Source organism: Micromonospora sp. NPDC005806, from assembly GCF_042871425.1.
GTDB lineage: Bacteria > Actinomycetota > Actinomycetes > Mycobacteriales > Micromonosporaceae > Micromonospora.
Window position 1 is genome coordinate 1 of sequence record NZ_JBIAIL010000029.1, and the last position, 56,575, is coordinate 56,575.

General features: G+C 72.9%; 50 protein-coding genes. 17 read left to right on the forward strand and 33 right to left on the reverse strand.

Translation table 11 applies throughout. From position 1 onward, the window contains the following. Window positions 1-112: 112 nt before the first annotated feature. The 5 genes from ACFYOS_RS25515 to nrdR all read right to left on the reverse strand — a co-directional run bounded on the left by ACFYOS_RS25515 (window position 113) and on the right by nrdR (window position 6,430). Window positions 113-1,090 carry a hypothetical protein gene (locus ACFYOS_RS25515; RefSeq protein WP_387146497.1) on the reverse strand — a complete coding sequence of 326 codons (978 nt, stop codon included), beginning with the start codon at window positions 1,088-1,090 and terminating at the stop codon, window positions 113-115. Between the two features lie 114 nt (window positions 1,091-1,204). Beyond that, window positions 1,205-2,140 carry a DUF2332 family protein gene (locus ACFYOS_RS25520; RefSeq protein ID WP_387146500.1) on the reverse strand — a complete coding sequence of 312 codons (936 nt, stop codon included), beginning with the start codon at window positions 2,138-2,140 and terminating at the stop codon, window positions 1,205-1,207. Then, a complete protein-coding gene (locus ACFYOS_RS25525; RefSeq protein ID WP_387146503.1) occupies window positions 2,137-2,865 on the reverse strand; it encodes a nucleotidyltransferase domain-containing protein in 729 nt (242 codons plus the stop codon). The genes ACFYOS_RS25520 and ACFYOS_RS25525 overlap by 4 nt, the downstream gene beginning before the upstream one ends. Window positions 2,866-3,009: 144 nt before the next feature. Beyond that, the gene (locus ACFYOS_RS25530) at window positions 3,010-5,898 is read right to left on the reverse strand and encodes a vitamin B12-dependent ribonucleotide reductase (protein WP_387146506.1); all 2,889 of its coding nucleotides are present in this window, start codon (window positions 5,896-5,898) and stop codon (window positions 3,010-3,012) included. Window positions 5,899-5,929: 31 nt separating this feature from the next. Beyond that, window positions 5,930-6,430: a transcriptional regulator NrdR gene (gene nrdR, locus ACFYOS_RS25535; protein WP_387146509.1), complete on the reverse strand. Its 501-nt coding sequence runs from the start codon at window positions 6,428-6,430 to the stop codon at window positions 5,930-5,932. A 542-nt stretch (window positions 6,431-6,972) separates the two neighbouring features. Between nrdR and lexA the strand changes: the two genes are divergently transcribed. Then, on the forward strand, window positions 6,973-7,758 hold the full coding sequence (lexA, locus tag ACFYOS_RS25540) for a transcriptional repressor LexA (protein WP_387146512.1): 786 nt from the start codon (window positions 6,973-6,975) through the stop codon (window positions 7,756-7,758). A 49-nt stretch (window positions 7,759-7,807) separates the two neighbouring features. On the opposite strand, the gene ACFYOS_RS25545 is transcribed toward lexA, so the two are convergent. Both ACFYOS_RS25545 and hflX read right to left on the reverse strand, forming a co-directional pair. Beyond that, entirely contained in the window at window positions 7,808-9,367 is a 1,560-nt protein-coding gene (locus tag ACFYOS_RS25545; protein WP_387146515.1) for a hypothetical protein, read from the reverse strand. 48 nt (window positions 9,368-9,415) lie between these two features. Further along, window positions 9,416-10,879 carry a GTPase HflX gene (gene hflX, locus ACFYOS_RS25550; protein ID WP_387146518.1) on the reverse strand — a complete coding sequence of 488 codons (1,464 nt, stop codon included), beginning with the start codon at window positions 10,877-10,879 and terminating at the stop codon, window positions 9,416-9,418. Window positions 10,880-11,036: 157 nt separating this feature from the next. Here hflX and ACFYOS_RS25555 point away from each other — a divergent pair, with 157 nt between their 5' ends. Further along, window positions 11,037-12,548 (forward strand): NAD-dependent malic enzyme, encoded by a 1,512-nt coding sequence (locus tag ACFYOS_RS25555; RefSeq protein ID WP_387146521.1) that lies wholly within the window; start codon window positions 11,037-11,039, stop codon window positions 12,546-12,548. A gap of 178 nt (window positions 12,549-12,726) precedes the next feature. On the opposite strand, the gene dapF is transcribed toward ACFYOS_RS25555, so the two are convergent. The 3 genes from dapF to ACFYOS_RS25570 are packed head-to-tail and all read right to left on the reverse strand — an operon-like array spanning window position 12,727 to window position 15,207. Next, window positions 12,727-13,572 (reverse strand): diaminopimelate epimerase, encoded by an 846-nt coding sequence (gene dapF, locus ACFYOS_RS25560; RefSeq protein WP_387146524.1) that lies wholly within the window; start codon window positions 13,570-13,572, stop codon window positions 12,727-12,729. Between the two features lie 7 nt (window positions 13,573-13,579). Beyond that, on the reverse strand, window positions 13,580-14,491 hold the full coding sequence (miaA, locus tag ACFYOS_RS25565; protein ID WP_387146527.1) for a tRNA (adenosine(37)-N6)-dimethylallyltransferase MiaA: 912 nt from the start codon (window positions 14,489-14,491) through the stop codon (window positions 13,580-13,582). Then, window positions 14,488-15,207 (reverse strand): hypothetical protein, encoded by a 720-nt coding sequence (locus ACFYOS_RS25570; protein WP_387146530.1) that lies wholly within the window; start codon window positions 15,205-15,207, stop codon window positions 14,488-14,490. Before ACFYOS_RS25570 ends, miaA begins: the two co-directional genes overlap by 4 nt. Before the next feature lie 203 nt (window positions 15,208-15,410). On the opposite strand from ACFYOS_RS25570, the gene ACFYOS_RS25575 reads away from it, so the two are divergent. Next, window positions 15,411-16,619 (forward strand): DUF349 domain-containing protein, encoded by a 1,209-nt coding sequence (locus ACFYOS_RS25575; RefSeq protein ID WP_387146533.1) that lies wholly within the window; start codon window positions 15,411-15,413, stop codon window positions 16,617-16,619. A gap of 56 nt (window positions 16,620-16,675) precedes the next feature. Here ACFYOS_RS25575 and miaB read toward each other — a convergent pair whose 3' ends face one another. Next, window positions 16,676-18,175 carry a tRNA (N6-isopentenyl adenosine(37)-C2)-methylthiotransferase MiaB gene (gene miaB / locus ACFYOS_RS25580; RefSeq protein WP_387146536.1) on the reverse strand — a complete coding sequence of 500 codons (1,500 nt, stop codon included), beginning with the start codon at window positions 18,173-18,175 and terminating at the stop codon, window positions 16,676-16,678. Window positions 18,176-18,227: 52 nt separating this feature from the next. Here miaB and ACFYOS_RS25585 point away from each other — a divergent pair, with 52 nt between their 5' ends. Continuing rightward, window positions 18,228-18,455 (forward strand): DUF2277 family protein, encoded by a 228-nt coding sequence (locus ACFYOS_RS25585; RefSeq protein ID WP_387146539.1) that lies wholly within the window; start codon window positions 18,228-18,230, stop codon window positions 18,453-18,455. 28 nt (window positions 18,456-18,483) lie between these two features. Here ACFYOS_RS25585 and ACFYOS_RS25590 read toward each other — a convergent pair whose 3' ends face one another. Next, entirely contained in the window at window positions 18,484-18,963 is a 480-nt protein-coding gene (locus ACFYOS_RS25590; RefSeq protein ID WP_387146541.1) for a hypothetical protein, read from the reverse strand. Between the two features lie 234 nt (window positions 18,964-19,197). Further along, window positions 19,198-20,187, reverse strand: a complete 990-nt coding sequence (gene selD, locus ACFYOS_RS25595; protein WP_387146544.1) for a selenide, water dikinase SelD — start codon at window positions 20,185-20,187, stop codon at window positions 19,198-19,200. Window positions 20,188-20,384: 197 nt separating this feature from the next. Here selD and ACFYOS_RS25600 point away from each other — a divergent pair, with 197 nt between their 5' ends. The 4 genes from ACFYOS_RS25600 to ACFYOS_RS25615 all read left to right on the forward strand — a co-directional run bounded on the left by ACFYOS_RS25600 (window position 20,385) and on the right by ACFYOS_RS25615 (window position 23,725). Beyond that, complete coding sequence (locus ACFYOS_RS25600) at window positions 20,385-21,140, forward strand: amino acid ABC transporter ATP-binding protein (RefSeq protein ID WP_387146547.1); 756 nt, start codon at window positions 20,385-20,387, stop codon at window positions 21,138-21,140. Window positions 21,141-21,196: 56 nt separating this feature from the next. Continuing rightward, entirely contained in the window at window positions 21,197-22,129 is a 933-nt protein-coding gene (locus ACFYOS_RS25605) for a glutamate ABC transporter substrate-binding protein (protein ID WP_387146550.1), read from the forward strand. Window positions 22,130-22,199: 70 nt separating this feature from the next. After that, the gene (locus tag ACFYOS_RS25610) at window positions 22,200-22,856 is read left to right on the forward strand and encodes an amino acid ABC transporter permease (protein ID WP_387146553.1); all 657 of its coding nucleotides are present in this window, start codon (window positions 22,200-22,202) and stop codon (window positions 22,854-22,856) included. Continuing rightward, window positions 22,853-23,725 carry an amino acid ABC transporter permease gene (locus ACFYOS_RS25615; RefSeq protein WP_387146555.1) on the forward strand — a complete coding sequence of 291 codons (873 nt, stop codon included), beginning with the start codon at window positions 22,853-22,855 and terminating at the stop codon, window positions 23,723-23,725. Before ACFYOS_RS25610 ends, ACFYOS_RS25615 begins: the two co-directional genes overlap by 4 nt. A 60-nt stretch (window positions 23,726-23,785) precedes the next feature. Here the strand turns inward: ACFYOS_RS25615 and rny are convergent, their stop codons facing one another. From rny to ACFYOS_RS25645, 6 genes are all read right to left on the reverse strand, one after another. Beyond that, complete coding sequence (rny, locus tag ACFYOS_RS25620) at window positions 23,786-25,552, reverse strand: ribonuclease Y (protein ID WP_387146558.1); 1,767 nt, start codon at window positions 25,550-25,552, stop codon at window positions 23,786-23,788. A 701-nt stretch (window positions 25,553-26,253) separates the two neighbouring features. Continuing rightward, on the reverse strand, window positions 26,254-26,949 hold the full coding sequence (locus ACFYOS_RS25625; RefSeq protein WP_387146561.1) for a regulatory protein RecX: 696 nt from the start codon (window positions 26,947-26,949) through the stop codon (window positions 26,254-26,256). Between the two features lie 11 nt (window positions 26,950-26,960). Beyond that, complete coding sequence (recA, locus tag ACFYOS_RS25630; protein ID WP_302767404.1) at window positions 26,961-28,007, reverse strand: recombinase RecA; 1,047 nt, start codon at window positions 28,005-28,007, stop codon at window positions 26,961-26,963. Window positions 28,008-28,193: 186 nt separating this feature from the next. Beyond that, window positions 28,194-28,394 (reverse strand): DUF3046 domain-containing protein, encoded by a 201-nt coding sequence (locus ACFYOS_RS25635; RefSeq protein ID WP_387146564.1) that lies wholly within the window; start codon window positions 28,392-28,394, stop codon window positions 28,194-28,196. 4 nt (window positions 28,395-28,398) lie between these two features. Next, window positions 28,399-29,703 (reverse strand): MFS transporter, encoded by a 1,305-nt coding sequence (locus ACFYOS_RS25640; RefSeq protein WP_387146567.1) that lies wholly within the window; start codon window positions 29,701-29,703, stop codon window positions 28,399-28,401. 67 nt (window positions 29,704-29,770) lie between these two features. Next, a complete protein-coding gene (locus ACFYOS_RS25645) occupies window positions 29,771-30,913 on the reverse strand; it encodes an acyl-CoA dehydrogenase family protein (RefSeq protein WP_387146569.1) in 1,143 nt (380 codons plus the stop codon). 154 nt (window positions 30,914-31,067) lie between these two features. On the opposite strand from ACFYOS_RS25645, the gene ACFYOS_RS25650 reads away from it, so the two are divergent. The 5 genes from ACFYOS_RS25650 to ACFYOS_RS25670 all read left to right on the forward strand — a co-directional run bounded on the left by ACFYOS_RS25650 (window position 31,068) and on the right by ACFYOS_RS25670 (window position 35,805). Continuing rightward, a complete protein-coding gene (locus ACFYOS_RS25650; protein WP_387146572.1) occupies window positions 31,068-32,150 on the forward strand; it encodes an ABC transporter ATP-binding protein in 1,083 nt (360 codons plus the stop codon). Continuing rightward, on the forward strand, window positions 32,137-33,336 hold the full coding sequence (locus tag ACFYOS_RS25655; RefSeq protein WP_387146575.1) for an ABC transporter substrate-binding protein: 1,200 nt from the start codon (window positions 32,137-32,139) through the stop codon (window positions 33,334-33,336). Before ACFYOS_RS25650 ends, ACFYOS_RS25655 begins: the two co-directional genes overlap by 14 nt. A 1-nt stretch (window position 33,337) precedes the next feature. Further along, window positions 33,338-34,252: an ABC transporter permease gene (locus ACFYOS_RS25660; RefSeq protein ID WP_387146577.1), complete on the forward strand. Its 915-nt coding sequence runs from the start codon at window positions 33,338-33,340 to the stop codon at window positions 34,250-34,252. Further along, entirely contained in the window at window positions 34,249-35,061 is an 813-nt protein-coding gene (locus tag ACFYOS_RS25665; RefSeq protein WP_387146580.1) for an ABC transporter permease, read from the forward strand. Before ACFYOS_RS25660 ends, ACFYOS_RS25665 begins: the two co-directional genes overlap by 4 nt. 90 nt (window positions 35,062-35,151) lie before the next feature. Then, the gene (locus ACFYOS_RS25670) at window positions 35,152-35,805 is read left to right on the forward strand and encodes a 4a-hydroxytetrahydrobiopterin dehydratase (protein ID WP_387146583.1); all 654 of its coding nucleotides are present in this window, start codon (window positions 35,152-35,154) and stop codon (window positions 35,803-35,805) included. Window positions 35,806-35,872: 67 nt separating this feature from the next. Here ACFYOS_RS25670 and ACFYOS_RS25675 read toward each other — a convergent pair whose 3' ends face one another. The 3 genes from ACFYOS_RS25675 to ACFYOS_RS25685 are packed head-to-tail and all read right to left on the reverse strand — an operon-like array spanning window position 35,873 to window position 38,134. After that, window positions 35,873-36,571, reverse strand: a complete 699-nt coding sequence (locus ACFYOS_RS25675) for a UdgX family uracil-DNA binding protein (RefSeq protein ID WP_387146586.1) — start codon at window positions 36,569-36,571, stop codon at window positions 35,873-35,875. A gap of 45 nt (window positions 36,572-36,616) precedes the next feature. After that, window positions 36,617-36,739: a hypothetical protein gene (locus ACFYOS_RS25680; protein ID WP_387146589.1), complete on the reverse strand. Its 123-nt coding sequence runs from the start codon at window positions 36,737-36,739 to the stop codon at window positions 36,617-36,619. A 60-nt stretch (window positions 36,740-36,799) separates the two neighbouring features. Further along, window positions 36,800-38,134: an aminotransferase class I/II-fold pyridoxal phosphate-dependent enzyme gene (locus ACFYOS_RS25685; protein ID WP_387146592.1), complete on the reverse strand. Its 1,335-nt coding sequence runs from the start codon at window positions 38,132-38,134 to the stop codon at window positions 36,800-36,802. 38 nt (window positions 38,135-38,172) lie between these two features. Here ACFYOS_RS25685 and ACFYOS_RS25690 point away from each other — a divergent pair, with 38 nt between their 5' ends. Beyond that, a complete protein-coding gene (locus ACFYOS_RS25690; protein ID WP_387146595.1) occupies window positions 38,173-39,420 on the forward strand; it encodes a bifunctional pyridoxamine 5'-phosphate oxidase family protein/GNAT family N-acetyltransferase in 1,248 nt (415 codons plus the stop codon). Beyond that, window positions 39,417-40,085, forward strand: coding sequence for a leucine efflux protein LeuE (gene leuE / locus ACFYOS_RS25695; protein WP_387146598.1), 669 nt, complete (start codon window positions 39,417-39,419; stop codon window positions 40,083-40,085). Before ACFYOS_RS25690 ends, leuE begins: the two co-directional genes overlap by 4 nt. Window positions 40,086-40,107: 22 nt before the next feature. On the opposite strand, the gene ACFYOS_RS25700 is transcribed toward leuE, so the two are convergent. The 10 genes from ACFYOS_RS25700 to ACFYOS_RS25745 form a co-directional block, all read right to left on the reverse strand. Beyond that, window positions 40,108-41,028: a sporulation protein gene (locus ACFYOS_RS25700; protein WP_387146729.1), complete on the reverse strand. Its 921-nt coding sequence runs from the start codon at window positions 41,026-41,028 to the stop codon at window positions 40,108-40,110. Between the two features lie 135 nt (window positions 41,029-41,163). Further along, window positions 41,164-42,228 carry a hemolysin family protein gene (locus ACFYOS_RS25705; RefSeq protein WP_387146601.1) on the reverse strand — a complete coding sequence of 355 codons (1,065 nt, stop codon included), beginning with the start codon at window positions 42,226-42,228 and terminating at the stop codon, window positions 41,164-41,166. Continuing rightward, window positions 42,225-43,580 carry a hemolysin family protein gene (locus ACFYOS_RS25710; RefSeq protein ID WP_387146604.1) on the reverse strand — a complete coding sequence of 452 codons (1,356 nt, stop codon included), beginning with the start codon at window positions 43,578-43,580 and terminating at the stop codon, window positions 42,225-42,227. The genes ACFYOS_RS25705 and ACFYOS_RS25710 overlap by 4 nt, the downstream gene beginning before the upstream one ends. Before the next feature lie 159 nt (window positions 43,581-43,739). Continuing rightward, the gene (mnhG, locus tag ACFYOS_RS25715; protein WP_387146607.1) at window positions 43,740-44,069 is read right to left on the reverse strand and encodes a monovalent cation/H(+) antiporter subunit G; all 330 of its coding nucleotides are present in this window, start codon (window positions 44,067-44,069) and stop codon (window positions 43,740-43,742) included. Continuing rightward, window positions 44,066-44,329: a monovalent cation/H+ antiporter complex subunit F gene (locus ACFYOS_RS25720; RefSeq protein WP_387146610.1), complete on the reverse strand. Its 264-nt coding sequence runs from the start codon at window positions 44,327-44,329 to the stop codon at window positions 44,066-44,068. The genes mnhG and ACFYOS_RS25720 overlap by 4 nt, the downstream gene beginning before the upstream one ends. Next, window positions 44,326-44,937: a Na+/H+ antiporter subunit E gene (locus tag ACFYOS_RS25725; protein WP_387146612.1), complete on the reverse strand. Its 612-nt coding sequence runs from the start codon at window positions 44,935-44,937 to the stop codon at window positions 44,326-44,328. Before ACFYOS_RS25725 ends, ACFYOS_RS25720 begins: the two co-directional genes overlap by 4 nt. Then, window positions 44,934-46,442 (reverse strand): Na+/H+ antiporter subunit D, encoded by a 1,509-nt coding sequence (locus ACFYOS_RS25730; protein ID WP_387146615.1) that lies wholly within the window; start codon window positions 46,440-46,442, stop codon window positions 44,934-44,936. The genes ACFYOS_RS25725 and ACFYOS_RS25730 overlap by 4 nt, the downstream gene beginning before the upstream one ends. A 175-nt stretch (window positions 46,443-46,617) precedes the next feature. Beyond that, window positions 46,618-47,100, reverse strand: coding sequence for a Na(+)/H(+) antiporter subunit C (locus tag ACFYOS_RS25735; protein ID WP_387146618.1), 483 nt, complete (start codon window positions 47,098-47,100; stop codon window positions 46,618-46,620). A gap of 114 nt (window positions 47,101-47,214) precedes the next feature. After that, window positions 47,215-50,049, reverse strand: a complete 2,835-nt coding sequence (locus ACFYOS_RS25740) for a Na+/H+ antiporter subunit A (protein WP_387146621.1) — start codon at window positions 50,047-50,049, stop codon at window positions 47,215-47,217. A 145-nt stretch (window positions 50,050-50,194) separates the two neighbouring features. After that, window positions 50,195-50,560, reverse strand: coding sequence for a hypothetical protein (locus tag ACFYOS_RS25745; RefSeq protein ID WP_387146624.1), 366 nt, complete (start codon window positions 50,558-50,560; stop codon window positions 50,195-50,197). Window positions 50,561-50,714: 154 nt separating this feature from the next. On the opposite strand from ACFYOS_RS25745, the gene ACFYOS_RS25750 reads away from it, so the two are divergent. Both ACFYOS_RS25750 and ACFYOS_RS25755 read left to right on the forward strand, forming a co-directional pair. Next, window positions 50,715-55,358, forward strand: coding sequence for an ATP-dependent helicase (locus ACFYOS_RS25750; protein ID WP_387146627.1), 4,644 nt, complete (start codon window positions 50,715-50,717; stop codon window positions 55,356-55,358). Window positions 55,359-55,425: 67 nt separating this feature from the next. After that, window positions 55,426-55,938 (forward strand): GNAT family N-acetyltransferase, encoded by a 513-nt coding sequence (locus ACFYOS_RS25755; RefSeq protein WP_387146630.1) that lies wholly within the window; start codon window positions 55,426-55,428, stop codon window positions 55,936-55,938. A gap of 186 nt (window positions 55,939-56,124) precedes the next feature. Here the strand turns inward: ACFYOS_RS25755 and ACFYOS_RS25760 are convergent, their stop codons facing one another. Further along, window positions 56,125-56,469, reverse strand: a complete 345-nt coding sequence (locus ACFYOS_RS25760) for a hypothetical protein (RefSeq protein ID WP_387146633.1) — start codon at window positions 56,467-56,469, stop codon at window positions 56,125-56,127. Between the last annotated feature and the right edge of the window lie 106 nt (window positions 56,470-56,575).

The following is a 56,575-nucleotide window of genomic DNA, read 5'->3' on the forward strand; positions in this document are numbered from 1 at the left end:
CGGCGCCACCAAGCCCGAGCTCGACGAGCCCACTACACCCGACGGCTCAACCTCGAACTTCAACCATGATCCCGAACGGCGGCTGCCGTACTAAGTCGGGGACAGCAGGGGCTCAGTCCTCCTTGCCCGCGTCGGACACCTTCTTGGCGCCTCCCCCGAACAGCACCAGGAGGATGATCCCGCCGAGGATCCACGGCCCGTAGTCGGTCTTCTCCTCCGGAGGCTTCTGCGCCCAGGTCCGCACCTGCAGGAACACCGACGTCCGGTTCCCGGCGACCTCGACCTGCTTGACGGTGAGCAGGCTGCGCCGGCCGGTGTCGGTCACCGCGCAGTACCGGTTCCCCTTGTCGAGATCCTGGTAGCGGAGGGTTTCCGAGACGTAGTCGGTGTTCGCCGCGCACATCGCGTAGGTCGCGGGAGCCTTGCTCTGCACCACGGCGATCTGGGTGCCGGCGGTGAAGCTGCGGGCCAGACCCGTCCCGTCGTTGCCGAGGTCCTGCCGGGAACCGAGCCCGTCGGTGACGTCCCAGTCGGGGCAGAGCGAGTCGAGGTCGGCGTAGAAGCCGGGCGACAGCACGAGCGGGCCGTCGTGGCGGACCACCTCGGTGGACGCGGTCACGCTCGGCGAAGCACCGTCGGCTGCCGGTGAGGCGCACCGTTCCTGCTTCGCAGGTGTCGTCCCGGGCAGGACGGGGCTGGGGCTCGTCGGGTCGGCGATCTCGGTCGGGGCCACCGTGGGTAGGGCCGCTTGGGGCTCATCCTCGCCGGCCACCCCCACCAGTACGACGACCAGCAGACCCCCGGCCATCGTGCCGAGCGCCAGCAGCACGCTGGGCCGCTTGAACAACGTCGACCGCTCGCCCTCGGGCTCCGTCTGCTCCCCGGAAGCCAGGCGTCGCGGGACCTCGACGACGGCGACGACCAGGGCGCCCAGCCCGATCAGCATGCTGATGACACTGGCCGCCTTGTCGGCCCGGTCCAGCGACGCCTCGCCCATCAGCAGGGCGAGCAGTGCCCAGCCGACGAGCGCGCTGACCAGGACCGCCGCGACCGGAGTCCACTTCCACCGCAGCTTCGGGGGCCAGGCCATGCCGGCATGATGCCAGACCGCCGCCAAGCGGATTCATCCACTGTGGCTCATCGTGGCCGACGGGCCTTGCCTCGGCTTCCCGGCAATCCACGCCCGCCTCGAGCGTCGAGGGCGCTACCCGAACCAGGTGATCGCCTGCCCGTGTCCCCGGGTCCAGGCGAGCGGCGTCCCGTCCAGCGCGAGCACGTTGTAGTGCGCGTCGCTCGGCGGCGTCGGCAGCACTGCGTAGGTCAGCACGTCGGGGGCCTCGTTCGCGATCCAGTGCCCTGGGAGCCCGCGTACCACGTCGGCGAACGCGTCCCGCCGGGGCGGAGGCACCTGGTAGAGCACCGAGGTATGGCACACCACCAGCGTCGCGTCGGCCGGTGCCCGCGCGGCCAGCGCCGGCAGATCGTCCACCAGGTCACCGCGGACGAGCAGCGGCGGCTCGCCGGCGGCGACGGCGGCCGCGGCCCGCAGCCGGTCGCGGCGGTGGCGGTGTTCAGGCCAGATGAGGGCGTCCAGCCACGCGACGTCGGCGCTGTCGGTCACGTCGAGCGGGTTGAGGTCCAGGCCGGCCCGCCACACCACCTCGGGCAGGCGGGCCGGTGCCGCCGTGCCGGTGATCACGCAGTCGAGGACCGGTTGACCCGCGCCGATCCGATGGTCGCCGTAGCGGTAGGCGTACCGGTCGGGGTAGAGGCACAGCCCGGCGGACGCGCCGACCTCCAGCAACGCGAGCGGCTGCGGGAGGGCGGCCAGCACCGGCAGCAGTACGGCGCACCGGCCGGCCTCGTTGGTCTGCGTCGCCCGGACCCGCATCTCGGCCTCGACCGCCGGCCAGTTCGCCAGGGTGTAGGCGTGGAACGCGGCCGGATCCTCGACCGGCCCACCGAGGAGGCGCACCACGGCGAACAGCAGGTTCGGCTGCCGCTTGGCGGGTGCGAGCGCCTCCAGCAGGGCGAGCAGCTCGTCGTCCTGGGACACCGCCAGGGCCAGCCGCTCGTACGCGGGTGACACACCGTGGGCCTCGCGGGCACCGAACCTCTCGTAGCTGGCGGCGGTGGTCATGGCCCCTCCCTTCGTGCCCGGGCGACGGTCCGGCGCGCACCGCGCCAGGCGATCAGGGCGGTGCGGAGCCGGGGCGAGGAGACGTTCTCCCCGCGGCGCCGGGCGGCGAGCTGGTCGATCAGCCAGGCCGGGGCGACGGCCTGCTTGACGGCTTCGGACTTGGTGAGCAGTTCGCCGGTGCCGAGCGCGTAGCGCCCCCGGGCCATCGAGGTGAGACCGAGGTCGGCGATGACGGGGTCCCACCACAGCCACGGACGCCGGGCGGCCCAGGCCCAGTAGCCGGTGAGTTCGGCACGGGCCGCCGCGCGTACGTCGTCGGCGCTCATCGGGGGGAACACGTCGCGGGGCGGGGGGCCGAAGATCGCGTACCCGTGACGCACCAGCTCGGCCCGGGTGATCCCGGAGAGGATGCGCTGTACGAGCTGCCGGTGGGTCCAGGTCGGATGCCGCACCTGGACGTCGAGCATCGTCGCGGTGTCGACGTAGACGCAGCCGAGGTGGAGACCCGAGCCGGTGCCGGCGTCGAGGCGACGATGCACCCCGGCGAGTGCGGCCTGCCGGGCCGCGTCGACCGGGCCGCCGACCAGGGCGACCAGGTCGAGGTCGCTGACGCCGGGGAGGTAGTCGCCGGTCGCCAACGATCCGGCGACCAGCAGTCCACTGACCCAGCCGAGCGCCGCGAGTTCCTGGCCGAACTCCGCCACGACCGGCGGTGAGGTCACCATGACGGCAGCCTATGGGACTCCGACCAAACTCCGGCGGCCGAGCCCGTTCCCGCGCCCGCCGGCGGTGCCGGCCCGGCGCACCAGCGACAGAACGCCGCGAGCGCGGCCGGGGATCCCTGCCGCGCTCGCGAGACGGGTGGAACGTCAGCTGCAGCCGCTGGTGGAGCCGCAGCCCTCGCAGACGTAGCAGCTACCGGCCGGCCGCATCTTCGTACCGCAGGTGAAGCAGAGCGGCGCGTCCGCGGCCTTGCCGATCACGGCCTCCAGCAGCTCGGTGCTGGAGCCCACCGACGGCGCCGGCTTGACGACGGCGACGTCCACGACCTCCTGCTTCGGCTGGATGACCGCGCCGACCTTCGGCTCGGGCGCCGCGACCGGGGCGGAGGCGGCCATCGCGGTGAGGTCCGCACCGCTCGCCTCCGCCTCCGCCTCGGCCTGAAGCTGGGCGGCCCGCTCCTTGGCGGTGAAGATGCCCAGCTCCGCGCGGCGCTCGTACGGCAGGAAGTCCAGGGCCAGGCGACGGAAGATGTAGTCCATCACCGAGGCCGCCATCCGCACGTCCGGGTCGTCGGTCATGCCGGCCGGCTCGAAGCGCATGTTGGTGAACTTGCTGACGTACGTCTCCAGCGGGACGCCGTACTGGAGACCGATGGAGATGGCCACCGAGAAGGCGTCCATCACGCCGGCCAGGGTCGAGCCCTGCTTCGACATCTTGAGGAAGACCTCGCCGAGGCCGTCGTCGGGGTACGACGAGGCGGTGAGGTAGCCCTCCGCGCCGCCGACCGAGAAGGAGATCGTCTCCGACGGGCGCTTCTTCGGCAGCCGCTTGCGCACCGGCCGGTACTCGACGACCTTCTCCACGACCTTCTCGACCTCGGCGGCCGGGGTCCCGGCGGCCTTGTTCGGCTTGGCGGCCGACAGCGGCTGGCCGACCTTGCAGTTGTCCCGGTAGATCGCCAGGGCCTTGAGGCCGAGCTTCCAGCCCTCGAAGTAGATCTTCTCGACGTCCTCGACGGTCGCCTGCTCCGGCATGTTGACCGTCTTGGAGATGGCGCCGGAGATGAACGGCTGGACGGCCGCCATCATCCGCACGTGGCCCATCGGCGCGATGGACCGCGCGCCCATGGCGCAGTCGAAGACCGGGTAGTGCTCGGGCCTGAGGCCGGGAGCGTCGACCACGTGGCCGTGGTCGGCGATGTGCTCGACGATCGCCTCGACCTGCTCCTCGGGGTAGCCGATGCTGCGCAGGGCGCGCGGCACGGTCTGGTTGACGATCTGCATCGAGCCGCCGCCGACCAGCTTCTTGAACTTGACCAGGGCCAGGTCCGGCTCGACACCGGTGGTGTCGCAGTCCATCATCAGGCCGATGGTGCCGGTCGGGGCGAGCACGCTGGCCTGCGAGTTCCGCCAGCCGTTCTTGTCACCGACCTTGTTGCCGAGGGTCCACTGCTTGGTGGCCTCCCGCTGGATGGCGGTGGCCACGGTGCCCGACGGCTTGATCTCGTCGTTGGCGGCGGCGTGCTTGCGCATGACCCGCTTGTGCGCCTCGGCGTTACGGGCGTAGCCCTCGTACGGGCCGACGATGCCGGCCAGCTCGGCCGAGCGGCGGTAGGCGGTGCCGGTCATCAGCGAGGTGATCGCTGCGGCGACCTCCCGGCCCTGCTCCGAGTCGTACGGCAGGCCGGAGGCCATCAGCAGCGCGCCCAGGTTGGCGTACCCGATCCCGAGCTGCCGGTAGGCGCGGGTGGTCTCACCGATCTTCTCGGTCGGGAAGTCGGCGAAGCAGATCGAGATGTCCATCGCGGTGATGACGAACTCGACCGACTTGACGAACTTCGCCACCTCGAAGCTGCCGTCGGCACGCATGAACTTCATCAGGTTCAGCGAGGCCAGGTTGCACGAGGAGTTGTCCAGGTGCAGGTACTCCGAGCACGGGTTCGACGCGGTGATCCGCCCGGTCTCCGGGCAGGTGTGCCAGTCGTTGATGATGTCGTCGTACTGCAGGCCGGGGTCGGCGCACTCCCAGGCGGCCTGGGAGATGGTGCGGAAGAGCTGCTTGGCGTCAACGGTCTCGATGGTCTGCCCGTCGAGCCGGCCGCGCAGGTCGAAGCTGCCGCCGTTCTCCACCGCGGTCATGAACTCGTCGGAGACCCGGACCGAGTTGTTGGCGTTCTGGTACTGCACGCTGACGATGTCGGCGCCGCCCAGGTCCATGTCGAAACCGGCGTCCCGCAGCGCGCGGATCTTGTCCTCCTCGCGCGCCTTGGTGAGCACGAACTCCTCGATGTCCGGGTGGTCCACGTCGAGGATGACCATCTTGGCCGCGCGCCGGGTGGCGCCGCCGGACTTGATGGTGCCGGCGGAGGCGTCCGCGCCCCGCATGAAGCTGACCGGGCCGGAGGCGGTGCCGCCGGAGGAGAGCAGCTCCTTGGAGGACCGGATCCGGGACAGGTTGGCGCCGGAGCCGGAGCCGCCCTGGAAGATCAGCCCCTCCTCCTTGTACCAGTCAAGGATGGAGTCCATCGAGTCGTCGACGGCCAGGATGAAGCACGCGCTGACCTGCTGCGGCGACGGCGTGCCCACGTTGAACCAGACCGGCGAGTTGAAGCTGAACACCTGGTGCAGCAGCATCCAGGTCAGCTCGTGCGCGAAGACCTCCGCGTCGGCCGGGGTGGCGAAGTAGCCGTACTCCTCACCGGCGGTGCGGTAGGTCTCGACCACCCGGTCGATGAGCTGCTTGAGCGACCACTCCCGCTCCGGGGTCCCCACCGCGCCCCGGAAGTACTTGGTGGTCACGATGTTGGCCGCATTGACGGACCAGGACTCGGGGAACTCCACCCCGCGCTGCTCGAAGTTGATCGAACCGTCCCGCCAGTTCGTCATCACGACGTCGCGGCGCTCCCAGGTGACCTCGTCGTAGGGATGCACCCCCTCGGTCGTCCAGACGCGCTCGATCTTCAGCCCCGCCCCGGCCTTGTTCCGTGACTTGCTGGTCGTCACGCCCTCGCCCCCCTCGTCGGCGCGGTCACCCACCGCGCCTCGTCAACTGTCAGAAATCCGAAACTCAACTGGTCGCGCCGGCGGCCTCGACCGCCTCGGCCCCGGCGCCCTCCCGGGCCCGCGCGGCGGTCCGCAGCGTCTCGATCTCTCGCTCGAAGTCGGCGAGCGAGTCGAAGGACCGGTAGACGCTGGCGAACCTCAGGTAGGCCACCTCATCCAGGTCGCGCAGCGGCCCCAGGATGGCCAGCCCGACCTCGTGGCTGGGGATCTCGGCGGCCCCCTTGGCCCGCACGGTCTCCTCGACCTTCTGCGCGAGCAGCGCGATCGAGTCGTCGTCGACCGGGCGGCCCTGGCACGCCTTGCGCACCCCGCCGATGATCTTCGTGCGGCTGAACGGCTCGGTCACCCCGCTGCGCTTGACCACCGCGAGCACCGCCTCCTCGACGGTGGTGAACCGCTTGCCGCACTCTGGGCAGGACCGCCGCCGCCGGATGAGCTGGCCGTCGTCGGCCTCCCGCGAGTCGACGACCCGGGAGTCGGCGTGCCGGCAGTACGGACACCGCATCGCCTGACCTCCTTCATCGACCGTGGGCACACCGACCGGCTCCCGGGCACGCGCCGCCGCGACGACGCCATCACTCGATGGCTGACGCCGGGTCGGCGGTACGGGAGTGCGTTCGGTAGTGGAACCCAACCTGTAGGCGAGTTACGCCCGTGTGACTACTACATCTAGGGGTTGACCGTATGCCGTCGCACTAGCGAGGTCAAGTTGGCCGGCGTGTCCGGCGCGTCATCAGAATCACTCACCCGCCCCACCTCTTCCCACCCGTCACCGAGGAGCCCAACGGTTGGCCACCCCGCGGGTCACGGGGCACGACGATAGAACACTCGTTCGAGAGCGACGTACCATTTATCAGAACAGGCGTTCGGAAATCCAGGATTTCCGCGCGACACGCCGACAACAGGTCGTACAGATGTTTGAAAATGGCTGATCTCACCTATACGGTCAACAACGACCGGGCGCGGCGTGTCGCGTCGGACCGGTCAGCAACACCCGTACGCACCACGAGCCGCCAAGGCACCCAGCGCCGACCAGGGAGGACGGACGTGACCGAGGACCGGGCCAGCCGGCAGAAGAACCCGCAACCGATCGACGGGGCGGGTCCGCCGGCGACCCGTCGGCCCCGCACCGCGCGCAGCCGGGCGGCCCAGCCCGCCGTTCGCGCGGTCACGCCGGTGGTCAGCAGCTTCCCCGACCCGACCACGGTCGACCTGACCGCCCGGCAGCGCCGGATCCTGGAGTTCATCCGGACCTGGGTGGAGCGGCACGGCTACCCGCCGAGCGTGCGCGAGATCGGCGAGGCCGTCGGCCTGGTCTCTCCGTCCAGCGTCGCCTACCAGCTCAAGGAGTTGGAGAAGAAGGGCTTCCTGCGCCGCGACCCGAACCGGCCGCGCGCGGTGGACGTCCGCGCCCCCGGCGACGTGCTCGACGACGAGGCGGCCCGCGCCCAGCGGCCCGCGCCGGCCTACGTGCCGATGCTCGGTCGGATCGCCGCCGGTGGCCCGATCCTGGCCGAGCAGGCGGTGGAGGACATCTTCCCGCTCCCCCGCGAGCTGGTGGGTGAGGGCGAGGTCTTCATGCTCCAGGTCAAGGGCGACTCGATGCTCGACGCGGCGATCTGCGACGGCGACTGGGTGGTCGTCCGCCAGCAGCCGACCGCCGAGGCTGGCGACATCGTCGCCGCCATGCTCGACGGCGAGGCGACGGTGAAGACCTACCGACGCCGCGACGGGCACGTCTGGCTGATGCCGCAGAACCCGGCCTTCGACCCGATCCCCGGCGACGACGCCACCATCATGGGTCGCGTGGTCGCCGTGCTGCGCCGGATCTGACGACGCCGGTCCGGGTGACCGCCCTGGCGGCGGTCGCCCGGTTCGTCGATCAGTAGCGGTCGCCCCGGTACTCCCGGCCATCCGACACCGGCCCGTACTGGCCCCGGTCGTCGTAGCCGTGGTCGCCTCGACGGCCACCGCGCGGGTCCCGGTGGTCGGGCTCACGGCGCGGCGGTTCGCCCCGCCCGCCGCCGTACGATCCCCCGCCCTGCTGGCCGCCGCCGTACCCGCCACCGCCCTGCTGGGCGCCGCCGCCGTAGGCACCGCCCTGCGGACGGCCACCACTCTGCGCGCCGCCGCCGTAGACCCCGCCGCCGCCCTGGGGTCGGCCGCCGCCGTACACCCCGCCGGCCGGCGGTCGGCCCGGGGCGTCCCCGCCGTACACCCCGCCGCTGGGGGCTCCGCCGTAGACCCCGCCGCGCGGGCCGCCGGGCGGCGGGGAGAAGCCACCGTCCGCCGGGAACTCGTCGCGGCGCTCCGGCTCCGCCGGCGCCGGCTTGCGCCGGGCCCGCATGATGCCGAAGATGCCGGCGAAGACCATCAGCGCGCCGATCACGCCCAGCGCCGCGATCAGGTACGTGATCTCGTCGAGCGTCAGCCCCTCGATCCAGGACTTCTGCGCGGCCGGCTTCGTCACCTCCTTGCCGCCGTTCGGCAGCGCCTCGACGCCGGCAGCGGACGGCGTGTAGCTGAGGATGTCGATCGGGTCGGCGGCGTCGAGGGAACCACCGTCGGACACGGTGACGAAGGACTTGCCGTCCGCCGTGTAGGAGATGGCCTCGCCGAACGGGTCGGCCAACGGGGTGACCCGGGGCTTGCCGGTGGTGAGGGCCGCGACAATGTTGCCGCCGGTCACGTCGAACTCGAAGGCGTCCGCGTAGGTGCGCAGGACCACCTTGCTGCCGTCGGGCGAGCGGGCCGCGCCGGTGACCAGCATGCGGCCGGGCGCGCCCAGCTTGTTCTCGGTGTTGGTCTTGGGGAGCGTGACCTCGCCGAGCTTCTTCATCGGCACCGCTTCGAGATCGCCGCCGCTCTTCAGCTTCGCCGTGGGCGTGAAGATCTCCGACTTGCCGGACAGGTCCTTGGTGATGACCAGCGGCAGGTTGTCGTCGCCGATCAGCAGCGCCTCGGCGTCGTGCGGCTTGCCCTCCGGGTACACCAGCCGGTGCAGCACCGGCTGCTTGGACCCGCTCAGCGGCATCGTCCAGACGGCGACCCGCGGGCGCCGGGTCTTGCTCTCGACGTTGTCGCCGGTGTCAGCGATCCAGAGGGTCTTCTTGTCCGGCCCGACGGCCAGGTCCTCGGTGTCGAGGGGTCCGTCACCCGAGTAGCGGACCGGGTCCTTCGCGATCTTGCACTTGGCGTCGAGGTAGAAGACGCGCTTTCGGCTCGGGTCATCGGTGCCGTCGTTGATCACGACGTAGCCGGTGCTCGTGGCGACGAGGCCGGACAGCTCCCGTAGGCGCTTGTCCTCGACGGCGCACTTCTTCTTGGGAGCCGCGGCCAGCGCGGGGGCCGCGGCGGGGGCCGCCAGGGCGGTCCCGGCCGGCGCCACGACCGCGCCGACGAGGCTGAGCGCGATCGTGACCGAGGAGACAGCGTGCCGCATGGCGCCAAGTGTCGCACGACCCGCGTGGCGGGCGGTGACGCCGGAGGCTCAGCCCCCGACGGCCACCCGCTCGTCCACGGTGAGCCGGTCCCCCGCCCGGTACGGCGCCAGCTCGGCGGCGAGCGCCTCACCGACCCGTACGTGCAGCAGCGTGCCCTCGGGCAGGTGGGCGGTGCTCAGCACCTCGCCCTGCCGGTGCACCCGGGCCACCAGGTCGCCCCGGTCGTACGGGAGCACGGCCCGAACCTCGACGGCCGGGCGCGGCAGCCGCTGCTCGATCGCCTCACGCAGGCCCTCGATCCCGCGCCCGGAATGGGCGGAGGCGAAGATCGCCTCGGGCCAGAGCCGCTTGAGCCGCAGCAGCGTCTCCTCGTCGGCCGCGTCGGTCTTGTTGACCACCAGCAGCTCGGGCAGCCGGTCGGCGCCCACCTCGGCGAGCACCTCGCGGACCGCCCGGACCTGCTCCTCCGGGTCCGGGTGGGTGCCGTCGACCACGTGCACCACCAGGTCGGCGTCGGCGACCTCCTCCAGGGTCGAGCGGAACGCCTCGACGATCTGGTGCGGCAGGTGCCGGACGAACCCGACCGTGTCGGAGAGGGTGTAGAGCCGCCCGTCGGAGGTGGTGGCCTTGCGGGTGGTCGGGTCCAGGGTGGCGAACAGCGCGTTCTCCACCAGCACGCCCGCCCCGGTCAGCCGGTTGAGCAGGCTGGACTTGCCGGCGTTGGTGTAGCCGGCGATGGCCACCGCGGGCACCGCGTTGCGGGTCCGGCGGGCCCGCTTGGTCTGGCGTACCGTCGTCATGCTCTTGATCTCGCGGCGCAGCCGCGCGATCCGGTGCCGGATCCGGCGCCGGTCGGTCTCGAGCTTCGTCTCACCGGGACCGCGCAGACCCACACCGCCGCCGGCGCCACCGCCGCGGCCGCTACCACCGGTCTGCCGGGAGAGCGTTTCACCCCAACCGCGCAGCCGCGGCAGCAGGTATTCGAGCTGGGCCAGCTCGACCTGCGCCTTACCTTCGCGGCTCTTGGCGTGCTGGGCGAAGATGTCGAGGATGAGCGCGGTCCGGTCGACCACCTTGACCTTGGTGCGCTGCTCCAGGTTGCGCAGCTGGGACGGCGAGAGTTCACCGTCGCAGATCACCGTGTCAGCTCCGGTGGAGAGCACCACCGCGCCGAGGTCGTCGACCTTGCCTCGACCGACGTACGTGGCGGGGTCGGGCCGGTTGCGCCGCTGGATCAGCCCCTCCAGCACCTGCGAGCCGGCCGTCTCGGCCAGCGCCGCCAGCTCGGTGAGGCTGTTCTCCGCGTCCTCCTGGGTCCCCTCGGTCCAGACGCCCACCAGGACGACCCGCTCCAGCCGGAGCTGGCGGTACTCGACCTCGGTGATGTCGGTGAGCTCGGTCGAGAGGCCGGGGACCCGCCGCAACGCCTGCCGCTCCGACAGCTCGAACTCGCCGGTGGTGGCCTCGAGCTCGTCGTCCTCGTAGGGGAGGTAGGTCTCCTGCTCTCGCAAACTGCGTCTCCTGTCCGTTATGTCCATCGCCAAGGCATTTTCGGCGCGTACGAGCAATCCTGACATGTGACAACGCACCACGCACCTGCTATATGCCCGTGGCGCTACCCACTGGTAGTGGGGTCGGATGCCGGTCCGACTGGGCGGGCGAGTACAAATGCCAGGCGAGCCGATCAGCGATGACGGAGGAGTTTTCGTGGCCATCACCCGACTGCCGAGCGCCGGATTCTCGATCACGATCCGGATCTCGGTACCCGCGGACGCCTCCTCCATCGGACGGCTGACCACCGCGGCAGGCGAGGCCGGCGCCATCGTCACCGCGCTCGACGTGGTCGACTCCGACCCGTCCCACGTGATCGTCGACCTCACCTGCGACACCGCCGACGCTGGCCACGCCGACCAGGTGGTGAAGGCGCTGACCGCGCTCGAGGGGGTGGACGTCCGCAAGGTCTCCGACCGGACGTTCCTGCTGCACCTGGGCGGCAAGATCGAGGTCAGCTCGAAGGTCGCGCTGCGTACCCGCGACGAGCTGTCCCGCGCGTACACGCCGGGCGTGGCCCGGGTCTGCCAGGCGATCGCCGAGAACCCGGCCGACGCCCGCCGGCTCACCATCAAGCGCAACACGGTCGCCGTGGTCAGCGACGGCTCCGCCGTGCTCGGCCTGGGCAACCTCGGCCCGGCCGCCTCGCTGCCGGTGATGGAGGGCAAGGCGGCGCTGTTCAAGCGCTTCGGCGGGGTGGACGCCTGGCCGGTGGTGCTCGACACCCAGGACACCGACGAGATCGTGTCGATCGTCAAGGCGATCGCGCCGGCGTACGGCGGGATCAACCTGGAGGACATCGCCGCGCCGCGCTGCTTCGAGATCGAGGCCCGGCTGCGCGAGGCGCTGGACATCCCGGTCTTTCACGACGACCAGCACGGCACCGCGATCTGCGTGCTGGCCGCGCTGACCAACGCGCTGCGCGTGGTGGGCAAGCGGCTGGAGGACGTCCGGGTGGTGGTCTCCGGCGCCGGTGCGGCCGGCACCGCGATCATGAAGCTGCTGCTCCGGCAGGGTGTGGGCGACATCATCGCGTACGACCGGCAGGGCGCCCTGCACCGCGGGCTGACCGACCTCAACCCGGCCTGGCAGTGGCTGGCCGACCACACCAACAAGGAGAACTACTCCGGCGACCTGCCCGGGGCCGTGCGGGGCGCGGACGTGTTCATCGGGGTGAGCGCGCCGAACCTGCTCACCGGCGAGGACATCGCCACCATGGCCAAGGACGCGATCGTCTTCGCGCTGGCCAACCCGGACCCGGAGGTGGACCCGCGGGAGGCGCGCAAGTACGCCGCCGTGGTCGCCACCGGCCGCTCCGACCAGCCGAACCAGATCAACAACGTGCTCGCCTTCCCGGGCGTCTTCCGGGGCATGCTCGACGCGCACGCCGAGGAGTTCACCGAGGAGATGGCGATCGCGGCGGCCCGGGCCATCGCGGACGTGGTCGGCGAGGACAAGATCAACCCGACGGTGATCGTGCCGAGCGTCTTCGACTCCCGGGTCGCCCCGGCGGTCGCCGCCGCGGTCCGCGCCGCCGCCCAGAACCCGGCCGCCACCCCGCCCCCGGCCGCCGACCCGGGCCCGGCCGACCTCCCCGAGATCGCCGCCAACGCCAGCGCCACCCCCTGACCCACCGCCGCACGTCCTGGTGCCCGCTGGCCTCGCGCGTCGCGGCCACCCCCTTACAGGCCCTGAAAGCGATATGCCGCTGAGACATATTTATGTCTCAGCGGCATATCGGTGAAGAGTCTTGTGCCGTCCGCAGCCGCGACCCGCCCGGCCCGCAAGGCGAGGCGCGGCCGGGTGGTCAGGGCAGGAGGGCGGGGAGGGTGATCTCGCCGGTGGCGACCAGGACCGCCGGGCCGGAGAGCCAGCAGGAGTCCTCGGTGACCGTCACCGTGAGGCGGCCGCCGGGGACGTCCACCGTCATCGAGCCGGTGTCCAGGCCGGCGTCCCGCAGGGCCGCCGCGGCCACCGCGCAGGCGCCGGTGCCGCAGGAGAGCGTCTCGGCGGAGCCCCGCTCGTAGACCCGCATCAGCACGTGCCCGTCGGTGCCGTCCACCGGCTCGCCCGGGGCGGTGAACTCGACGTTCACCCCGGCCGGGAAGGCGGACGGGTCGACGTCGGGTGCCCGGGTGAGGTCCAGGCCGGCCAGTTCCAGCCCGGCGGGGAGGGCGCAGACCAGGTGCGGATTGCCGACGTCCACCGCTGCGCCGGTCAGGGTCAGTCCGCCGATGGTCGCGGTGGCCGTGTCGTACAGCCTGGGCCGGCGCATCTCGACGGCGACGGCCTCCCCCTCGACCCGCGCGCGCACGACGCCGGCCCGGGTGGCCAACGGCAGCGCCGCGCCGGACGGGGTGGCCAGACCGGTCTCCAGCAGGTAGCGGACGAAGACCCGGGCGCCGTTGCCGCACATCTCGGCGAACGAGCCGTCGGAGTTCCAGTAGTCCATGAACCACTCGGCCTCGCCGGCCAAGGCGGCGCCCTCCGGGTGCTTGGCGGCCCGCACCACGCGCAGCACGCCGTCTCCGCCGATCCCGCGACGCCGGTCACAGAGCGCGGCGACCAGGCCGGGCGTCAGGCCGAGCGCGCCGTCCGGGTCGGGCAGGATGACGAAGTCGTTGCCGGTGCCGTGGCCCTTGGTGAACTCCACGCCCCCATCATTCCCGATTCGCGGCAACCGTCCGCAGCGCGGTCGGGACAAGGTCCGGCGCGGACGAGTCCAGCCAGTGGATCCGCGGGTCGCGCCGGAACCAGGACCGCTGGCGGCGGACGAACCGCCGGGTGGCCCGGATCGTCTCGTCGTGCGCCTCGACCTCGGTCAGCTCCCCGGCCAGGAAGCGCAGCACCTGCTGGTAGCCGAGCGCCCGGCTGGCCGTACGCCCCCCGGGCAGGCCGCGGCCGACCAGGGTCTGCGTCTCGGCGACCAGGCCGTCGGCCCACATCCGGTCCACCCGCAGCGCGATCCGCTCGTCCAGCAGCGCGGTGTCCAGGTCCACGCCGAGCTGCACCGACGGGTAGTACGGCGTCGGCTCGGGCAGCGAGGCGGTGAACGGCGCTCCGGTCAGCTCGATCACCTCCAGGGCCCGGACGATCCGCCGCCCGTTGGTCGGCAGGATGCCGGCCGCCGCCAGCGGGTCGGCCGCCCTGAGTCGGGCGTACAGCGGGGCCGGGCCGGTCGCGGCCAGTTCCGCCTCCAGCCGCTCCCGCACCGCCGGGTCGGTGCCGGGGAACTCGAACTGCTCCAGCACCGCGCGCACGTAGAGCCCGGAGCCGCCGACCAGCAGCGGCACCCGGCCCCGGGCCAGGATGCCGTCGACCGCCGCGCGGGCCACCTTCTGGTACTCGGCGACGCTGGCCGGCTCAGTCACCGCCCAGATGTCGAGCAGGTGGTGCGGCACACCCTCCCGCTCGGCCGGGGTCAGTTTGGCGGTGCCGATGTCCATGCCCCGGTAGAGCTGCATCGAGTCGGCGTTGACCACCTCGCCGTCGAGGGCGTGCGCGAGGGCGATGCTCAGCGCCGACTTCCCCGCCGCGGTCGGCCCGACCACGGCGATCACCGTGCCGGTCATGCGCAGGCCCAGTTCGCCACGAAATAGGAAACGCCGTAGGGGGCCTGGTGGTAGCTGAGCTCGCCGCGCCAGTCGCCGCCCGCCGCGCGGACCGCGCCGGCCAGCACCTGCCACGGGGCCCGCCCAGCCACCTTCAGCTCCGCCGACAGCACGGGGTCCAGGCCGAGCAGGGCCTCGGCGTCCGCGTCGGCCAGGGCCAGGGCCACCCTCTCGTCGTACGCGGGCGCGCGCGGGTCGTCGTAGCCGGGCGCCTTGACGCCCCGGCAGGCCGACCCATCCCCCAGCACCAGCAGCGCGACCCGCCCGTCCGTCTCGGCGACCAGGTCCGCGCCGAGGGCGGCGCAGTCGGCCGGGGAGGCGTCGGCGGCCACCGCCCGGGCCAGCCGCGGCAGCTCGGTGCCGGACCGGTTCACCAGCCAGGCGCCGATGGTCAGGCTCAGCGGCAGGGCCTCGACACCCGCGCAGTTGGTGTGCCAGATCCGGACATAATGGTGCAACCCAAAGGGCAGCAGCGATCCGTAGTCGGCGGTGCCGAATCGCTCCGTCTCCGGCCCGGCGCCGAGCAGCAGGATCACCCCGGGGTCGGCGGCGAGCAGCCGGGCCACGGCCGCGTCGGCGGCGGCGCCGAGATCGTCCAGCTCCGGCGCGGCGGCGCCGGCCAGTTCGGGTACGAGCAGGGGCGGATGGGGGCAGACGGCGGCGGCGACCAGAGGCACCCGTTCAACCTATCCGGCTCGCCGGGTGCGTTCCCGCGCCGATCCGGTCATCGAGGCGCTACGACACCGTATGGTCACGGTCGACGACAGGCGCTCGACACGGACCGGGTCGGACCTGTGACAATGCCCGGGAGTACTTTGCTGCGCCGTGGCGGCGATCGAGGGGGCAGTCCCGTCGACGCCGGGAGAACGAGGATGGGCACATGAGCGACTGGACTGCCTTCGGACGGGTGGACGAGGACGGCACCGTCTACGTCAAGACCGCCGAGGGCGAGCGGGTGGTCGGATCTTGGCAGGCGGGGGCTCCGGAGGAGGGGCTGGCCCACTTCGCCCGGCGGTTCGCCGACCTGGTGACGGAGGTGGACCTGACCGAGGCCCGGCTCAACTCGGGCGCGGCGGACGCCGGCCACTCGCTGACCACGATCCGGCGGATCCGCGCCTCGCTGGCCGAGGCGCACGTGGTCGGGGACATCGACGCGCTGGCCGCGCGCCTGGACAAGCTGGCCGGCGTGGCCGAGGAGAAGGCCGGCGAGGCCAAGGCGGCCCGGGACGCCGCCCGCGGCGAGGCCCTGGCCCGCAAGACCGCCCTGGTGGAGGAGGCGGAGAAGCTGGCCGCCGAGTCGACCGGCTGGAAGACCGCCGGAGACCGGCTCAAGGAGATCCTCGACGAGTGGAAGACCATCCGCGGCGTCGACAAGAAGACCGACGGTGAGCTGTGGAAGCGGTTCGCCGCCGCCCGCGACTCGTTCACCCGCCGCCGGGGCGCCCACTTCGCCTCCCTGGACCAGCAGCGCAAGCAGGCGCAGTCGGTCAAGGAGGAGCTGGTCGTCGAGGCCGAGAAGCTGAAGGACTCCACCGACTGGGGCGTCACCGCCAACCAGCTCAAGGACCTGATGGCCCAGTGGAAGGCCGCCCCGCGGGCGTCCAAGGAGGCCGAGCAGAAGCTCTGGGAGCGGTTCCGGGCGGCGCAGGACGCGTTCTTCAGCCGGCGCAGCGAGGTCTTCTCGGCGCGGGACAACGAGCAGCGCGCCAACCTGGAGCGCAAGCAGGCCCTGCTGGCCGAGGCCGAGGCCCTCGACGTCGACGGCGACCCGAAGGGCGCCCAGGCGAAGCTGCGGGACATCCAGGCGCAGTGGCACGAGGCCGGCCGGGTGCCCCGCGAGGCCGCCGCCGGGCTGGAGCGCCGGCTGCGCGTCGTGGACGACAAGGTCCGCGAGGTCATGGACTCGGCGTGGCGGCGCACCACCAAGGAGGACAGCCCGCTGCTCGCCCAGATGCGGGCGCAGGTCGCCGAGGCCGAGGAGCGGCTCACCCGGGCCCAGGCCGCCGGTGACGCCCGGCGGATCAAGGAGGCCGAGCAGGCGCTCGCCTCCAAGCGGCAGTTCCTCCAGCTGGCCGAGCAGGCCAGCTGACCTGAAAGGAAGGGGCCCTTGTCAACGCCAGGCGTTGACAAGGGCCCCTTCCTCATTCAGCAGGTGGCGCAGCCGCCGGCGGGCGCGGGCGCCGCGGCCGGCGCACCGATGGTGGGCAGCCCGAGCAGCACCCCGGGGGTACGCGGCGCCCGCCCCGCCTCGGCGGCGTCACCGGCCCGGGTGCGCCGGTGCGACCGCGGCTCGCCGTCGGCGTTGAGGTGGTGCGGGGCGGCGTACGTGACGGTGGTGTGCACGATGTCGCCGGGGCGGACCTGCCCGGCCAGGCTGCCCGCGTCGAAGTGGACCAGGCGGCCGTCCCGGGCCCGGCCGGACATCCGGCCGGTGCGCTCGTCCTTGCGGCCCTCGCCGACGGCGACCAGCACCTCGACGGTCTCGCCGACCAGCTTCCGGTTCTCCGCCCAGGTGATCTCCTCGACCGTGGCGATCAGCCGCTCGTAGCGCTCCTGTACGACCTGCTTGGGGAGCTGGCCGTCCATCGTCGCGGCCGGGGTGCCGGGGCGCTTGGAGTACTGGAAGGTGAACGCCGAGGAGAACCGGGCCGCGCGGACCACGTCGAGGGTCTGGTCGAAGTCGGCATCGGTCTCACCGGGGAAGCCGACGATGATGTCGGTGGTGATCGCCGCGCCCGGCATCGCCGCCCGGACCTTCTCGATGATCCCCAGGTACTTCTCCGACCGGTACGAGCGGCGCATCGCCCGCAGCACGTCGTCGGAGCCGGACTGCAGCGGCATGTGCAGCGAGTGGCAGACGTTCGGCGTCTCGGCCATCGCGGCGATCACGTCGTCGGTGAAGTCCTTCGGGTGCGGGCTGGTGAACCGGACCCGCTCCAGCCCCTCGATGTCGCCGCAGGCGCGCAGCAGCTTGCCGAAGGCGTACCGGTCGCCGAACTCGACACCGTAGGAGTTGACGTTCTGCCCGAGCAGGGTCACCTCCAGCACGCCCTCGTCGACCAGGGCGCGCACCTCGGAGAGGATGTCGCCGGGGCGGCGGTCCTTCTCCTTGCCGCGCAGGGACGGCACGATGCAGAACGTGCAGGTGTTGTTGCAGCCGACGGAGATCGACACCCAGCCGGCGTACGTCGACTCGCGCCGGGTCGGCAGCGTGGAGGGGAACACGTCGAGGGACTCGAGGATCTCCACCTCGGCGGCGGCGTTGTGCCGGGCCCGCTCCAGCAGCACCGGCAGCGAGCCGATGTTGTGCGTGCCGAACACCACGTCCACCCAGGGGGCCTTGCGGACGATCTCGCCGCGGTCCTTCTGGGCCAGGCAGCCGCCGACCGCGATCTGCATCCCGGGGTGCTTGTCCTTCACCGGGCGCAGATGACCCAGGTTGCCGTAGAGCCGGTTGTCGGCGTTCTCCCGGACGGCGCAGGTGTTGAACACCACCACGTCGGGGTTATCGTCGGCCTCGGCGGCGCGCACGTAGCCGGCCTGTTCGAGCAGGCCGGAGATGCGCTCGGAGTCGTGCACGTTCATCTGGCAGCCGTACGTGCGCACCTGATAGGTGCGCGGGCTGCCCGCGGCTGCGGTAGTCATGACCCGGACAGCGTATCCGGGACGAGCTGGTCGGAACGAACGAGGAGGAGCCGTGTGCCGGAGCATCAAGACCCTGCGTGAGCCGTACGTCCCGGTGGTCACCGAGGAGGACATCCGGGCGGCCGCGCTGCAGTACGTCCGGAAGATCTCCGGGTTCCGTACCCCGGCCGCCCACAACGCCGCCGCGTTCGACGCCGCGGTGGACGCGGTGGCCGCCGCCACCGCGACGCTGCTGGACCAGCTCGTGGTCCGCGGTCAGCAGCCGGCGGCCCGGGCCTGACCCGGCCGGCGGCCCGCGCCGCTGCCGGTCAGGCGGCGGCGAGGGCCGGGGCGACCGAGTCGGGCGCCCAGCGCGAGCGGTGGCACTGCGACCAGCCTCGGCAGCCGGGGTGGGCCAGGGTGCAGAGCCGCTGCCCGCTGAGCATCTCGCCCTCGTCGGTCTCGGCGACGTCGAAGTGCACCGGGCGGATCGTGCCGTCCGGCGCGACCAGCAGGTGCCGCCCGGCGTCGAGGGTGTCGTCGCCCATCAGGCAGTTGCGGTCCAGCAGCCGGGCCAGCGCCGCGAGGCTGGGCAGCTCGGGCAGGCCCTCGGGCACCCCGTAACAGTCGACCATCGTGCCGTACGCCCCGGGCGCCTCCCAGACGTCGCAGATCACCGCGTACGTGGGGAGTCGGGCCGGGTCGGCGACGGCGAGGGGCATCACCACCCGGCCGAGCGCCTCGGCCAGCGCCGGGTAGACCTCCACCGGCGCCGCACCGTCGATTCTCCAGTTCCACAGCTCGGTCATGCCGCCTCCTCGCTGTGCTCGTCCCACCGGCCTCCGGATCGGGCCTTACTGACGATGGTGGGGTGCATATGACCTCAGCCGGGAGCAAGTTACCGGTCTGTGACCATTCCGGGCAAAATTGTTCCGGCTGATGTTGCCCAGAGTAGCGGGAAGATGACAGTTTATCGGGTATGGTGCCGCGCTCACGGCGGGAATCACCGGGGCCGTGCCGGATTCGCGAGCGCGACCTGACGGTCAGCGGACCCGCACCAGGTGGTCGCTCGGCGGCAGCAGCTCGCCGATCACCGTGCCGCCCGGCACCTCGCCGGCGACCAGCAGCCCACCGGAGGTCTGCGCGTCGGCCAGCAGCAGCCGCTCCCCCTCGTCGACGCGGCTGAAGTCCGTCCACGGGGTCACCCAGTCGAGGTTGCGCCGGGTGCCGCCGCTGACGTACCCGTCGCGCAGCGCCTCCCGGGCCCCCGGCAGGTACGGCACGGCCGCCGCGTCGACGGCGACGGTGAGCCGGCTGGCCCGGGCCAGCTTCGAGGCGTGCCCGAGCAGCCCGAAGCCGGTGACGTCGGTGCCGCAGCGGAGGCCGGCGGCGACCGCGGCACGGGCCGCGTCCCGGTTGAGCCGGGTCATCGAGGCGACCGCCTCCGGGAACCGCTCCCCGGTTCGCTTGTGCCGGGCGTTCAGGACCCCGACGCCGAGCGGCTTGGTCAGCGACAGGGGCAGGCCGGCCCGGCCGGCGTCGAGGGTGATCAGCTCCTCCGGACGGACCACACCGGTCACGGCCAGGCCGTACTTCGGGCCGTCGTCGTCCACGCTGTGCCCGCCGGCCAGGTGGCAGCCGGCCTCCCGGGCCACGTCCTGGCCGCCGCGCAGCACCTCCCGGGCCAGCTCCAGCGGCAGCACGTCCCGGGGCCAGCAGAGCAGGTTGAGCGCGACGAGCGGGGTGCCACCCATGGCGTACACGTCGGAGAGCGCGTTGGCCGCGGCGATCCGGCCCCAGTCGTACGCGTCGTCGACCACCGGGGTGAAGAAGTCGGCGGTGCTGACCAGCCCGGTCCGCTCGTCCAGCCGGACGACCGCGGCGTCGTCGCCGTGCTCCAGCCCGACCAGCAGATCGGCCGCGCCGGTGGCCGGGCCGAGCCCGGCCACCATGGCCTCCAGCTCGCCGGGTGGGATTTTGCAGGCGCAGCCCCCGCCGCGGGCGTAATCGGTCAGCCGGAGCCGGTCGGTCATCCCCACATGATCTCCGCAAAGCACCGGGCCCGCCACCCGGACGGGCCGGATCGTGACGGAATTCGGACGCCCCGGCACCCCGGGGACCGGTGTTACCGCTCCGTGACCATTCGAGTTGCGTTCTGCCACATGACGCCGCCTACAGTGGCCCAACCGGGGGTCGACCGACCCCGCTTCCGCGACCAACGACAGGGACGGTGGACGACGTGACGACGGGCGAACCGCTCATCGTGCTGGACGGGGTCAACAAGTGGTTCGGCCCGCTGCACGTGCTCGACGACGTCTCGCTCTCCGTCGGCAGGGGTGAGGTGGTCGTGGTGATCGGCCCCTCGGGTTCCGGCAAGTCGACGCTCTGCCGCACGATCAACCGGCTGGAGCCGATCAACTCCGGCACCATCACCTTCGACGGCACCCCGCTGCCCGCCGAGGGCAAGCCCCTCGCCAAGCTGCGCAGCGAGGTCGGCATGGTCTTCCAGTCGTTCAACCTCTTCGCGCACAAGACCATCCTGGAGAACGTCACCCTCGGCCCGGTGAAGGTCCGCAAGGAGAAGCCGGCGGCCGCCCGCGAGCGAGGCCTGGCCCTGCTGGACCGGGTCGGCATCGCCAACCAGGCCGACAAGTACCCGGCGCAGCTCTCCGGCGGCCAGCAGCAGCGGGCGGCCATCGCCCGCGCGCTGGCCATGCAGCCCAAGGCGATGCTCTTCGACGAGCCGACCAGCGCGCTCGACCCGGAGATGGTCGGTGAGGTGCTGGACGTGATGACCTCGCTGGCCCGCGACGGCATGACCATGGTCGTGGTCACCCACGAGATGGGCTTCGCCCGACACGCGGCCAACCGGGTGATCTTCATGGCCGACGGCAGGCTCGTCGAGGACGCGCCGCCGGCCGAGTTCTTCGCGAACCCGCGCAGCGAGCGGGCGAAGGACTTCCTCTCCAAGATTCTCACGCACTGAGCGTCCGTAGTGGAGCGCGCCGTCCCCCGGCGGCTTCGTCGAAGAAGGAGATGAATATGCGTTACAAGCGCGTGGCGGCGGTCGCCATGATGGCCTCGCTCGCCCTGTCGGCCGCCGCGTGCGGCAAGGAGGGGAACCCGACCCCGAGCGGCGGCGGCGCCAGCGGTGCCGCGCAGTCGGACGACTGCAAGAGCTCGGGCGTGACCTTCACCCCGAAGACGGACGCCAACGTCGCCGGCAGCTCGACCTTCCAGAAGATCAAGAGCGGCGGCAAGGTCACCGTCGGCGTCAAGTTCGACCAGCCGAACCTCGGCTACAAGGACGCCCAGGGCAAGCGCTGCGGCTTCGACATCGAGATCGCCCAGTACGTCGCCAGCACGCTCGGCGTCGACCCGGCGAAGATCGAGTACAAGGAGATCGCCTCCGCCAACCGGGAGACCGCGATCAAGGGTGGCGAGATCGACTACTACGTCGGCACCTACTCGATCACCGACAAGCGCAAGAACGACGTCTCCTTCGCCGGCCCGTACTTCGTCGCCGGCCAGGACCTGCTGGTGCGCAAGGACGACTCGTCCATCACCGGCAAGGACGGCCTCAAGGGCAAGAAGGTCTGCTCGGCCACCGGCTCCACCCCGATCCAGCGGGTGCGGGACGAGGGCCTGACCGAGCCGAACAACATCGTCGAGTTCAAGACCTACTCCGAGTGCGTCTCGCAGCTGCTCGACAAGAAGGTCGACGCGGTGACCACCGACGACGCCATCCTCAAGGGCTACGCGGCGCAGAACCCGGACGAGCTGAAGGTCGTCGGCCAGCCGTTCAGCACCGAGAAGTACGGCATCGGCCTGCCCAAGGACGACAAGGCGCTGCGCGACTACGTCAACGACCAGATCGACGCGGCGTTCAAGGACGGCACCTGGCAGAAGATCTACGACGGCACGCTCGGCAAGTCCGGCTCCTCGGCGACCCCGCCGCAGCTCGAGCGGTACTGACGTTCCGACGCCAGACCGGGCGGGGAGCTTGCTCCCCGCCCGGTCCCCGTCCCGAGAGTGAGAGCGAGGCATGGGCGAGTTCTTCCGCGTCCTGACGGACAACCAGCAGGTGTTCCTCGACGGGTTCACGAACACCGTCAAGCTCTTCCTGATCGCAGCGGTCGGCAGCCTCGTCCTCGGTACGCTGCTCGGCGCGATGCGGGTCTCCCCGGTGCCCGCGCTGCGGGCGTTCGGCGCCGCGTACGTCAACATCGTCCGCAACACCCCGCTGACCCTGGTCTTCGCGTTCCTCGTCTTCGCGGTGCCGAAGCTGGACGTGAACATCGACTACTTCCCCAGCGCCTTCATCGCGCTGACCGTCTACACCGCGGCCTTCGTCTGCGAGGTGGTCCGCTCCGGCGTGAACACGGTGGCGACCGGTCAGGCCGAGGCCGCCCGCGCGCTGGGCATGACCTTCGGCCAGGTGCTGACGCTGATCGTGCTGCCGCAGGCGCTGCGGGCGATGGTGCCGCCGATGATGAGCGTCTTCATCGCCATGCTGAAGAACACCACGATCGCCGCCGGCTTCTCGGTGCTGGAGGCGGGCGCGATCCCGGCGTACATGGCCGAACGGGGTGAGCCGCAGTTCGTCGTGCTCACCTGGATCGCGATCGGCTTCCTGATCCTGATCCTCCCGCTGGTGGTGCTCCAGCGGTTCCTCGAGCGCAAGTGGGCGGTGGCCCGATGAGCAGTGGAAGCGTCCTGTACGACCTGCCCGGGCCGCGGGCCCGGCTGCGCAACCGGATCCTCGGCATCGTCTCGATCGCCGCGATCGCCGCGCTGGTCGCGTTCATCGGCTACAAGTTCGACCAGACCGGCCAGTTCGAGGCCCGCAAGTGGGAGCAGTTCCAATACTCCTCGGTGCAGCGCGAGCTGCTCATCGGCCTCTGGGCGACGCTCAAGGCCGCCGGCATCGCCACCGTGCTGGCGCTGCTGTTCGGCGCGGTCTTCGCCGGCGCCCGGCTCTCCGACCGGTGGATCCTGCGCGCCCCGGCCACCTTCGTGGTGGAGCTGTTCCGGGCCATCCCGCTGCTGATCCTGATCTTCTTCGGCTACTACGTGCCGCTGCAGTACGGCTGGTCGATCGACAAGCTGTGGGCGCTGGTCATCGGCCTCACCCTGTACAACGGATCGGTGCTGGCGGAGATCTTCCGGGCCGGCATCAACGCGGTGCCGTACGGGCAGTCCGAGGGCGCGTACGCCATCGGGTTGCGCAAGAACCAGGTGCTGCGGCTGATCCTGCTGCCGCAGGCGTTCCGGTCGATGCTCCCGGCCATCGTGAGCCAGCTCGTGGTGCTGCTCAAGGACACCGCGCTGGGCTTCATCATCACGTACCCGGAACTGCTCTTCGTCGGCAAGCAGATCGGTGGCCGGCTGCCGTTCGGGCTGCCGTACGTTCCGACGTACCTGATCGTCGCGGCCATCTACATCTCAATCTGCGGTCTGCTCTCCATCCTGGCCTGGTGGCTGCAGCGCCGGCTGACCCGGCTGCCCCGCACCGCCGCGACGGTGCTGCCGGCACAGGACATCGGCCGGGACGCCTCGGCCCTGATCTGACCACGACACGACGGGCGGGTGGGGTCTCCCCCACCCGCCCGTCGGCGTCTGTACGGTCCCTCAGCGGGCGATCTCGGTGACCCGGGACTCGCGGACCACGGTCACCCGGATCTGACCGGGGTAGGTCAGCTCCTCCTCGATCTGCTTGGCCACGTCCCGGGCCAGCACCGCGGCGCCGATGTCGTCGACGTCCTCCGGCTTGACCATCACCCGGATCTCGCGACCTGCCTGCATGGCGAAGACCTTCTCCACGCCGAGCTTGCCGGCCGCGATCTCCTCGATCCGCTCCAGCCGCTTGACGTACGCCTCCAGGCTCTCCCGCCGCGCCCCCGGCCGGCCCCCGGAGCAGGCGTCGGAGGCCTGGGTGAGGACCGCCTCGATGGTCTGCGGCGGCACCTCGTTGTGGTGCGCCTCGATGGCGTGGACGACGTCCTCGCTCTCGCCGTACTTGCGGGCCAGGTCGGCGCCGATGATGGCGTGGCTCCCCTCCACCTCGTGGGTGAGCGCCTTGCCGATGTCGTGCAGGAACGCGCAGCGCTTGATGGTCGGCACGTCCAGCCGCAGCTCGGCGGCCATGATGCCGGCGATGTGCGCGGTCTCCACCAGGTGCTTGAGCACGTTCTGCCCGTACGACGTCCGGTAGCGCAGCCGGCCGAGCAGGGTGACCAACTCCGGGTGGATCTCGGTGATCCCCACCTCCACCAGCGCGTCCTCGGCGGCCCGGTGGCAGAGCTCCTCGACCTCGTGCCGGGCCAGGTCGTAGACCTCCTCGATCCGGTGCGGATGGATCCGCCCGTCGAGCACCAGCTTCTCCAGGGTGAGCCGGCCGACCTCGCGGCGTACCGGGTCGAAGCAGGAGAGCAGCACCGCCTCGGGGGTGTCGTCGATGATCAGGTTGACCCCGGTGACCGACTCGAAGGCGCGGATGTTGCGCCCCTCCCGGCCGATGATCCGCCCCTTCATCTCGTCGCCGGGCAGGTGCAGGACGCTCACCACGCTCTCCGCGGTCTGCTCGCTGGCGACCCGCTGGATGGCGTCCACCACGACGTGCCGGGCCCGCTGCTCGGCGGTGCTGCGGGCGTCCGCCTCGATGTCCCGGACCAGCAGCGCAGCCTCCCGCTTCGCCTGACCCTCGATCGACTCGACCAACTCGACCCGGGCCGCCTCGGCGGTCAGCCCGGCCACCCGCTCCAGCTCGCGGCGACGCTGTTCCTCCGCCTCGGTGAGGGCCCGCTCCCGCTCGACCAGCGCGGTCTCCCGGGCGGCGAGGGCGGCGCTGGCGGCGGTGAGCTGCCGCTCCCGCTCGGCGAGCCGCTCCACCTCCTCGGTGTGCAGCCGCTCCCGCTCGTCCATCCGGGCGGCCCGCCGCTCCACCTCCGCGGCCTGCTCGCGGGTGGTCGCGGCGAGCACCGCCACCTCCCGCTCGCCGCTGCGCCGGGCGGCGGCGCGGAGCTGCTCGGCGTCCGCCTCGGCCTGCTTGTGCGCCCGTTCCAGCACGGTGTCGGCCTCGGCGCGGGCGTCGTCGAGGACCCGCCGGGCCTCGGCCCGGGCCGCCTTCGCCTCGGCCTTGGCGGCGGCCGCCTCGGTGCGGGCCGCCGCAGCGGCCGACTTCGCCACGTCGATGGTGCTGTTCGCTTCGTCGGCGGCGCTGCGCAGGGCCGCCAGGGACTGCTCCTGCCGGTCCTTCTCGGCGATGAAGGCCGGGTCCTCGGGGGCGGGCGCGAGGCTGATCCGGCGCAGGATGCGGGCCCCGAACAGGACCGCGCCGACCACCACGACGGCGAGGAGCAGCACCGCCACGAGGAGGACCACCTCGATGGCGCTCATGCCGCCGCTCCCCGCACCCGTTCCGGACCGCCGCCGGGCGAGGAGCGGCCGGCGACGCACCGAGGACCGCCGGTGAACCTGTGCCGCCCCGCCATGGCCGCCTCCCCTGAACGTCGGCGCCGCAGGCAGCGTGCCGCTGGGCACGCGCCTACGGCTCTGGACGCCCGACCGGAGCGGCTGGCCGTGGGTAGCTTCCGTCAGCGGTGCCCCCGACGGGGGCATCGCCGACGACCGGTTGCAGTTGTCGGCCGGCTCCGGACCGGGCGTCCGGAGCTGCCGTCAAAGGCCGGTGACGCTGGCCAAAGTGATGCTGTTCTGTTACGAGATCTATGTTGTGCGCTTAGCCTGCGTTGGTCGGGCAAAGTGAGCCTGTATGGCGAGGCTAGGTCGCGAGAGGCCCTCCGGTCAAGAAGTCATGATCAAACCACCCGGACGGAGAGAAGTTGCGGCATCACCCAGCGCTGATCAGATGCCGGACACCGCCGGACAAACTCCGCAGTCCACGCCCCCATCCGTCACCCTCCCACCCTGCTCAGACCCCCTCGCCCCACCCACACACGCCACCCGCGGGCTCGCCCGTCCCGGCGAGCCGACAACTTCCCGGAAAGTGCTGCCTCGGCGCGTCGGGAGGCAGCGCTTTCCGGGAAGTTGTGCGAATGGGCGGGTAGGGCGCGCCCGGTTGCCGGGCCGCGAGGGCAGGGTCAGTCGAGGGGGCGGGGGTCGCGGTCGAGGTCGTTCTCGGCGTCGGCGAGGGCGTCGGCGTCGATGTGCTCGGCGAACTCGGCCGCCTCGGCGCTCTGCGCGGCGAGGGCGTCCTTCACCGCCCGGATCGCCACACCGGGCGGGTAGCCCTTGCGGGCCAGCATGGCGACGAGGCGACGGAACACCGCGTCGGGCTCGCCCCGGGCCGACCGCAGCTTCCGCTCGACCAGGACCCGGGCGGTCTCCGCCTCGGTCTCCTCGTCAAGCTCGCCGAGGGCCTCGCCGGCCACCTCACCGTCGACGCCGCGCTGGCGCAGCTCGTTGGCGAGCGCCCGCCGGGCCAGCCCCCGACCGGCGTGCCGGCTGGTGACCCAGGCCCGGGCGAAGGCGGCGTCGTCGATGATGCCGACCTCGTCGTACCGGTCGAGGACTCCGGCGGCTACCTCCTCGGAGATGCCCCGCTTGGCGAGGGCACCGGCCAGCTCGGCCCGGGTCCGCGGCCGGACCGCGAGCTGCCGCAGGCAGATCTCCCGGGCCACCTCGGCCTCGTCCCGGGGCGGGGCGGGAGTCGCCTCGGGATCGGGCTCTTCGGCGCGGCCCCGGCGGCCCCGGCGGGGCCGCGGCGTGGTGGCGTCACCCGTGCGGGGCGGGCTGGCATCCCAGCCGCGCCCCGTCCGGGCACGTCGTCCTGCCACGGGTCAGCGGATCAGAAGTCGACCGGCGGCAGCTCCGGGCCACCGGCGGCGTCGCCCACGCCGACCCCGACGCCGAGCTTCTCCAGGATCTTCTTCTCGATCTCGGCGGCCACGTCCGGGTTCTCCCGGAGGAACTCGCGGGCCTTCTCCTTGCCCTGGCCGAGCTGGTCGCCGTCGTAGGTGTACCAGGCGCCGGACTTGCGGATGATCGCCTGCTCCACGCCGACGTCGATCAGCGAGCCCTCGCGGGAGATGCCCTTGCCGTACATGATGTCGAACTCGGCCTGCTTGAACGGCGCGGCGACCTTGTTCTTCACGACCTTGACCCGGGTGCGGTTACCGACCACGTCGGTGCCGTCCTTGAGGCTCTCGATGCGGCGCACGTCGAGCCGGACCGAGGCGTAGAACTTCAGCGCCCGACCACCGGTGGTGGTCTCCGGGCTGCCGAACATCACGCCGATCTTCTCGCGAAGCTGGTTGATGAAGATCGCGGTGGTGCCGGTGTTGTTGAGCACACCGGTGATCTTGCGGAGCGCCTGGCTCATCAGCCGCGCCTGCAGACCCACGTGACTGTCGCCCATCTCGCCCTCGATCTCGGCGCGCGGCACCAGGGCCGCGACCGAGTCGATCACGATGATGTCGATCGCGCCGGAGCGGACCAGCATGTCGGCGATCTCCAGCGCCTGCTCGCCGGTGTCCGGCTGGGAGACCAGCAGGGCGTCGGTGTCGACGCCGAGGGCCTTCGCGTACTCCGGGTCGAGCGCGTGCTCGGCGTCGATGAAGGCGGCGATGCCGCCGGCCCGCTGCGCGTTGGCCACCGCGTGCAGGGCGACCGTGGTCTTACCGCTGGACTCGGGACCATAGATCTCGACGACCCGGCCGCGGGGCAGGCCGCCCACGCCGAGCGCCACGTCGAGCGCGATGGAGCTGGTCGGGATGACGGCGGTCTGCACGACCGGCCGTTCCCCCAGCCGCATCACCGAACCCTTGCCGAACTGCTTGTCGATCTGAGCGAGAGCAAGGTCTAGCGCCTTCTCCCGGTCCGGCCCTGCCGCCATCGTTGCCACCCCTGCCTTCGCCGGCGTCTTACCTGAGCTTCGCGTCACGCGGGACACGCTAGGCGCTGGGTCCGACAGAAAACCAGCCGACGGGCCGCGAGCTGTGGACGAGCACCCCGCTGTGGACAATAGCCGAACAGGTGTACGACTCGGCAAGCGACACGCGGAACCGAGAAGAAGGGCTGCTCAGCGAAGCCGCGCGGGCACCCGGTCGGGATACGCGGCGACCACCGCCCGCCACACCACGTGGGTCTCCTCACCCGCCGCGAGGGCCTGCTCGATGGTCCGCCCACCGAGCTGGGACAGCACCTGGTCGCTGGCGATGCTGGCCGCGTAGCCCGGGCCGAACGCCTCCGCCAGCCGCGCCCAGAAGTCGGTCAGCCGCACGTGATCAGTCCTCCTTGTCGGGCGCCCCGGTGGGCACCGGGCGCAACGCTAGCGCCACCAGGGGCACCGTCGCGATCGCCGCGAGCAGGGTGAGCGTGGGATAACCGGCCACCCGCATGACAAACCCGCTGAGCGCCGCGGCGCCCGCGCCGGCCAGCCCCATGGTCAGGTCGGAGAACCCCTGCACGGCCGGCCGGACCGCGGCGGGCACCGACTCCGACAGCAGCGTGGAACCGGCCACCATGGTGCCCGACCAGCCCAGCCCGAGCAGCGTCAGACCGGCGGAGAGTCCCGGCGTGTGGTGTCCGGCCGTGCCGGCGACCGCGCAGGCGGCCAACAGCACCGCGACCCCACCGAGGATCACCGCCCGCCGGCCGAGCCGGTCGGTCAGCCAGCCCACCACCGGCGAGAGCGCGTACATGCCGGCGATGTGCAGGCTCAGCACGATGCCGACCACTCGCAGCACGTCGGCGTCCTGGTGGAACTCGCCGAGCCGGACCGGGGTCATCGACATCACCGCGACCATCACCACGTGGCCCACCGCCACGGCCGCGATGCCGAGGCGGGCGGCGGGCCGCTCGCGTACCACCCGCCAGGCGGCGAGCATCCCGGCGCGTCGGGCGGCGACCTTGACCGGCGCGGCGACCGGCGCGTCGGCCGCCGCCAGGCGGCGCGCGGTGAGCAGCGGGTCGGGTCGCAGCAGGCTCAGCAGGACGACCGCGGCCAGCACGAACGCGGCCGCACTGAACGCGAACGGGCCGGCCAGCGGCGGCAGGCCCCAGCCGTTGGTGGTGTGGTCGGCGAGCGCGGCGAAGTTCGGCGCCGCCACCGCGCCGATGGTGGTGGCCCAGACGATCAGCGAGAGCTGCCGCCCCCGGCGGGCCGGTTCGGCGAGGTCGACGGCGGTGTACCGGGCCTGGAGGTTGGCCGCGGTGCCGCCGCCGAAGAGCAGCATGCCGAGGAAGAGCAGCGGCACCCACCGGGTGACCGCGGCGAGCACCACCAGCACGCCCCCGGCCGCCCCGGCCAGGTACGCCACCGCCAGGCCCGGCCGACGGCCGCGACCGGCCATGATCCGGGTGACCGGGACGGCCAGCAGCGCCGCGCCGACCACGGCGGCGCTCTGCGCGAGGCCGGCCACGGCGGCGGTACCGGCGATCCGTTCGGCGAGCAGCGCGCCCACGGCGACGCCGATGGTGACCCCGATGCCGCCGATGATCTGGGTCACGAAGAGCAGGCGCAGCGTCCGCCGCTGGATCGGCGCGACGTCGGGCCGGGTCAGGGCCGGCGCGGTGAGGTCGATGGCCATGGGCTTCTCCTCGGTAAGGGGCGACCCATCCTTGCGCACCGGACCGGGCCGGCTCCACCCGGCTCTGCTACAGGCCGAGACCCCGGCCGATGATCTCCTTCATGATCTCGGTGGTGCCGCCGTAGATGGTCTGCACCCGGCCGTCCAGCCAGGCCTTCGCCACCGGGTACTCGAGCATGAAGCCGTAGCCGCCGTGCAGCTGGAGGCAGCGGTCGGCGACCTTGTTCTGCAGCTCGGTGGTCCACCACTTGGCCTTCGCCGCGTCGGTCACCGACAGCCGGCCCGCGTTGTACTCGGCGACGCAGTGGTTGACGAAGGTCCGCGCGATGGTGACCTCGGTGTCCAGCTCGGCCAGGAGGAACCGGTTGTGCTGGAACTTCCCGATCGGCCGGCCGAACGCCTCGCGGGAGCGGGCGTAGTCGAGGGTGAGCGCGAGCAGTTTCTCCGCCGCCGCCACCGCGGCGACGGCGATGCTCAGCCGCTCCCGGGGCAGGTTGGCCATCAGGTGGTAGAAGCCGTGGTTCTCGGTGCCGATCAGGTTCTCCGCCGGCACCCGGCAGTCGTCGAAGAACAGCTCGGCGGTGTCGTTGGCCTTCAGCCCCACCTTCGCCAACCGCCGCCCCCGGGTGAAGCCCGGGGTGCCGGTCTCCACCACGACCAGGCTCACCCCGTGCGCGCCCTGGTCCGGCGCGGTCCGCACGACCACCACCACGAGGTCGGCCAGCTCGCCGTTGGTGATGAACGTCTTCTGGCCGTTGAGCACATAGGAGTCGCCGTCGCGCACCGCGGTGGTGCGGATCCCCGCCAGGTCGCTGCCGGCCCCCGGCTCGCTCATCGCGATGGCGGTGACCAGGTCGCCCGAGCAGAAGCCCGGCAGCCAACGCTTGCGCTGGTCGTCGGTGGTCAGCTCGGTCAGGTACGGCGCCACCACGTCGTTGTGCAGGCCGAAACCAAGGCCCGAGCAGCCCGCCGCGATGATCTCCTCGTCGAGCACCGCGTTGAACCGGAAGTCGTGCTGTCCGCCGCCGCCGTGCTCCTCGTCGACATCCATGCCGAGCAGCCCGGCGGCGCCGGCCTTGCGCCACACCTCCCGGTCGACGATCCCGTCGGCCTCCCACCGCGCGTGGTACGGCACGGCCTCCCGGGCCAGGAACTCGCGGCACAGGTCCCGGAACTCTTGGTGAACGGGCTGGTAGAGATGCTGCTCCATGGCGATGAGTGTGCCTGCCCGATCGGTGGTCGGGAAGAGCCGGACGGCCGTCGGGTCTTGACGACGCTATCCGTTGCACCTTTATTCTCACGGCACGATTTCCGTGGACCTTGGTCCGCTGCCGCAACGTTAACCGTAGGACTGAGGAGCGCCCATGTCAGCCGGGCCCGCCACCCCCGCGGTCGCCCTGCGCGGCCTGCGCAAGTCGTTCGGCGCGGTGGAGGCGGTGGCCGGCGTCGATCTGGAGATCGCCGACGGCGAGTTCTTCGCCATGCTCGGGCCATCCGGCTCGGGCAAGACCACCGTGCTCCGCATGATCGCCGGATTCGAGTCGCCGACCGCCGGGACGGTCCTGCTCGGCGGTCGCGACGTCACCCGGTTGGCCCCGTTCGAGCGGGACGTCAACACCGTGTTCCAGGACTACGCGCTGTTCCCGCACCTGACCGTGCGGCAGAACGTCGAGTACGGACTGCGGGTGCGCAAGGTGGGCCGGGCCGAGCGCCGCGCGCGGGCGGACGAGGCGCTGCGCGGCGTACGGCTCGACGGCCTCGCCGACCGGCGACCGGCCGCGCTCTCCGGCGGACAACGCCAGCGGGTCGCCCTCGCCCGCGCCCTGGTCGTCCGGCCGAAGGTGCTCCTGCTCGACGAGCCGCTCGGCGCGCTGGACCTGAAGCTGCGCGAGCAGATGCAGGTCGAGTTGAAGGCGCTGCAGCGGGAGGTCGGCATCACCTTCGTCTTCGTCACCCACGACCAGGAGGAGGCGCTCACCATGAGCGACCGGGTGGCGGTCTTCGACAACGGCCGGATCGCCCAGGTGGGGACGCCCGCCGAGGTCTACGAGCGGCCCGCCTCCCCGTTCGTCGCCGGCTTCGTCGGCACGTCCAACCTGCTCAGTGGCGACGCGGCCCGGGCGGTGCTCGGCCGCGACGGCACCTTCTCGGTCCGGCCGGAGAAGATCCGGCTCGACGGCCCGACCGCCACCGACGAGGAGACGTCGGCCACCGGACGGGTGGCCGAGGTCGTCTACGCCGGGGCGACCACCCGGTTCGTGGTCGACCTCGACGCCGGCGCCCGGCTGGTCGTGACGCAGCAGAACCTGACCACCTCCTCGGCCGACGTGGCGGCGCTGCGCGGTACCCCGGTCCGCCTGGCCTGGCGCACCGAGCATGCCGTGGCCGTACCCGTCCCTGTCGTGCCGACCCCCCTTGCGAAGGAGAGCGCACATGCGTACCGGTAGAACCCTCACCGCGCTCGCCGCGGTCGGCCTGCTCGCCCTGGCCGGCTGCGGCGACGGCGGCACGAACGCCGGCGGCTCCGGCCCCGGCGGCATCAAGCCGCCGAAGATCGACAAGCTCGCGTCGCTGGGCGCGGGCGAGGGACAGGTCAACATCGTCGCCTGGGCCGGGTACGTCGAGGACGGCTCCACCGACCCGAAGGTGGACTGGGTCACCGACTTCGAGAAGCAGACCGGCTGCCAGGTCAACGTCAAGGTCGCCGGCACCTCGGACGAGATGGTGACGCTGATGAAGACCGGCGATTACGACGTGGTCTCCGCCTCGGGGGACGCCTCGCTGCGGCTGATCTACGGCGGCGACGTCGCGCCGGTCAACACCGACCTGGTCAGCAACTACAAGGACGTCTTCGACGGGCTCAAGCTGAAGCAGTGGAACTCGGTGGACGGGGTGGCCTACGGCATCCCGCACGGGCGCGGCGCCAACCTGCTGATGTACCGCACGGACGTGGTCAAGCCGGCCCCGACCTCCTGGGGCGCGGTGTTCGACGCGAACTCGCCGTACCAGGGCAAGATCACCGCGTACGACTCGCCGATCTACCTTGCCGACGCGGCGCTGTACCTGATGAAGCACCAGCCGGAGCTGGGCATCAAGAACCCGTACGCGCTGGACGACAAGCAGTTCACCGCGGCCGTGGACCTGCTGAAGAAGCAGAACGAGACGATCGGCGAGTACTGGTCGGACTACACCAAGGAGGTGCAGGCCTTCAAGACCGGCAACTCCGTGCTGGGCACCACCTGGCAGGTGATCGCCAACCTGGCGCAGGCCGACAAGGCGCCGGTCGAGGCGATCCTGCCCGAGGAGGGGGCGACCGGCTGGTCCGACACCTGGATGATCTCGGCGAAGTCGAAGCACCCGAACTGCGCCTACCGCTGGATGGACCACATCATCTCCCCGAAGGCGAACGCCGCGGTGGCGGAGTGGTTCGGTGAGGCGCCGGCCAACAAGCTCTCCTGCCAGCAGACCGCCGACAAGAACCACTGCACGACGTTCCACGCCGAGGACGAGGCGTACTTCGAGAAGGTCTGGTTCTGGAGCACGCCGGTGGCGCAGTGCCTCGACGGGCGGACCGACGTGAAGTGCAAGGACTATGCGGCCTGGACCCAGGCCTGGACCACGATCAAGGGCTGAGGTGGCCACCTCCACGCTGGACCGGTCCGCGGGCGGCGCCGTCGTCGCCCGCGGGCCGGTCCGCCGACTCTCGGCCTGGCTGCACCGGCATGCCCGGGTCCGCCTCGCCGCCCTGCTCACCGTGCCGCTGTTCTGGCTGGTGGTGGCGTACCTGGGTGCGCTCGCCGTGCTGTTCGTCTCATCGCTGTGGACGATCAACGGCTTCACCGGGGAGGTCGTCCGGCAGCCGACCCTGGACAACTTCCGCACCATCGTCACCGACGAGGTGTACCGGACGGTGGCGCTGCGCAGCGTCGGCGTGGCCGCGGCGGTGACCGCGATCGACACGCTCGTCGCCCTGCCGATGGCGTTCTACATGGCGAAGGTCGCCCGACCCCGCCACCGGCGCTGGCTGGTGGTGGCGATCCTCACCCCGCTGTGGGCCAGCTACCTCGTCAAGGCGTACGCGTGGCGGGTGCTGCTGGCCAACGGCGGGCCGGTGGACTGGCTGTTCGGCGGGCCGGGCAGCGGCCCCGGGTACGGGCTCACCGCCACCGTGCTGGTGCTGGCCTACCTGTGGCTGCCGTACATGATCCTGCCCATCTACGCCGGCCTGGAGCGGCTGCCCGACTCGCTGCTGGAGGCGTCGGCCGACCTGGGCGCCCGGGCGGGGCGGACGTTCCGGAGGGTGGTGCTGCCGGTGGTCGTCCCGTCGGTGATCGCCGGTTCGATCTTCACCTTCTCGCTCTCGCTGGGCGACTACATCACGGTGCAGATCGTCGGCGGCAAGACGCAGCTCATCGGCAACCTCGTCTACGCCAACATCGGCGCGGCCAACAACCTGCCGTTCGCCGCGGCGCTGGCCACCATCCCGGTCCTGATCATGGTCGTCTACCTGGTCGCCGTCCGGCGTTCCGGGGCTCTGGAGGAGTTGTGACACTCTCCCGGTCGGCGCGCTGGCTGCTCCGCGGCGCGATGGCGCTCGGCCTGGCCTTCATCTACCTGCCGCTGGCTATCGTGCTGGTCAACTCCTTCAACGCCGACCGCACCTTCACCTGGCCGCCGCCGGACTGGACCACCGAGTGGTGGGCGCGCGCGTGGGACAACGCGGGCGCGCGGGAGGCGCTGTGGACGTCGGTCAAGGCGGGGCTGGGCGCCACCGCCATCGCGCTGCTGCTCGGCTCGCTGGTGGCCTTCGCCGTGCAGCGGTACCGGTTCTTCGGCCGGGAGACGGTGTCGCTGCTGGTCGTACTGCCGATCGCGCTGCCCGGCATCGTCACCGGCATCGCCCTGGACACCGCCTTCCGCTCGGTGATGGCGCCGCTGGGCATCGGCAAGGGCCTGTTCTCGGTGATCGTCGGCCACGCCACGTTCTGCGTCGTGGTGGTCTACAACAACGTGCTGGCCCGGCTGCGGCGGTCGGGTGGCAACCTCCAGGAGGCGTCGGCCGACCTGGGGGCCGACGGGTGGCAGACCTTCCGGTACGTCACCTTCCCGGTGCTGCGCTCGGCGCTGCTGGCCGGCGCGCTGCTGGCGTTCGGGCTCTCCTTCGACGAGATCATCGTCACCACGTTCACGGCCGGCCCGGGCGTGCAGACCCTGCCGATCTGGATCTTCAGCAACCTGTTCCGGCCGAACCAGGCGCCGGTCATCAACGTGGTGGCCGCCGTGCTCATCGTCGCCTCGGTGGTGCCGATCTACCTCGCCCAGCGGGTGTCGGACACGGCCAGCGGCGGCCGCCTCTGACGGCCCCGGGGCGGGAACCGGCAGACCGTGCCGCAGGGCCCGGCCGCCGCCGCACTGGTCCATCACGCCGGCGTACGCCAGGATGGCGGGATGACCACGCTCACCGGCCGGCAGATCGCCGACGAGCACCTGGACGGGTGGACGTACCTGCTGGGTGGCCTGCAGACCCGGATCGGGACGCCGAACTTCGCCACCGGACTGTCGATCGTGGACGCCATCGGCGCGGAGGCCGAGCGGATGGACCACCATCCCGACCTCGACCTGCGCTACACCCACGTCGACGTCCGGCTCTGGTCGCACGACGCGCGCGGGGTCACCGGTCGTGACGTCCGGCTGGCCCGGGCCATCTCCGCGATCGCCGCCGACGCCGGGGTGACGCTGGCGCACACCGGCGTGTCCCGGCTCGAACTCGCCCTGGACAGCCCGGACTTCGCCGCCGTGCTGCCGTTCTGGCGGGCGGTGCTCGCGACGGAGCACCTCGCCGGACCGGGGTTCGGCGACGAGCTGCGCGACCGGGCCGGCACGCTGCCCACCGTGTGGTTCCAGCAGTCGGGCCGCGAGGAGCCCCGGCAGCGCTGGCACCCGGACGTGTGGGTGGACCCGGCGGAGGTGCGGCCGCGCATCGAGGCCGCGCTGGCGGCCGGCGGCACGCTGGTCAGCGACGAGGCGGCGCCGCACTTCTGGGTGCTCGCCGACGCCGACGGCAACCGGGTCTGCCTCTGCACCTGGCAGGGCCGCGACTGAGCGACGCCGCCGAGGTGTGAGAAGGGAACCCCGCTCCACCGGAGGCGTTGACAGGGCGCCATTCCTTTCACCGCAGGGCGCGGGCGGCCACCTTGAGGTCGGCGACCAGGCCCTCGTACGCGACGTCCTGGTTGTCGGCCCGCAGCACCGCCGACGGGTGGATGGTGGCGAGGAGCCGGGCCTCCGGGGCGTCGGCCACCTTGCCGGCGCTGTCGACCGGCACCCGGGTGAAGTCCTCGGGGCGTTGGGCGGCGGCGGGCCAGGGCATCAGCTCGCCGCGCTGCTTGGTCACCCGGAACGTGGGGCCGAGCAGCGCCTTGGCGGCGGTGGCGCCGAGCACCACCACGATCTCCGGGCGGAGCCGGGCGAACTCGGCGACCAGCCAGGGCCGGCAGGCGGTGATGTGCACCCGGTCCGGCGTCTGGTGGATCCGTCGCTTGCCGCGCAGCTCGAACCTGAAGTGCTTCACGGCATTCGTAATGTAGACCCGATTCGGATCAATTCGGGCATCGTCGACCGCCCGCCGCAGCACCCGGCCGGCCGGACCGACGAACGGCAGACCCTGCTTGTCCTCCATGTCGCCGGGCTGCTCGCCGACGAAGACCACCTGGGCGCTCTCGTCGCCCCGACCGAAGACCGTCTGCGTGGCCTCGCGGTAGAGCTCGCAGCCCTGGCAGCCGACCGCGGCGGCGCGTAGCTGGTCGATGGTGTCCGCCTGCGGCGGGATGAACTCCTGGGCTCCGGGTGCACTCTCGGTCTCGGCCATGCCGACTTTATATACCGGTTTCAGCCTCGACGCCCGGCCCGGGCGTCAGTAACCACCACCGCCACCGCCGCCACCGCGCGAGGCGAGCGCGATCGCGATGATCACCAGGATGATCACCACCACCGCCACGCCGATCCAGAGACCCGTCCGGGATCCGCTCCTAGCCACGGTCATCCACCTCCCGGCCAGGCTTACCCACCCGCGACCTCCCCATGCGGCCGTCGGGGATCAGGCGGTGAAGCCCGCGGGGGCCGGACGGACCGCGCGCGCGACGGCCTCGGCGAGCGGGGCGAGGTCGGCGTCGTCGAGGGAGCTGACCGTGATCCGCACCCCGGGGGCGGCGGCGATCCGGTTCAGCGCACCGGGGGCGACGGACCAGCCGGCGTCGCGCAGGGCGGTGACGGCCAGGGTCTCGTCCGGCACCGGGACCCAGACGTTGATCCCGGTGCGCCCGTGGGCGGCCAGTCCGCGCGCCGCGAGAGCATCGACCAGCCCGTCCCGCCGGCGCTCATAGCTCTCCCCCGCCCGGTGCACCAGGTCGGCGGTGGCCGGGTCGCGCCAGAGCGCCACGACGAGGCGTTGCAGCACGGTGGAGACCCAGCCGGCGCCGACCCGGGCCCGGCCGGCCACCCGGGCCACCGTGGCCTCGTCGCCGGCGAGCACCGCGAGCCGCAGGTCCGGGCCGTAGGGCTTGCTCACCGACCGGACGAAGGCCCACGCCGGGGTCGCCCCGGCAAGCGGGTGCAGGGGTACGCGGGCCAGCTCGGCGGCGTGGTCGTCCTCGATCAGCAGCAGGTCGGCGCGGCCGGCGAGGAGCGTACGCAGCGCGGCCGCGCGCCCGGCGGAGACCGCCGCGCCGGTCGGGTTCTGGGCGCGGCTGGTGACGACCAGGGCGCGCGCCCCGCTGGCCAGGGCAGCCCGGACGCCCGGCTCGGTGGGACCCTCGTCGTCCACCGGCACCCCGATGGCACGCAGTCCGAGCGCGGCGACCAGGTCGAGCAGGTTGGCCCAGCCGGGATCCTCGACGGCGACCGCGTCGCCGGGGCGCAGGTGGGCGGCGAGCAGGCGCTCGATGCCGTCCAGCGCGCCGCCGGTCACCGTGATCTCCTCGGCCGGCACGCCGTCGGCGGCGAGCCGGTCGCGGGCCGCGGCGGCCAGGTCCGGCAGGACCGGGGTGGCCGCGTACCCACCGGGTGGGCCGATCTCGGCGAGCGCGGCCAGGTGCGGGCCGAGCGGCGGCAGCAGCCGGCTGTCGGGCTGGCCGGAGGAGAGGTTGCGGGCGCCGGGCAGCGGCGGCGGCATCAGCGCGGCGCGGCGGGTGGCCACGGGCGGGCGGGGTCGGACCCGGGTGCCGTGCCGTCCGGCGGTGACGACCAGGCCGCGCTGCCGCAGCTCCTGGTACGCCCGGGCGACGGTGGCCGGGCTGACGGCCAGCTCGGCGGCGAGGGCGCGGACGGCCGGCAGGGCGTCGCCCGGGGCGAGCGCGCCGGTACGGATGCCGGTTTCCACGCTCGCCGAAATGGCGGCCGAGGACGACCCGGCGATCTGATAATGTGCTGCCACAGTTCGGAGATTGTACTAGAACAAAGGTGGGATGTCCCATGTACCCCCCGACCGAACGGACCACCGCCACCCGCATGCGGAACCGGATGAGCTACGACGAGGCCGCCGCGCACGCCGTGCTGGACGGGGCGTACCACTGCGCGCTGGCGTTCACCGTGGACGGTGAGCCGCGGGTCCTGCCCACCCTGCATGTCCGCGTCGGCGACACCCTCTACCTGCACGGCTCCACCGGCAGCCGGCCGCTGCTCGCCGCGCGGGGCGATGCCGGGCTGCCGGTCTGCATCACGGTGACCCTGCTCGACGGGCTGGTCTTCGCCCGGTCCCAGTTCAACCACAGCGCCAACTACCGGTCGGTGGTCGTGCACGGCAGCGCCCGCCCGGTGACCGACGAGCAGGAGAAGCTCGACGTACTCACCGCCCTGGTGGAGAAGGTGGCCACCGGGCGCAGCACCGACAGCCGCCCGCCGAGCCGGCGCGAACTGGCGGAGACGGCCGTGCTGGCCCTGCCGCTGCGCGAGGTGTCGGTCCGCGCCCGGGCCGCCGGGGCCAACGACGATCCCGCCGACCTCGACCTGCCGCACTGGGCCGGGGTGGTGCCGCTGCGGCTCACCGCCGGCGTGCCCGAGCCGGCCGCCGGGGTGACCGCGCCGGTGCCGGCGTACCTCCGGCCGGCCCGCTCGCCCTGGCTGGATCCGGTGGTGCTGCGTGGCGAGCACGTCGTACTGGAGCCGCTCGACCTGTCGCACGCCGAGGAGCTGTACGTCGCCCTCGACGACGAGGAGGTGTGGCGGTACGTCGGCAGCCCGCGCCCCGGCAGCGCCGAGGAGATGGCCGGGAACGTGCGCGCCGCGCTGGACGCCCACCAGCGGGGCGTCCGGACACCCTGGGTGCAGCGGTGCGCGGTGACCGGGGCGGTGGTCGGCACCACCTCCTACTACCAGCCCGACCCCGAACTGGGCGCGGTGGAGATCGGCTACACCCAGCTCGGCAAGCCGTGGTGGCGTACCGGGATCAACACCGAGGCGAAGCTGCTGCTGCTCACCCGGGCCTTCGCAGAGCTGGACGCGATCCGGGTCACCTGGCAGACCAGCACGCTCAACGAGCGGTCGCAGCGGGCCATCGAGCGGCTCGGCGCCACCCGGGAGGGGACGCTGCGGTCCAACCGGCGGCGGGCCGACGGCACCTGGCGGGAGTCGGCGCTCTACTCGATGCTCGCCACGGAGTGGCCAAACGCACAGCTCAAGCTTCGGGAACGGCTTCGCCCGGCGGTACCCGCGGCGTCATGATGTCCGGCGTGCTGGGGATCACCGACATCTGGACGTACGTGCTGGGGACCGTGGCGATCGTGCTGCTCCCCGGGCCGAACTCGCTCTTCGTGCTCTCCACCGCCGGCAAGCGCGGGGTGCGGGTGGGCTACCGGGCCGCCGGCGGCGTGTTCGTCGGCGACTCGGTGCTGATGTTCCTCTCCGCCGCCGGGGTGGCGTCGCTGCTCAAGGCGTACCCGCCGCTCTTCCTGGTGGTCAAGTACGCCGGTGCCGCGTACCTCGGTTATGTGGGGTTGACCATGCTGCGCGGCGCCTGGCGACGCTGGCGCGACCGCAACGACCCGGCCACGCCGCGGCTGATCGACGCGGCGGAGCCGGCGGCGCTGCGCAGCCCGTTCCGGCGGGCGCTGGTGATCAGCCTGCTCAACCCGAAGGCGATCCTCTTCTTCATCTCCTTCTTCATCCAGTTCGTCGACCCCGGGTACGCCTGGCCGGCGCTGTCGTTCCTGCTGCTCGGGCTGATCGCCCAGGTGACCAGCGCGCTCTACCTGACCGCGCTGATCTTCACGGGCACCTTCCTGGCGGCCCAGTTCCACCGCCGCCGGCGGCTGGCCGCCGGCGCCACCACCGGCGTGGCGATCCTCTTCCTCGGCTTCAGCCTCAAGCTCGCCACCGCCTCGGTCTAGTGCGTCGGGCGGCGGCCGGCGCTCAGGTGCCGTCGCCGCCCCCGCCGACGCCGCCACTTCCCGCGGTGCCGCCGAGGCCGTAGCCCGGCGCGACCGGCTCGTCCGGTGGTCGGCTCACGTGGGCGGACTCGCGGATCTTCGCCGACCGGTCGCTGTGCGCGGCCGCGGCGGCGTGCCGGTTGACGGCGTGCCGCAGCCAGCCGTCCACGGTGGCGACCCAGTCCCGCCGCTCGGCCCCGGCGTGCCAGACCCGGAACCGGCTGATGCTCTGGTGAGTGACCCCGGCCAGGGCGAGCCGTCGGTCCACCCAGAGCAGCACCTCCAGCCCGGCCGCGTTGGTCACGAAGATCACCTCCAGCTCGGTGATCGGCCCGGCGTAGAGCGGCGCCACCCAGTAGCCCAGCCGCTCGTGGAACGGCAGGGTCTGCTCCACCCCGGGCAGCCGACCGTGCTGCAGGCCCGCCTGCCGCATCACGAACCCGAGGCTGTCCAGCGCGGCGAGGATGTGCTGCTGGGTGGGGAGCGGGTGGACGAAGACCGGCACCATCGCGCCCTGGTCCAGGTCCGGGTCGACCGACACCTCGGTACGCAGCCCGGTGCGCAGGCTCATCAGCGGCACCCCGCCGAAGATGGTCACCGGGGTCTCCCACGGCAGCGGGAACGCGAACTCGACCTCCCGCCGCCGCCCCGCCGGCACCACGAACCGGCCCGCGATCGGCACCTGGTGGTACTGCACCAACCGCCGGGGCGCGTCCGGGTCCTCCAGCTCCAGCTGGGCGACCAGCCCGAGCCGGATGTGCCGGACCACGACGTCGGAGCCGCCGGCGGTAACCGTCACCCGGCCGGGCAGGCGCAGCCCCGGGCGGGTGCTCGGGTTGGGCAGGGTGGTGGTCACCGCGAGCCCGGTCCAGACCGACTCCGGCGACACCCCGGTCAGCCGCACCGCGCGCACCCCCCGTCTCCACCGACCCCGGTGGCATTCCCGCTCGCCGGCCGGGCACGCCTGTCCGGGATCGGGCGCGGAGACGGGCCGGCCGCCGGGTCGCGGGGACCCGGCGGCCGGACCGAGGGACCGGGGTCAGCGCATCCGGCGGCCCCGGGGCACCGAGTCGGTCTCGTCGTCGAACTCGCCGATGACCTCCTCCAGCAGGTCCTCCAGGGCAACGAAGCCGACCGGCCGGGTCGGGCCGCCGCCGTTGCGGACCAGCGCCAACTGGGCCTGCTGGCCGCGCATCGCCGCGACCGCCTCGGTGACCGAGGCCTCACCGGGCAGGGTGAACGCCGGGGTCATCAGCTCGCCCGCGGTCGCCGGCCGGCCGGTGGTGACCGCCCGGACCGCCTCACGCACGTGGACCAGGCCGCAGACCTCGCCGCCGACGTCCAGCACGGCCAGCCGGGAGCGGCCGCTGTCCCGCGAGACGTGCTCGATCCGCTCGGCGGTGTCGTCCCGCCGGACCGTGACGATCCGGTCGAACGGCTCCATCACCTGCGCCACCCTGGTGCCCTGCAGCTCCAGCATGCTGGTCAGCAACTGGTGCTGCTCGGCGCCGAGCAGCCCGTGCTCACGGGACTGCTCCAGCAGGATGCGCAGCTCGTCCGGGCCGTGCACCTGGGCGAGCTGGTCCTGCTGGCGCACCCCGATCAGCCGCAGCACCGCGTTGGCCAGCGCGTTCAGCGCCGAGAGCACCGGGCGGGACACCCGGGCGAAGGCCCGGAACGGCAGCGCCAGCAACGTCGCCGAGCGCTCCGCGTCGGTGATCGCCCAGGACTTCGGGGCCATCTCGCCGACCACCAGGTGCAGGAAGGTCACCAGGGCCAGGGCGAAGAGCAGCCCCACCAGGTGGCTGACCGCCTCCGGCAGCCCGACGGCGTGCAGCAGCGGGCTGAGCAGGTGCTCGATCGCCGGCTCGGCGAGGGCACCGAGGCCCAGGGTGCACAGGGTGATGCCGAGCTGCGCACCCGCCAGCATCAGGCTCAGCTCACGGACGCCGTCCAGCGCCGCGCGGGCTGCCCGGCCGCCGCCGGTCGCCATCTGCTCGAGGCGGTACCGCTTCGCCGCGACCAGGGCGAACTCGGCGGCCACGAAGAACCCGTTGAGCGCCAGCAGCACCACGGAGGAGAACAGCGCGAACCCGGGGCTCATGCCGCCTCCTCCCCGCGCTCGACCGCGGTCCTCCGCAGCCGGACGGAGTCGGCCACGTGCCGGTCCACGGCCAGCACCTCGACCAGGGCGCGCGGCTCGACGTCGGGCTCCTCGCCGTCAACGCTGAGGGCGATCTCCAGCCGGTCGCCCACCTCGGGCACCCGACCCAGCTCCCGCATGACCAGCCCGGAGAGCGTGTCGTACTCGGGTGCCTCGGGCAGGGCGATGCCGGTGCTGTCGGCGACCTCGTCGATCCGCCAGCGGGCCGGCACCACCCAGGAGCCGTCCTCCTGCCGGGCCGGGGCCCGCTCCGGCGGGTCGTCCTCGTCGCGGATCGGCCCGACCAGCTCCTCGGCGATGTCCTCCAGCGTGATCACGCCGGCGAAGCCGCCGTACTCGTCGACCACGCAGGCGAGCTGTCGGTGCCCGACCCGCAGCCGGTCCAGCACCGTCGGCAGCGGCAGCGTCTCCGGCACCAGCAGCGGGGGTACGGCCACCGTGTCCACCCGGGTGGTGGCCCGCTCGGCCGGCGGCACCCCGAGCACGTCGGCGATGCCGACCACGCCCACCAGGTCGTCGACGCCCTCGGCGCCGCGCACGGGGAACCGGGAGTGGCCGGTGTCGAGCAGCTCGACGACCCGGCTGACCGGCTCGTCGGCCCGTACGGTGTGCACGTCGACCCGGGGGACCATGGCCTCCCCGGCGGTCAGCTCACGGAAATCGAGGCCCCGGTCGAGCAGGTCCGACATCGCGGCGTCGAGGTGCCCCTCCTCCCGGGACTCGGCGATGATCTGTTCCAGGTCCTCCGGGGTCGCCCCGCTGGGCAGCTCCTCGATCGGCTCGATGCCGACCCGGCGGAGCAGCCGCACGGCGGCCCGGTCGAAGAGGGTGACCAGCGGGCCGGCGATTCGCAGGTAGAGCAGGGTGGACCGGGCCAGCGCCCGGGCCAGTGGCTCGGGGCGGGCGATGGCGAGGTTCTTCGGAGCCAGCTCACCGAGGACCATCTGCACCACGGTGGCGATGATCAGGGCGAGCGCCACCGACAGCGGCAGCGCGACCGAGGTGGAGACCCCGGCGAGGCCGAACAGGTCGGCCAGCCCGGCGCCCAGGTAGGGCTCGGCGACGTAACCGACCAGCAGGGCGGTCACGGTGATGCCGAGCTGGGCGCCGGAGAGCATGAACGACAGGCGCCCGGTCACCTCCAGGGCCCGGGCGGCGGCCTGGTCGCCGCCGTCGGCGAGCTGCTTGAGCTTGCCCCGGTCCACGGCGACGTAGCCGAACTCCTGCGCCACGAAGTAACCGGTGGCGGCGGTGAGCACGATGATGAGGGCAAGTCCGACGAGGATCAGCACGGGAGGCTCAGGGCTCCCGGGGCCGTCGGGGCGAGATGCCGGGCACGACCCGGCTGGCTACTGCTGCCCTCCTGGGCAGAGGAGTCGATCATGCGACCATTTTATCGGTGGCGGCTGGGCGTTCGCTGAGGGTGCCGGGAAGCCTCCCCGTCGTCCGGTTCACCGCCCGGCCAGGTCGTCGGCGTCCAGCAGCTTCCGGTCGACCCGCCCCGACCGGTAGGCGGCCCGCCCGATCAGCTGCGCGGCGACCGGAGCGGTGGCCAGTTGAAAGACCGCGACCAGCGCGATCATGCCCAGGTCCGCGGGCGTACGCAGCCGCAGCGCCAGGCCGGCGAGGAGCAGCAGCACGCCGAGCACCTGCGGCTTGGTGGCGGCGTGCATCCGGCCGAGCACGTCCGGGAAGCGCAGCACCCCGATCCCGGCGGCCAGGGTGAGCAGCGCCCCGGCCAGCAGGCAGGCCGCACCCAGCCAGTCGGCGACCGCCGTCACGCCTCCTCCCGGACGGCGAAGCGGACCAGCGACACCGAGCCGACGAAGCCGAGCAGGGAGAGCACCACCAGCACGGGCAGCGTGGTGGCGTGCCGGGTCACCGCCGCCTCCGCGCCGACCGCGCCGAGCATGGTGGCGAGCAGCAGGTCGGCGGCGACGATCCGGTCCAGCAGCGACGGCCCCCGGTAGATCCGGGCCAGGGCGAGCAGCGCGGTGACCGAGAGCAGCCCGGTCAGCGCGACGGCGAGAAGCGTGGTCACGGGTGGGTCCTCCTGTCGTCGGGTTCGGTGCGCAGCCGGCGTACCTCCTCGGGGGAGCCGACGGCGCGGACGATGCGCCGCTCGACGGCGAGGATGCGCTCCCGGCTGCCGGTCAGGTCCTCCGGGCCGCGTACGTCGAGGACGTGCACGTAGAGAAGGCCGTGGTCGCGGTCCACCTCGACGATCAGGGTGCCCGGGACCAGGGAGATGACCTCGGCGGTGAGGGCGAGGTTGAGGTCGGTGCGGACCCGCAGCGGGACCGCGATGATCGCGCCGCGCGGCCGGCAGCGGGGGCGGACCGCGATGGCGGCGACGTGCACGCTGGCACTGACCAGCTCACCGACGAAGGTGACCGCCAGCAACAGCAGCGCGCCGGGGCGGATCCGGCCGCCGAAGGTGACCGGCGGGAGCGGGAAGAACAGCAGCACGGCCGCGCCGACGACGATCCCGCCGAGCAGGTTGCCCCAGGAGAAATCCCCCCAGAGCAGCAGCCAGATCGCGACCAGCCAGCCGAGCGCGATCGCCTGGTCCCGGCGCCGCCCGCCCCGTCCGACGGATGGTGTCGGCGGCGGCGACTCCGGCGGTCCGGCCGGCCGGTCGTCGGTCACCGCACGCCCGCCGGCAGCACGGCCCGCACGTACGGGGTGCGTTGGCGCAGGTCGGTGGCCGCGTCCGCGGTGATCCGGAACAGCGGCCCGGCGGCCAGGGTGAGCGCCACGCCGAGGGCCACCAGGGCGGCGGTGGCGCCGACCATCAGCCCGGGCAGCCGGACCGTCGGGCCGGAGCTGGCCAGCCGGGGCGCCCGCCAGAACGCGATGTTCCACACCCGGGAGGCGGCGTAGAGGGTGAGCAGGCTGGTCAGCGTGCCGGCGGCGACCAGCACGCCGGGCAGCACCCCGCCCGCCGCCACGCCAGCCTGGAGCAGGCCCAGCTTGCCGAGAAAGCCGGAGAACGGGGGGATGCCGGCCAGGTTCATCGCCGGGACGAAGAAGAGCACGGCGAGCAGCGGGGCGAGCCGGGCCAGCCCGCCGAGCCGACGCAGGTCGGTGCTGCCCGCCCGCTCCTCGATCAAGCCGGCGACCAGGAAGAGGGTGGTCTGGATGGTGATGTGGTGCACCACGTAGAAGATCGCCCCGGTGAGGCCGGCGACGGTGCTCAACGCCACTCCGTAGATCATGTAGCCGATGTGGCTGACCAGGGTGAAGGAGAAGAGCCGCTTCATGTCGGACTGGGCGACCGCACCCAGGATGCCGACCACCATGGTCAGCCCGGCCACCACCATGAGCAGGCCGGCGACCTGGCCGCCGGGGAAGAGCAGGGTCTCGGTGCGGATGATCGCGTACACGCCGACCTTGGTGAGCAGGCCGGCGAAGACCGCGGTGACCGGAGCCGGCGCGGTCGGGTAGCTGTCCGGCAACCAGGCGGAGACCGGGAAGACCGCCGCCTTGATACCGAAGGCGAGCAGCAGCATCAGCTGCAACACCAGGCGTACGCCGTCCGGCAGGTCGTCCAGCCGCCCGGCGAGCTGGGCCATGTTGAGGGTGCCGGTGGCCGCGTACACCAGGCCCACCGCGGCCAGGAAGATCATCGAGGAGCTGATGCTGACCACCACGTACGTCGAGCCGGTCCGGATCCGCACCTCGGTGCCGCCGAGGGTGATCAGCACGAAACTCGCGGCCAGCAGGATCTCGAAGCCGACGAAGAGGTTGAACAGGTCCCCGGCGAGGAAGGCGTTGGTCACGCCGGCGGTGAGCACGAGGTACGTGGGGTGGTAGATGCTCACCGGCGCGCTCTCGCCGGTCTCCCCCCGGCCTTGCCCGATCGAGTAGAGCAGCACGCAGAGCGTCACCGCGGCGGAGACCACCAGCATCAGCGCGGCCAACTGGTCGGCGACCAGCACGATGCCGACCGGCGGCGGCCAGCCGCCCACCCGGACCACCACCGGCCCGTGCCGGTACGCCTCGACCAGCAGCACCACCGCGACCAGCAGCGTGGTGGAGAGGCCGACCACGCTGACGGTCCGCTGGATCCGGGGCCGGCCGGTCAGCATCAGGGTGAGCGCGGCGCCGAGCAGCGGCACCACCACCGGCAACGGCACCAGGGCCGGGGTCACCGGGCCAGCTCCGTTCGCGACCGCGGGGCTCGCCGGACCGGCTCACTCCTCGCGCTCACCGCGGCCACCTTCGTTCGCGACTGCGGGGCTCGCCGGACCGGCTCACTCCTCGCGCTCACCGCGGCCACCTTCGTTCGCGACTGCGGGGCTCGCAGGACCGGCTCACTCCTCGCGCTCACCGTTGCTCCCCGCGCCGGCGCAGCCGGCGCAGCGCCGGCTCCGGATCCACCTGCTCCGGGTCGAGGTCCGGCCCCTCGCCGCCGAGGTCCGCGGCGGACACCTCGTTCCGCTCGGCCAGCCGGACGATCTGCCGGTCCTCCAGGTCGTCCTGCACCTCGTCGTCGCCGGTGAGGTACCAGCTCCGGTAGGCGACCGCGAGCAGGAACGCGGTCAGCCCGAACGTGATCACCACGGCGGTCAGCACCATGGCCTGCGGCAGGGCGTCGCTCATCTCCCCGGTCGGCGCGGTGCCGACCACCGGCGCGAATCCGGACCGGCCGCCGAGCAGGATCAGCAGGTTCACCCCGTTGCCGAGCAGGATGACGCCGAGCAGGATCCGGGTCAGGCTGCGTTCCAGCACCAGCGTGACGCCGGCGGCGACGAGCACCCCGACGGCGATCACCAGGACCAGGGTCGGCCCCGTAGCGCCCCGCGTCATCGCGCCACCCCTGTTCGCGACCGCGGGGCTCGCAAAACCGGCTCACTCCTCGCACTCACGTCGCCACCTCAGTTCGCGACTGCGGGGCTCGCAAAACCGGCTCACTCCTCGCACTCACGTCCGGTCCCCCTCGCGCTCGACGACGAGGCCGCGGGCCGGCTCGCCGGCCGCCTCCACGTGCCGGTCCACCTCGGCGCCGAGGCTGCGCAGGATGTCCAGCACCAGCCCGACCACGATCAGGTACACACCGATGTCGAAGAAGAGCGACGTGACCAGGTAGTAGTGGCCGATCAGCGGCAGCCAGAGGTCCACCTTCACGCTCTGCAGCACGTCACCGGTGAACAGCAGCCCGAGCACGCCGCTGCCGACGGCGACGGCCAGTCCCGCGCCGAGCACCGTCCCCGCCCCGACCGGGGCGGCTTCGGCCAGTTCGTACCGGCCGCCGGCGAGGTAGCGGACGGTCAGCGCGAGGCTGGCGACCAGCCCGCCGGAGAAGCCGCCGCCCGGGGCGTTGTGCCCGGAGAAGAGCAGGAACAGGGAGAAGAGCAGCACGGTGTGGAAGATCAGCCGGGTGACCACCTCAAAGACGATCGAGCGGCGGCGGGCCGGCAGCGTTGCCCCGCCGCGCAGCCACACCGTCCGCCGGTCCCGCCGGGGGCCGGACGGCCGGGGTCGGCGGGGCCGGGGCCCGGTGCGGGATCGCTCGAAGATCAGGCTGGCCACCCCGGTCGCGGTCACCACCAGCACCGCGATCTCCCCCATCGTGTCCCAGGCCCGGATGTCCACCAGAGTCACGTCGATCACGTTGCGGCCGTAGCCCTGGACGACCGCGAGGTCGGGGAAGGCCAGCGAGATCGACGGGGCACGCCGGGCGCCCACCGCGGCCAGGGCGAGGCCGGCCATCACCAGTCCGGCCGCGACCCCGATCCCCCGGCGCACCCAGCGGCTGCGGCGCAGCGGGCGGGCCGAGAAGCGGTCCGGCAGCCGGCGCAGCACCAGCACGAAGACCGCGATGGTGGCGGTCTCCACCAGGAACTGGGTGAGCGCCAGGTCGGGCGCACCGTAGAGGACGAACATCATGGCGGTGCCGTAGCCGGTGACCCCGACCAGCAGCATCGCGGTGAGCCGCCGCCGCGCGCCGACCGCGAGCAGCGCGGCCACCGCGATCACCACGCAGACCACGAGCTGGACCGGGCTGTCCCAGACCGCGATCTCGTTGCGCCACGGTCGGGTGGCCAGCATGGCCGTGCCGGGCACCAGCACCAGGGCGAGCAGGATCGTGCCCAGGTACTGCGGCAGGGAACCGCGCTGGGTGGCGCCGGTGACCTCGATGGCGACCCGGTCGAACCGGTGGGTGATCCACTCGTACCCCTGGTTGCCGCCGACCGGGAAACGCAGCCGGGCCAGCGCGGGCGTGAGCGGGCCGCGGACCAGGTGCAGCAGCACGCCGCCGCCGATGGCGACGGCGGAGAGGCCCAGCGCCGCGGTCGGTCCGTGCCAGAGCGCCAGGTGCTCTTCGACCGGGCCGAAGAGCTCGGCGTACGGGCGAAGCAGGCCGCCCAGCCAGCCGGCGGCCGGGCCGGCGGCGAACCCGGCCAGGGCGAGCAGGCCGACAGGTACGAGCATCGCGGCCGGCGGCCGCTCGATTTCGGTGACCGGGATGCCGGGCCGGGCGGCGAAGGCCCCCCAGTAGAAGCGGATGCTGTAGGCGACGGTGAGCGCGGTGCCGGCCACCAGGACCGCGAGCACCAGCGGCCGGTCGGCGAAGGCGGCGAGGACCGCCTCCTTGGCGACGAAGCCGAGCAGCGGCGGCAGCCCGGCCATCGAGGCGGCGGCCAGCGCGGCGAGCCCGGCGAGGACCGGTGCGGCCCGCCCCACCCCGGACAGTTCGCGCACGTCCCGGCTGCCGGCGCTGTGGTCGAGGATGCCGACGACGAGGAAGAGCGCCGCCTTGAACAGCGCGTGCGCCAGCAGCACGGCGACGCCCGCGAGGGCCGCCTGCGGGGTGCCCAGGCCGAGCACCACGGTGAGCAGGCCGAGCTGGCTCACCGTCCCGTACGCCAGCAGCAGCTTCAGGTCCGTCTGCCGCAGCGCCGCCCAGCCCCCGGCGACCAGCGTGACCAGCCCGGCGACCGCGGTGACGGCCCGCCACGGGCCGGCCGGGGCGAGCGCCGGGCCGAGCAGCCCGATCAGGAAGACGCCGGCCTTCACCATCGCCGCCGCGTGCAGGTACGCGCTGACCGGGGTGGGTGCCGCCATCGCCACCGGCAGCCAGGAGCTGAACGGGAACACCGCCGACTTGGCGAGCGCCCCGGTGAGGATGAGCAGCACCGCCACCACGAGGTACCCGCCGCCGGGCGGCGGCCCGGCGGTGATCAGCGACCAGCGGTAGCCGCCGGCGTGGTGGCCGAGCAGCAGGAAGCCGACCAACATGGCCAGCCCGCCCAGGGTGGTGACGGTGAGCGCCTGGGCGGCGGCCCACCGGCTGGACCGCCGTTCGGTGCTGTGCCCGATCAGCAGGTAGGAGAAGACCGTGGTCAGCTCCCAGAAGACGTAGAGCAGCAGCAGGTCGTCGGAGACGACCAGGCCGAGCATCGCCCCGGCGAAGGCGACCATGACGGCCGCGAACCGGGCCAGCCCCGCCGAGCCGGCATGGAAGTAGCGGGCGGAGTAGACCAGCACCAGCGCGCCGACGCCGCCGACCAGCAGCATCATCAGCCAGGACAGGGTGGTGACCCGCAGCGCCACGTCGAGCTGGAGCTGGGCGATCCACGGGTACGTCTCGACCACCGCGCCGCCGTCGCGGACGGCTCCGGTGTGCGCGACGGCCCAGCCGAAGGCGGCGGCCGGGGCGAGGGCGAGCGGGTAGCAGGCGCGCGGACCCCACCAACGGACCAGTGGCGGCGCGAGCAGCGCCGCCACCAGGTGCAGGATCAGCAGGACGAGCACGCGCACTCCAGGTCGAGGTGGCAGCGCCCGCCGGCACGCTGCGGCCACGACCGATCAGACGTCAGATCGCCGCCGCCCGGGCGCTTTTCCGGAAACCCGCCCCGAGCCGGCCCGCTCCAGGGCCCGCGGACCGCGAACGTCGTGGTCAACGAACCCGAGCCGGGCGGGCGGGACGCTCCCGTCGGGTCTCCACCAGCAGGTCGGGGCGGCCGAGCTGGAGCACGGCCTTGTTGACCACCCGCTGCGCCGCGGCGAGGGAGCGCACCGGGAGCAGCTTGCCCCGGCTCTCCCGGCGCAGCACGAAATAGTGCACCGCGGCGCGGACCAGCCCCCGGTCGGCGGCACTGGAGTGGGCGGTGGCGACGACCAGCTCGCGCAGGCAGTGGGCGAGCTCCTCGGCGAGTTGGAGCTCGGGGCCGTGCAGGCCGGTGCGGAGCGCGGCGAGATGGCTGTCGACCTTACGGATGAGCACGTCGGTCCCGGGCCCGGAGCCTCGCCCCTCGACGGTCATCCATGCCCCCCACCCGACGCTGCGCTGCGTTGCGGGTGAAGTTACTTTATGTTGTGCGTCACAAGCAAGCAGTTAAGTAAGACTTAACGCTAGTAACACCGCATCCGTAGCGTAAGACGTCGACCCGGACAGAACAGCGTCCGGCGCGGGCTGGATGTCACACCGTCGAGGCAGGATAGAAGGCGTGGCGGACGAGGTGACCCAGGATGCGGCGGTGCTGGCGGGCTTCGGCGCGGCGACCCGGGAGTGGTTCAGCGCCGCCTTCGCCGCCCCGACCGCCGCCCAGGCCGGCGCCTGGCGGTCGGTCGCCGCCGGCCGCAACGCTCTCGTCGTCGCCCCGACCGGCTCCGGCAAGACTCTCGCCGCGTTCCTCTGGTCGCTGGACCGGCTGGCCAAGGAGCCGCCGCCGGCCGAGGCCCGGCAGCGCTGCCGAGTGCTCTACGTCAGCCCGCTCAAGGCGCTCGCCGTCGACGTCGAGCGCAACCTGCGCGCCCCGCTCGCCGGCATCCGACAAGCCGCCACCCGGCTCGGCCTCACCCCGCCCGACATCACCGTCGGCATGCGCACCGGTGACACCCCGGCCGACGAGCGGCGGGCCTTCGCGCGGACCCCGCCGGACATCCTCATCACCACGCCGGAGTCGCTGTTCCTGCTGCTCACCTCCGCCGCCAGGGACTCGCTGCGCGGCGTCCGGACGGTGATCGTCGACGAGGTGCACGCGGTCGCCGGGACGAAGCGCGGCGCCCACCTGGCCCTCTCCCTGGAGCGCCTCGACGCGCTGCTGGAGACGCCGGCCCAGCGGATCGGCCTCTCCGCCACCGTCCGGCCGATCGACGCCTGCGCCCGTTTCCTCGGCGGCGCCCGCCCGGTCGACGTGGTGCAGCCGCCCAGCAGCAAGACCATCGAGGTCAGCGTGCAGGTGCCGGTGGAGGACATGACCCGCCTCGACGAGCAGGAGCCGCCGGAGGACGACCTGGGCGGGATCGGCCCCCGCCGGGCCTCGATCTGGCCGGCCGTCGAGGAACGGGTCTTCTCGTTGATCCGGTCGCACCGGTCGACCATCGTCTTCACCAACTCCCGGCGCAGTGCCGAGCGGCTCTGCGCGCGCCTCAACGAGCTGGCGGCCGAGGAACTGGAGGCGGCGAACCCGCCGGGCGGCGACGGCAGGCGCACCGCCGACAGTGGCGGGCCGGTGGGGCCGCTGCGGGCGCCACGCCAGCCGGCCGAGGTGATGGCGCAGTCCGGGGCGACGGCCGGCGCGCCCCCGGTGATCGCCCGGGCCCACCACGGCAGCGTCTCCCGGGAGGAGCGCAAGCACATCGAGGAGGCGCTGAAGTCGGGGCAGCTCCCGGCCGTGGTCGCCACCTCCAGCCTGGAGCTCGGCATCGACATGGGCGCGGTCGACCTGGTGGTGCAGATCGAGGCCCCGCCGAGCGTCGCCGCCGGGCTGCAACGGGTCGGCCGGGCCGGGCACCAGGTCGGCGCGGTCTCCCGGGGCGTGGTCTTCCCGAAGCACCGGGGCGACCTCCTCTCCTGCACGGTGGTGGCCGAACGGATGGGCGAGGGCGCGATCGAGGAGCTGCACTACTCGCGCAACCCCCTCGACGTGCTGGCCCAGCAGGTCGTCGCGATGGTCGCCCTGGAGCCGTGGCGGCTCGGCGACCTCGCCGTGCTGGTCCGCCGCGCCGCCCCCTTCGCCGAGCTGCCCGACTCCGCGCTGCACGCCGTGCTCGACATGCTCTCCGGGCGGTACCCGTCGACCGCCTTCGCCGAGCTGCGGCCCCGGCTGGTCTGGGACCGGGCCACCGACGTGCTCACCGGCCGGCCCGGCGCGCAGCGGCTCGCGGTGACCAGCGGCGGCACCATCCCGGACCGGGGCCTGTTCGGCGTCTTCCTGGCCGGTGCCGAGCGCGCCGCCCGGGTGGGCGAGCTGGACGAGGAGATGGTCTACGAGTCCCGGGTCGGCGACGTGTTCCTGCTCGGCTCGTCGTCCTGGCGGATCGAGGAGATCACCCCGGACCGGGTGCTGGTTTCCCCCGCTCCCGGCCAGGCCGCCCGGATGCCGTTCTGGAAGGGCGACCAGCTCGGCCGCCCGGTCGAGCTGGGCCGGGCGATCGGCGCCCGGGTCCGCGCCCTGCTGCGGCAGAGCGATGGGGACGCGGTCGCCGCGCTGCGCGCCGGTGGGCTGGACGACTGGGCCGCCGGCAACCTGATGGCATACCTGCGAGAGCAGAAGGAGGCCACCCGCTCCCTGCCGGACGACCGGACGGTGGTGGTCGAGCGGTTCCGCGACGAGCTGGGCGACTGGCGGCTCGCCGTGCACTCGGTGCTCGGTGCCCGGGTCAACGGGCCGTGGGCGCTGGCGATCGGTCGGCGCCTCGCCGAGCGGTACGGCGTGGACGCCCAGGTCATGCCCTCCGACGACGGCATCGTGGTGCGGCTGCCGGACACCGCCGACGAACCGCCCGGCGCCGACGTGGTGGTCTTCGAACCCGACGAGATCGCCCAGCTGGTCGAGGAGTCCGTCGGCACCTCCGCGCTGTTCGCCTCCCGGTTCCGCGAGTGCGCGGCCCGGTCCCTGCTGCTGCCCCGCCGCGACCCGCGCCGCCGGCAGCCGCTCTGGCAGCAGCGCCAGCGCGCCGCGCAACTTCTCGACGTCGCCCGGGAGTACGCCGACTTCCCGGTCACCCTGGAGGCCGCCCGGGAATGCCTCCAGGACGTCTTCGACCAGCCGGCCCTGGCCGAGCTGATGCGCGACCTCGGTGCCCGCAAGGTGCGCCTGGTCGAGGTCGAGTCCGAGCGCCCGTCGCCGTTCGCCCGGTCGCTGCTTTTCGGCTATGTCGGGGCGTTCCTCTACGAGGGCGACGCGCCCCTGGCCGAGCGCCGGGCCGCCGCGCTCGCCCTCGACTCCGGGCTCCTCGGCGAGTTGCTCGGCCGGGTCGACCTGCGGGAGTTGCTCGACCCGGCGGTGCTCGCCGAGACCGAGCGGCAGCTGCGCTGGCTCACCGAACAGCGCCGCCCCCGCGACGCCGAGGACGTGGTCGAGCTGCTCCGCGTCGTCGGGGACCTGAGCGAGGCCGAGCTCGCCGAGCGGGGCGTACCGGCCGGATGGCTGGCCGAGCTGGCGGCGGCCCGGCGGGCGCTGTCGGTTCGGATCGCCGGCGAGGAGCGCTGGGTGGTCGTGGAGGACGCGGCCCGGCTGCGCGACGCGCTCGGCGTGGCGCTGCCGGTCGGGGTGGCCGAGGCCTACCTGGCGCCGGTGGCCGACCCGCTGGGCGACCTGGTCGCCCGGTACGCGCGCACCCACGGCCCGTTCGCGGCGGCCAGCTGTGCCGCCCGGTTCGGGCTCGGCGTGTTCGTGGTCGAGCAGGCGCTGCGCCGGCTCGCCGCCACCGGGCGGGTGGTCTCCGGCGAGTTCGCCCCCGACAGCGTCGGCACCCAGTGGTGCGACGCCGAGGTGCTGCGGCTGCTGCGCCGCCGCTCGCTGGCCGCGCTGCGCCGGGAGATCGAGCCGGTGCCGCCCCGGGCGTTGGCCGCGTTCCTGCCCCGCTGGCAGCAGGTGGGTTCCTCGGCCCGGGGCGTGGAGGCGCTGGCCGCCACCGTCGAGCAGTTGCAGGGGGCCGCGGTGCCGGCGTCCGCGCTGGAACGGCTGGTGCTGCCCGCCCGGGTCGCCGACTACTCCCCCGCCCACCTCGACGAGCTCTGCGCCAGCGGCGAGGTGGTCTGGGCCGGCTCCGGGGCGATCTCCGGCGGGGACGGCTGGGTCACCCTGGCGTACGCGGACGTCGCCCCGCTGCTGCTCCCCCCGCCGGACGAGGCGCTGGCTCTGACCCCGCTGCACGAGGCCGTGCTCGACGCGCTCGCCGACGGGCAGGCCCTGTTCTTCCGCTCGCTCTCGGACCGGGTCGGGTCCACCGACGACACCGCCCTGGCCGCCGCGATCTGGGACCTGGTCTGGGCCGGTCACCTCACCAACGACACCCTGGCCCCGCTGCGGGCGGTGCTCGGCGGGGGCGGGGCGCACCGGTCCCGGCCATCCGCGCCGCGTACCCGCTACCGCCGGCCCGGCCGGGTGGCACTGCCCAGCCGCGGCGGCCCACCCACCGTGGCCGGGCGCTGGACCCGGCTGCCCGAGCGCGACCTCGACCCCACCCGGCGAGCCGCGGCCCTCGCCGACCTGCTGCTGGAACGGCACGGCGTGGTAACCCGGGGCGCGGTCATGGCCGAGCAGGTGGCCGGCGGGTTCGCCGGGGTCTACCCGGTGCTCTCCGCACTGGAGGAGCGCGGGGCGGCCCGGCGGGGCTACTTCGTCGAGGGGCTGGGCGCGGCGCAGTTCGCGGTGCCCGGGGCGGTGGACCGGATCCGCGCCCTGGCCGACCCGGCCGACGACACCCGGGGCCGGAGCGGGCCGGCCGTGGTGCTCGCCGCCACCGACCCGGCCAACCCGTACGGCGCGGCGCTGCCCTGGCCGGAACGGGTGGTCGACTCCGGTGACGGCGCGGCTCCGGCGACCGGGCACCGGGCCGGGCGCAAGGCCGGCGCGCTGGTCGTGCTGGTCGGCGGCGACCTGGTGCTCTACGTCGAGCGGGGCGGGCGGACCGTCCTCTCCTTCACCGACGACGGTGACGTGCTCGCCGCCGCCGGCAAGGCGCTCGCCGACGCGGTGCACTCCGGCGCGCTCGGCGCGATCTCGGTGGAGCGCGCCGACGGCGAGGCGGTGCACTCCTCGCCGCTGCGCGACGCGCTGACCGCCGCCGGCTTCCGGACCACCCCGCGCGGCCTGCGCCTGCGCGGCTGACCCGCCCTCACCCGCGCCCGGTCGGTGGGGTGTGGCCCGCCCGGCAGACGACGAGGGGGACGGCCCGATGGCCCCGATCCAGGTACGACCCGCGGAGCCACCCGACCGTGAGGGTGTGGCGGCGCTGCACCACCGCGAGTGGGGTGGCCCGTACGTGGTGGTCCACGACACCCGCTACGACCTGCGGGAGCTGCCCACGCTGGTGGTGGTGGACGGCGCGGGTGAGCTGGCCGGGGCGCTGGTGCACCGGCTCGCCGACGACGGGCTGGAGGTGGTGAGCCTGGTGGCCACCAGCCCGGGGTCGGGTGCCGGCAGCGCCCTGCTGGCCGCCGCCGAGGAGGTCGCGCGGGCCGCCGGGGCGACGCGGTTGTGGCTGGTGACCACCAACGACAACCTCGCCGCGCTGCGTTTCTACCAGCGGCGGCGGCTGCGCATCGTGGCGGTGGACGCGGGCGCGGTGGACCGTGCCCGGGAACTGAAGCCGACCATCCCGGTCATCGGTGCGGACGGCATCCCGCTGCACGACGAACTGCTGCTGGAGCGCCGGTTGACCCCGGCTCCGGCGAGTTCGTCGTCGTAGCGCTTCCGCCGCGGCACGACGCCGCGCCCCGGGGGAACCCCGGGGCGCGGCGGGTGGGCCGAAGCTGTCGGTCAGTTCGCCCGGATCACCTGCCCCACCAGGCCGTGCTGCTCGTCGTCCGCCCCCGAGCTGAACCAGAGCGTTCCCTCGCCGCCGGTCTCCCCGGTCCGCCGATAGCGTCCCTGATCAACTAAGCGATCCTGAGTCGGATGGGGTTTCCGGGATCGTTTCCCACCGGGGTGGGGTCGCGTGGGCGTTGCGCCGCAGCGCCATCCACGCGTTCGACGGTAGTTTCCGGCCGCCCGCGTCCACCCCGGAGGCCAGCACCTCCACATCCGCGGTGTTCCAGTGCTCCCCGATCAGGGCACCTACCATGCCCGCCACCAGATCGGAACACCAACCGATCCGTTGCGCAAGCACCGCCTCAGACAGGACTTCACCGGTCTCATCGTCCACGCCCGTACGCACAAGGGTGCGGGCGCACGCGGTGTGAGAGGTCTCGTCTTCGGCCAGCGGCAGCTTCCCGCTCACCGGCTCATCACCTCGACATCGGCCGAGAAGAACCGACACTCACCGCCGACGCACGTCAACGGAATCTTCCCCGAGTCAGCCCAAACATGAAGCACCACGGAGTCAA

What these genes read in the sequence shown, in the direction of transcription:
- ACFYOS_RS25515 (WP_387146497.1), bottom strand. Translation starts at nt 1,090, where the DNA reads ATGGCCTGGCCCCCGAAGCTGCGGTGGAAGTGGACTCCGGTCGCGGCG.
- ACFYOS_RS25520 (WP_387146500.1), bottom strand. Translation starts at nt 2,140, where the DNA reads ATGACCACCGCCGCCAGCTACGAGAGGTTCGGTGCCCGCGAGGCCCAC.
- ACFYOS_RS25525 (WP_387146503.1), bottom strand. Translation starts at nt 2,865, where the DNA reads ATGGTGACCTCACCGCCGGTCGTGGCGGAGTTCGGCCAGGAACTCGCG.
- nrdR (WP_387146509.1), bottom strand. Translation starts at nt 6,430, where the DNA reads ATGCGGTGTCCGTACTGCCGGCACGCCGACTCCCGGGTCGTCGACTCG.
- ACFYOS_RS25545 (WP_387146515.1), bottom strand. Translation starts at nt 9,367, where the DNA reads ATGCGGCACGCTGTCTCCTCGGTCACGATCGCGCTCAGCCTCGTCGGC.
- ACFYOS_RS25555 (WP_387146521.1), top strand. Translation starts at nt 11,037, where the DNA reads ATGCCAGGCGAGCCGATCAGCGATGACGGAGGAGTTTTCGTGGCCATC.
- miaA (WP_387146527.1), bottom strand. Translation starts at nt 14,491, where the DNA reads ATGACCGGCACGGTGATCGCCGTGGTCGGGCCGACCGCGGCGGGGAAG.
- ACFYOS_RS25575 (WP_387146533.1), top strand. Translation starts at nt 15,411, where the DNA reads ATGAGCGACTGGACTGCCTTCGGACGGGTGGACGAGGACGGCACCGTC.
- miaB (WP_387146536.1), bottom strand. Translation starts at nt 18,175, where the DNA reads ATGACTACCGCAGCCGCGGGCAGCCCGCGCACCTATCAGGTGCGCACG.
- ACFYOS_RS25590 (WP_387146541.1), bottom strand. Translation starts at nt 18,963, where the DNA reads ATGACCGAGCTGTGGAACTGGAGAATCGACGGTGCGGCGCCGGTGGAG.
- selD (WP_387146544.1), bottom strand. Translation starts at nt 20,187, where the DNA reads ATGACCGACCGGCTCCGGCTGACCGATTACGCCCGCGGCGGGGGCTGC.
- ACFYOS_RS25605 (WP_387146550.1), top strand. Translation starts at nt 21,197, where the DNA reads ATGCGTTACAAGCGCGTGGCGGCGGTCGCCATGATGGCCTCGCTCGCC.
- ACFYOS_RS25610 (WP_387146553.1), top strand. Translation starts at nt 22,200, where the DNA reads ATGGGCGAGTTCTTCCGCGTCCTGACGGACAACCAGCAGGTGTTCCTC.
- ACFYOS_RS25615 (WP_387146555.1), top strand. Translation starts at nt 22,853, where the DNA reads ATGAGCAGTGGAAGCGTCCTGTACGACCTGCCCGGGCCGCGGGCCCGG.
- rny (WP_387146558.1), bottom strand. Translation starts at nt 25,552, where the DNA reads ATGAGCGCCATCGAGGTGGTCCTCCTCGTGGCGGTGCTGCTCCTCGCC.
- recA (WP_302767404.1), bottom strand. Translation starts at nt 28,007, where the DNA reads ATGGCGGCAGGGCCGGACCGGGAGAAGGCGCTAGACCTTGCTCTCGCT.
- ACFYOS_RS25640 (WP_387146567.1), bottom strand. Translation starts at nt 29,703, where the DNA reads ATGGCCATCGACCTCACCGCGCCGGCCCTGACCCGGCCCGACGTCGCG.
- ACFYOS_RS25645 (WP_387146569.1), bottom strand. Translation starts at nt 30,913, where the DNA reads ATGGAGCAGCATCTCTACCAGCCCGTTCACCAAGAGTTCCGGGACCTG.
- ACFYOS_RS25650 (WP_387146572.1), top strand. Translation starts at nt 31,068, where the DNA reads ATGTCAGCCGGGCCCGCCACCCCCGCGGTCGCCCTGCGCGGCCTGCGC.
- ACFYOS_RS25655 (WP_387146575.1), top strand. Translation starts at nt 32,137, where the DNA reads ATGCGTACCGGTAGAACCCTCACCGCGCTCGCCGCGGTCGGCCTGCTC.
- ACFYOS_RS25670 (WP_387146583.1), top strand. Translation starts at nt 35,152, where the DNA reads ATGACCACGCTCACCGGCCGGCAGATCGCCGACGAGCACCTGGACGGG.
- ACFYOS_RS25675 (WP_387146586.1), bottom strand. Translation starts at nt 36,571, where the DNA reads ATGGCCGAGACCGAGAGTGCACCCGGAGCCCAGGAGTTCATCCCGCCG.
- ACFYOS_RS25690 (WP_387146595.1), top strand. Translation starts at nt 38,173, where the DNA reads ATGTACCCCCCGACCGAACGGACCACCGCCACCCGCATGCGGAACCGG.
- leuE (WP_387146598.1), top strand. Translation starts at nt 39,417, where the DNA reads ATGATGTCCGGCGTGCTGGGGATCACCGACATCTGGACGTACGTGCTG.
- ACFYOS_RS25705 (WP_387146601.1), bottom strand. Translation starts at nt 42,228, where the DNA reads ATGAGCCCCGGGTTCGCGCTGTTCTCCTCCGTGGTGCTGCTGGCGCTC.
- ACFYOS_RS25735 (WP_387146618.1), bottom strand. Translation starts at nt 47,100, where the DNA reads ATGACGCGGGGCGCTACGGGGCCGACCCTGGTCCTGGTGATCGCCGTC.
- ACFYOS_RS25745 (WP_387146624.1), bottom strand. Translation starts at nt 50,560, where the DNA reads ATGACCGTCGAGGGGCGAGGCTCCGGGCCCGGGACCGACGTGCTCATC.
- ACFYOS_RS25750 (WP_387146627.1), top strand. Translation starts at nt 50,715, where the DNA reads ATGTCACACCGTCGAGGCAGGATAGAAGGCGTGGCGGACGAGGTGACC.
- ACFYOS_RS25755 (WP_387146630.1), top strand. Translation starts at nt 55,426, where the DNA reads ATGGCCCCGATCCAGGTACGACCCGCGGAGCCACCCGACCGTGAGGGT.